The sequence below is a fragment of the Parerythrobacter lutipelagi genome, from assembly GCF_005434975.1.
In the GTDB taxonomy this organism is placed as follows: domain Bacteria; phylum Pseudomonadota; class Alphaproteobacteria; order Sphingomonadales; family Sphingomonadaceae; genus Parerythrobacter_A; species Parerythrobacter_A lutipelagi.
In genome coordinates this window covers 792,960-850,630 of sequence record NZ_SKCJ01000002.1, presented here as the reverse complement: position 1 = coordinate 850,630, position 57,671 = coordinate 792,960, and the positions used below count along the sequence as shown (strand labels likewise).

Annotated in this window: 53 protein-coding genes (2 of these 53 cut by a window edge); 15 read left to right on the top strand and 38 right to left on the bottom strand. The window is 59.8% G+C overall.

All coding sequences use genetic code 11. The features are described 5' to 3' along the window. The 6 genes from E0502_RS12435 to E0502_RS12410 all read right to left on the bottom strand — a co-directional run. Positions 1-782, bottom strand: the 5' portion of a protein-coding gene (locus E0502_RS12435; protein WP_137678310.1) for an NADH-quinone oxidoreductase subunit D. Its footprint begins 430 nt before the window's first position; 782 of the gene's 1,212 nt are visible here — the first part of the coding sequence; its start codon is at positions 780-782; the stop codon falls past the left edge of the window. After that, positions 779-1,630: an NADH-quinone oxidoreductase subunit C gene (locus E0502_RS12430; RefSeq protein WP_137678309.1), complete on the bottom strand. Its 852-nt coding sequence runs from the start codon at positions 1,628-1,630 to the stop codon at positions 779-781. Before E0502_RS12430 ends, E0502_RS12435 begins: the two co-directional genes overlap by 4 nt. Further along, entirely contained in the window at positions 1,627-2,187 is a 561-nt protein-coding gene (locus tag E0502_RS12425) for a NuoB/complex I 20 kDa subunit family protein (protein WP_137678308.1), read from the bottom strand. Before E0502_RS12425 ends, E0502_RS12430 begins: the two co-directional genes overlap by 4 nt. Next, positions 2,184-2,558, bottom strand: a complete 375-nt coding sequence (gene ndhC, locus E0502_RS12420) for an NADH-quinone oxidoreductase subunit A (RefSeq protein ID WP_137678307.1) — start codon at positions 2,556-2,558, stop codon at positions 2,184-2,186. Before ndhC ends, E0502_RS12425 begins: the two co-directional genes overlap by 4 nt. 117 nt (positions 2,559-2,675) lie before the next feature. Next, complete coding sequence (locus tag E0502_RS12415; protein ID WP_240049064.1) at positions 2,676-3,800, bottom strand: NHL repeat-containing protein; 1,125 nt, start codon at positions 3,798-3,800, stop codon at positions 2,676-2,678. A gap of 128 nt (positions 3,801-3,928) precedes the next feature. Beyond that, positions 3,929-5,350 carry a coniferyl aldehyde dehydrogenase gene (locus E0502_RS12410; protein WP_192895974.1) on the bottom strand — a complete coding sequence of 474 codons (1,422 nt, stop codon included), beginning with the start codon at positions 5,348-5,350 and terminating at the stop codon, positions 3,929-3,931. Between E0502_RS12410 and E0502_RS15245 the strand changes: the two genes are divergently transcribed. The 3 genes from E0502_RS15245 (at position 5,349) to E0502_RS12400 (ending at position 7,187) form a co-directional block, all read left to right on the top strand. After that, positions 5,349-5,507, top strand: coding sequence for a hypothetical protein (locus E0502_RS15245; protein ID WP_204517960.1), 159 nt, complete (start codon positions 5,349-5,351; stop codon positions 5,505-5,507). The genes E0502_RS12410 and E0502_RS15245 overlap by 2 nt on opposite strands. A gap of 10 nt (positions 5,508-5,517) precedes the next feature. After that, the gene (locus tag E0502_RS12405) at positions 5,518-6,714 is read left to right on the top strand and encodes a thiolase family protein (protein WP_137678304.1); all 1,197 of its coding nucleotides are present in this window, start codon (positions 5,518-5,520) and stop codon (positions 6,712-6,714) included. An 80-nt stretch (positions 6,715-6,794) separates the two neighbouring features. Further along, a complete protein-coding gene (locus E0502_RS12400) occupies positions 6,795-7,187 on the top strand; it encodes a hypothetical protein (RefSeq protein ID WP_137678303.1) in 393 nt (130 codons plus the stop codon). Positions 7,188-7,249: 62 nt separating this feature from the next. On the opposite strand, the gene E0502_RS12395 is transcribed toward E0502_RS12400, so the two are convergent. Then, a complete protein-coding gene (locus E0502_RS12395; protein ID WP_137678302.1) occupies positions 7,250-7,729 on the bottom strand; it encodes an SH3 domain-containing protein in 480 nt (159 codons plus the stop codon). An 87-nt stretch (positions 7,730-7,816) separates the two neighbouring features. On the opposite strand from E0502_RS12395, the gene E0502_RS12390 reads away from it, so the two are divergent. Next, the gene (locus E0502_RS12390; protein ID WP_137678301.1) at positions 7,817-8,833 is read left to right on the top strand and encodes a 2-hydroxyacid dehydrogenase; all 1,017 of its coding nucleotides are present in this window, start codon (positions 7,817-7,819) and stop codon (positions 8,831-8,833) included. A 7-nt stretch (positions 8,834-8,840) separates the two neighbouring features. Here the strand turns inward: E0502_RS12390 and E0502_RS12385 are convergent, their stop codons facing one another. The 7 genes from E0502_RS12385 to E0502_RS12355 form a co-directional block, all read right to left on the bottom strand. Then, positions 8,841-9,539 (bottom strand): lipase family alpha/beta hydrolase, encoded by a 699-nt coding sequence (locus E0502_RS12385; RefSeq protein ID WP_137678300.1) that lies wholly within the window; start codon positions 9,537-9,539, stop codon positions 8,841-8,843. A 13-nt stretch (positions 9,540-9,552) separates the two neighbouring features. After that, positions 9,553-10,959 carry an NAD(P)H-dependent flavin oxidoreductase gene (locus tag E0502_RS12380; RefSeq protein WP_137678299.1) on the bottom strand — a complete coding sequence of 469 codons (1,407 nt, stop codon included), beginning with the start codon at positions 10,957-10,959 and terminating at the stop codon, positions 9,553-9,555. 26 nt (positions 10,960-10,985) lie between these two features. Further along, entirely contained in the window at positions 10,986-11,720 is a 735-nt protein-coding gene (locus tag E0502_RS12375; protein WP_137678298.1) for a class I SAM-dependent methyltransferase, read from the bottom strand. Positions 11,721-11,803: 83 nt separating this feature from the next. Beyond that, a complete protein-coding gene (locus tag E0502_RS12370; RefSeq protein ID WP_137678297.1) occupies positions 11,804-13,897 on the bottom strand; it encodes a beta-propeller domain-containing protein in 2,094 nt (697 codons plus the stop codon). A gap of 65 nt (positions 13,898-13,962) precedes the next feature. Beyond that, the gene (gene prfB, locus E0502_RS12365; protein WP_137678296.1) at positions 13,963-15,090 is read right to left on the bottom strand and encodes a peptide chain release factor 2; all 1,128 of its coding nucleotides are present in this window, start codon (positions 15,088-15,090) and stop codon (positions 13,963-13,965) included. Between the two features lie 88 nt (positions 15,091-15,178). Continuing rightward, entirely contained in the window at positions 15,179-17,719 is a 2,541-nt protein-coding gene (locus tag E0502_RS12360; RefSeq protein ID WP_137678295.1) for a penicillin-binding protein 1A, read from the bottom strand. A gap of 60 nt (positions 17,720-17,779) precedes the next feature. Then, complete coding sequence (locus E0502_RS12355; RefSeq protein WP_137678294.1) at positions 17,780-18,652, bottom strand: N-acetylmuramoyl-L-alanine amidase family protein; 873 nt, start codon at positions 18,650-18,652, stop codon at positions 17,780-17,782. A 435-nt stretch (positions 18,653-19,087) separates the two neighbouring features. On the opposite strand from E0502_RS12355, the gene E0502_RS12350 reads away from it, so the two are divergent. Next, the gene (locus E0502_RS12350; RefSeq protein WP_137678293.1) at positions 19,088-21,781 is read left to right on the top strand and encodes an Rne/Rng family ribonuclease; all 2,694 of its coding nucleotides are present in this window, start codon (positions 19,088-19,090) and stop codon (positions 21,779-21,781) included. Positions 21,782-21,846: 65 nt separating this feature from the next. Here E0502_RS12350 and E0502_RS12345 read toward each other — a convergent pair whose 3' ends face one another. Further along, positions 21,847-22,482: a class I SAM-dependent methyltransferase gene (locus E0502_RS12345; RefSeq protein WP_137678292.1), complete on the bottom strand. Its 636-nt coding sequence runs from the start codon at positions 22,480-22,482 to the stop codon at positions 21,847-21,849. A 63-nt stretch (positions 22,483-22,545) separates the two neighbouring features. Between E0502_RS12345 and E0502_RS12340 the strand changes: the two genes are divergently transcribed. The 3 genes from E0502_RS12340 to E0502_RS12330 all read left to right on the top strand — a co-directional run bounded on the left by E0502_RS12340 (position 22,546) and on the right by E0502_RS12330 (position 25,422). Further along, on the top strand, positions 22,546-23,442 hold the full coding sequence (locus E0502_RS12340) for a haloalkane dehalogenase (RefSeq protein ID WP_137678291.1): 897 nt from the start codon (positions 22,546-22,548) through the stop codon (positions 23,440-23,442). 74 nt (positions 23,443-23,516) lie between these two features. After that, a complete protein-coding gene (locus E0502_RS12335) occupies positions 23,517-24,530 on the top strand; it encodes a D-alanine--D-alanine ligase family protein (RefSeq protein WP_137678290.1) in 1,014 nt (337 codons plus the stop codon). A gap of 85 nt (positions 24,531-24,615) precedes the next feature. Beyond that, positions 24,616-25,422: an NTP transferase domain-containing protein gene (locus E0502_RS12330; protein WP_161593776.1), complete on the top strand. Its 807-nt coding sequence runs from the start codon at positions 24,616-24,618 to the stop codon at positions 25,420-25,422. Here E0502_RS12330 and E0502_RS12325 read toward each other — a convergent pair. After that, positions 25,419-26,165, bottom strand: a complete 747-nt coding sequence (locus E0502_RS12325; RefSeq protein ID WP_137678288.1) for an SDR family NAD(P)-dependent oxidoreductase — start codon at positions 26,163-26,165, stop codon at positions 25,419-25,421. The genes E0502_RS12330 and E0502_RS12325 overlap by 4 nt on opposite strands. Positions 26,166-26,399: 234 nt before the next feature. On the opposite strand from E0502_RS12325, the gene E0502_RS12320 reads away from it, so the two are divergent. Genes E0502_RS12320 through zapE form a run of 3 tightly spaced genes read left to right on the top strand, consistent with a single transcriptional unit; the run spans position 26,400 to position 28,754 of the window. Next, positions 26,400-27,182 (top strand): succinate dehydrogenase iron-sulfur subunit, encoded by a 783-nt coding sequence (locus E0502_RS12320; RefSeq protein ID WP_137678287.1) that lies wholly within the window; start codon positions 26,400-26,402, stop codon positions 27,180-27,182. A gap of 1 nt (position 27,183) precedes the next feature. Next, positions 27,184-27,639: a PaaI family thioesterase gene (locus E0502_RS12315; RefSeq protein ID WP_137678286.1), complete on the top strand. Its 456-nt coding sequence runs from the start codon at positions 27,184-27,186 to the stop codon at positions 27,637-27,639. After that, a complete protein-coding gene (zapE, locus tag E0502_RS12310; protein WP_137678285.1) occupies positions 27,636-28,754 on the top strand; it encodes a cell division protein ZapE in 1,119 nt (372 codons plus the stop codon). The genes E0502_RS12315 and zapE overlap by 4 nt, the downstream gene beginning before the upstream one ends. On the opposite strand, the gene E0502_RS12305 is transcribed toward zapE, so the two are convergent. The 13 genes from E0502_RS12305 to E0502_RS12245 form a co-directional block, all read right to left on the bottom strand. Further along, on the bottom strand, positions 28,751-29,710 hold the full coding sequence (locus tag E0502_RS12305; protein ID WP_240049061.1) for a crotonase/enoyl-CoA hydratase family protein: 960 nt from the start codon (positions 29,708-29,710) through the stop codon (positions 28,751-28,753). The two genes, zapE and E0502_RS12305, sit on opposite strands and share 4 nt — an antisense overlap. 148 nt (positions 29,711-29,858) lie before the next feature. After that, a complete protein-coding gene (locus tag E0502_RS12300; protein WP_137678284.1) occupies positions 29,859-31,757 on the bottom strand; it encodes an XrtA/PEP-CTERM system amidotransferase in 1,899 nt (632 codons plus the stop codon). Between the two features lie 10 nt (positions 31,758-31,767). Continuing rightward, positions 31,768-33,330, bottom strand: coding sequence for an exosortase A (gene xrtA, locus E0502_RS12295; RefSeq protein WP_137678283.1), 1,563 nt, complete (start codon positions 33,328-33,330; stop codon positions 31,768-31,770). After that, entirely contained in the window at positions 33,320-34,540 is a 1,221-nt protein-coding gene (locus E0502_RS12290) for a TIGR03087 family PEP-CTERM/XrtA system glycosyltransferase (RefSeq protein WP_137678282.1), read from the bottom strand. Before E0502_RS12290 ends, xrtA begins: the two co-directional genes overlap by 11 nt. After that, positions 34,540-35,607 carry a FemAB family XrtA/PEP-CTERM system-associated protein gene (locus E0502_RS12285; protein ID WP_137678281.1) on the bottom strand — a complete coding sequence of 356 codons (1,068 nt, stop codon included), beginning with the start codon at positions 35,605-35,607 and terminating at the stop codon, positions 34,540-34,542. Before E0502_RS12285 ends, E0502_RS12290 begins: the two co-directional genes overlap by 1 nt. Continuing rightward, on the bottom strand, positions 35,604-36,491 hold the full coding sequence (locus E0502_RS12280; protein WP_192895957.1) for an XrtA system polysaccharide deacetylase: 888 nt from the start codon (positions 36,489-36,491) through the stop codon (positions 35,604-35,606). Before E0502_RS12280 ends, E0502_RS12285 begins: the two co-directional genes overlap by 4 nt. A 13-nt stretch (positions 36,492-36,504) precedes the next feature. Continuing rightward, positions 36,505-37,653 carry an XrtA/PEP-CTERM system-associated ATPase gene (locus E0502_RS12275; protein ID WP_137678280.1) on the bottom strand — a complete coding sequence of 383 codons (1,149 nt, stop codon included), beginning with the start codon at positions 37,651-37,653 and terminating at the stop codon, positions 36,505-36,507. Between the two features lie 17 nt (positions 37,654-37,670). Further along, entirely contained in the window at positions 37,671-39,299 is a 1,629-nt protein-coding gene (locus E0502_RS12270; RefSeq protein ID WP_137678279.1) for a preprotein translocase subunit YajC, read from the bottom strand. A 6-nt stretch (positions 39,300-39,305) separates the two neighbouring features. Then, entirely contained in the window at positions 39,306-40,349 is a 1,044-nt protein-coding gene (locus tag E0502_RS12265; RefSeq protein WP_137678278.1) for a P-loop NTPase family protein, read from the bottom strand. 11 nt (positions 40,350-40,360) lie between these two features. Next, positions 40,361-41,884, bottom strand: a complete 1,524-nt coding sequence (locus E0502_RS12260; protein ID WP_137678277.1) for an XrtA system polysaccharide chain length determinant — start codon at positions 41,882-41,884, stop codon at positions 40,361-40,363. A gap of 16 nt (positions 41,885-41,900) precedes the next feature. Continuing rightward, on the bottom strand, positions 41,901-42,545 hold the full coding sequence (locus tag E0502_RS12255; RefSeq protein WP_240049059.1) for an XrtA/PEP-CTERM system exopolysaccharide export protein: 645 nt from the start codon (positions 42,543-42,545) through the stop codon (positions 41,901-41,903). A gap of 180 nt (positions 42,546-42,725) precedes the next feature. Next, positions 42,726-43,952 (bottom strand): pyridoxal-dependent decarboxylase, exosortase A system-associated, encoded by a 1,227-nt coding sequence (locus E0502_RS12250; protein WP_137678276.1) that lies wholly within the window; start codon positions 43,950-43,952, stop codon positions 42,726-42,728. Further along, positions 43,949-45,475, bottom strand: a complete 1,527-nt coding sequence (locus E0502_RS12245; RefSeq protein WP_137678275.1) for an acyl-CoA ligase (AMP-forming), exosortase A system-associated — start codon at positions 45,473-45,475, stop codon at positions 43,949-43,951. The genes E0502_RS12250 and E0502_RS12245 overlap by 4 nt, the downstream gene beginning before the upstream one ends. A 27-nt stretch (positions 45,476-45,502) precedes the next feature. Between E0502_RS12245 and E0502_RS12240 the strand changes: the two genes are divergently transcribed. The 4 genes from E0502_RS12240 to E0502_RS12225 are packed head-to-tail and all read left to right on the top strand — an operon-like array spanning position 45,503 to position 48,284. Further along, positions 45,503-46,477, top strand: coding sequence for a GNAT family N-acetyltransferase (locus E0502_RS12240; RefSeq protein ID WP_240049057.1), 975 nt, complete (start codon positions 45,503-45,505; stop codon positions 46,475-46,477). 36 nt (positions 46,478-46,513) lie between these two features. Then, the gene (locus E0502_RS12235) at positions 46,514-46,825 is read left to right on the top strand and encodes an acyl carrier protein (RefSeq protein ID WP_137678274.1); all 312 of its coding nucleotides are present in this window, start codon (positions 46,514-46,516) and stop codon (positions 46,823-46,825) included. A gap of 2 nt (positions 46,826-46,827) precedes the next feature. After that, positions 46,828-47,514 carry a hypothetical protein gene (locus tag E0502_RS12230; protein WP_137678273.1) on the top strand — a complete coding sequence of 229 codons (687 nt, stop codon included), beginning with the start codon at positions 46,828-46,830 and terminating at the stop codon, positions 47,512-47,514. Next, positions 47,511-48,284, top strand: a complete 774-nt coding sequence (locus E0502_RS12225) for a hydrolase 1, exosortase A system-associated (protein WP_137678272.1) — start codon at positions 47,511-47,513, stop codon at positions 48,282-48,284. The genes E0502_RS12230 and E0502_RS12225 overlap by 4 nt, the downstream gene beginning before the upstream one ends. Here the strand turns inward: E0502_RS12225 and E0502_RS12220 are convergent. From E0502_RS12220 to E0502_RS12180, 9 genes are all read right to left on the bottom strand, one after another. Next, positions 48,281-49,474, bottom strand: coding sequence for a class I SAM-dependent RNA methyltransferase (locus tag E0502_RS12220; protein WP_137678271.1), 1,194 nt, complete (start codon positions 49,472-49,474; stop codon positions 48,281-48,283). The genes E0502_RS12225 and E0502_RS12220 overlap by 4 nt on opposite strands. Beyond that, a complete protein-coding gene (locus E0502_RS12215; RefSeq protein ID WP_137678270.1) occupies positions 49,471-50,898 on the bottom strand; it encodes an NAD(P)H-hydrate dehydratase in 1,428 nt (475 codons plus the stop codon). Before E0502_RS12215 ends, E0502_RS12220 begins: the two co-directional genes overlap by 4 nt. Then, the gene (locus tag E0502_RS12210) at positions 50,873-51,247 is read right to left on the bottom strand and encodes a hypothetical protein (RefSeq protein ID WP_137678269.1); all 375 of its coding nucleotides are present in this window, start codon (positions 51,245-51,247) and stop codon (positions 50,873-50,875) included. The genes E0502_RS12215 and E0502_RS12210 overlap by 26 nt, the downstream gene beginning before the upstream one ends. Continuing rightward, positions 51,244-53,100, bottom strand: coding sequence for a dihydroxy-acid dehydratase (gene ilvD / locus E0502_RS12205; protein WP_137678268.1), 1,857 nt, complete (start codon positions 53,098-53,100; stop codon positions 51,244-51,246). The genes E0502_RS12210 and ilvD overlap by 4 nt, the downstream gene beginning before the upstream one ends. 105 nt (positions 53,101-53,205) lie before the next feature. Further along, positions 53,206-53,937, bottom strand: coding sequence for an N-formylglutamate amidohydrolase (locus E0502_RS12200; RefSeq protein ID WP_137678267.1), 732 nt, complete (start codon positions 53,935-53,937; stop codon positions 53,206-53,208). Further along, positions 53,934-54,746, bottom strand: coding sequence for a 4-(cytidine 5'-diphospho)-2-C-methyl-D-erythritol kinase (locus E0502_RS12195; RefSeq protein WP_137678266.1), 813 nt, complete (start codon positions 54,744-54,746; stop codon positions 53,934-53,936). The genes E0502_RS12200 and E0502_RS12195 overlap by 4 nt, the downstream gene beginning before the upstream one ends. A 33-nt stretch (positions 54,747-54,779) precedes the next feature. Next, a complete protein-coding gene (locus tag E0502_RS12190; protein ID WP_137678265.1) occupies positions 54,780-55,511 on the bottom strand; it encodes a hypothetical protein in 732 nt (243 codons plus the stop codon). 15 nt (positions 55,512-55,526) lie between these two features. Further along, positions 55,527-56,003, bottom strand: coding sequence for a hypothetical protein (locus tag E0502_RS12185; protein ID WP_137678264.1), 477 nt, complete (start codon positions 56,001-56,003; stop codon positions 55,527-55,529). 81 nt (positions 56,004-56,084) lie between these two features. Then, on the bottom strand, positions 56,085-57,671 hold the 3' portion of the coding sequence (locus E0502_RS12180) for an electron transfer flavoprotein-ubiquinone oxidoreductase (protein WP_240049056.1). It continues 75 nt past the right edge of the window; the window shows 1,587 of its 1,662 coding nt (coding positions 76-1,662); its start codon lies off the right edge, out of view; the stop codon is at positions 56,085-56,087.

The following is a 57,671-nucleotide window of genomic DNA, read 5'->3' as shown; positions in this document are numbered from 1 at the left end:
CCGACCGGAATTTCGAAATCCATCCGGTCGTAGACGTCATAGGGCTGTGACTTGCGCAAATCCCACGGGATACCGGCGGCCCGGATCATGGGGCCGGAGAAGCCCCATGCCACTGCATCGTCACGGCTGACGACCGCAATGTCTACATTGCGCTGTTTGAATATCCGGTTGTCGAGTACGAGGCTCATCGCGTCGCCGAACAGTTCCGGCAACCGGTTATCGACCCACTCGCCGATATCGACCAACAATTTCTCAGGCACGTCCTGATGCACGCCGCCCGGGCGGAACCATGCTGCGTGCATGCGAGCGCCCGATGCGCGCTCAAAGAAGTTCATGCAGTCTTCGCGCAGCTCGAACACCCACAGGTTCGGGGTCATCGCGCCGACATCCATCACATGCGCGCCGATGTTGAGCATGTGGTTGCAGATACGGGTCAGCTCGGCGAACAGCACCCGCAGGTACTGTGCCCGCTCCGGCACCTCGACATTGAGCATCTTCTCGATCGCAAGGACGTAACTGTATTCCTGCGCCAGCGGACTGCAATAATCGAGCCGGTCGAAATAGGGCAGCGCCTGAAGGTAGGTCTTGTTCTCGATCAGCTTTTCAGTGCCGCGATGGAGCAGTCCGACGTGCGGATCAATCCGCTCGATGATCTCGCCGTCGAGCTCCATCACCATGCGCAGCACGCCATGCGCCGCCGGGTGCTGGGGCCCGAAGTTGATCGTGTAATTTGTGATGACCTCGTCACCGGTGGTGGGCGACTCTTCGAGCTGCATGCTCATTTGCCGTCTCCCTCGTCAACCTCGGTTGCGCCCTTGGTGTCCTGCGCCTTGCCCTTGCGGGCCTTGCGATCAGGCTGGTCTTCGGTTGGCTCAGGCGCGCCTTCTTCCACTCCGGAGTTTACTTCTGCCGGGGCACCCTCGCTGACCTTTTCAGCCGCGTGATCATCGGTTTTCTTGCCGGCACCGGTGTCGGACGGCTTGTCCGTCACCTTTGGCTTGTCGACCGGCGGCGTGTCCGCTTTCTCGTCTCCGGGCAGCACGTAATCCGCGCCTTCCCATGGGCTCATGAAGTCGAACTGCCGCAAATCCTGCGCGAGCTGCACCGGCTCATAGACCACCCGCTTCTCTTCTTCCGAATAGCGCAGCTCGGTGTAGCCGGTCAGAGGGAAATCCTTGCGGAAGGGATGCCCTTCGAAACCGTAATCGGTCAGAATTCGGCGCAAGTCGGTATTGCCATCGAACAGCACGCCATACATGTCGAACACCTCGCGCTCGAGCCAGCCAGCTACCGGCCACAGCGTTGTGACGGTCGGCACCGGCGTGTTCTCATCGGTCGAGCATTTGACCATGATGCGGTGGTTCTTCGTCAGGCTGAGCAGCATGTAGACGATTTCGAACCGCTCAGGCCGCGACGGGTAGTCCGCGCCGGCGATCTCCACCAGCTGCTGATAGGCATGATCGTCGCGCAGAATGCGCAGTACATCCTCGATCGCTTCACGTTTTACTCGGAAGAGGAGTTCACCATGCTCTTCATGCGCATCGATCAGCTGATCGCCAAGAGCCTTCGAAAGCGTATCAAGGACGCCTTCGTTCGCGCTGTATTTCGGAGCCGAATGCAACGCTGTCATCGTGCGATCGTCCCGCTGCGGCGGATTTTCCGCTGCAACTGCATCACACCATAGAGCAAGGCCTCTGCGGTCGGCGGGCAGCCGGGAATATAGATATCGACTGGCACGATCCGGTCGCAGCCGCGCACAACGCTGTAGCTGTAGTGATAATAGCCGCCGCCATTGGCGCAGCTGCCCATCGAAATGACGTATTTCGGATTGGACATCTGGTCATAGACCTTGCGCAATGCAGGGGCCATTTTGTTGCACAGCGTACCGGCAACAATCATTACGTCAGACTGACGCGGGGAAGCGCGCGGGGCAACTCCGAACCGCTCCATATCATAGCGCGGCATGTTCACATGGATCATCTCGACCGCGCAGCAGGCGAGGCCGAAAGTCATCCACCAGAGCGAACCGGTCCGGGCCCATTCGAACAGATCTTCAGTGCTGGTGACAAGAAAGCCCTTGTCATTCACCTCGGTCTGCATCGCGCGGAAATAATCCTCGTCCGGCTGGCGCACATCGCCGCCCTGAGCAGCAGGGACGCTTCCGGGAATGATTACGGAGTTGCTCATTGCCAGTCCAGCGCCCCCATTTTCCATTCGTAGGCCAGGCCGATCGCGAGGATGCCGAGGAAAATCATCATTCCGATCCAGCCCGCCCATCCGGTTATATCCAGGCTGACAGCCCACGGAAACAGGAATGCGGCCTCAAGATCGAACAGCAGGAAACTGATCGCGACCAGATAGAACTTCACGTCGAACTGGCTGCGCGGCTCTTCGAACGCAGGGAAGCCGCACTCATACTCGCTGAGCTTTTCAGCATCCGGACTGTGCGTGCCGGTGAGACGCGATACGCCCATGGGCAGGAACACGAATGCTGCAGACAGAACAACAGCGATGCCCAGAAAAAGAAGGATTGGAAGGTATTGGCTTAGATCGACCACGCGGGAATCCCACAGCTTGAATTCGTGCCCGCCTCTAGGCCGCTCGGCTGGCCGGTGCAAGGGCGCGAATCGTGTAATCCCTGCGCCTGTTGTTGCATCAGGCGGAATTGCCAGCGCTCAGTCGAGCGGCAGCCTGCGTATCTGCGCAGAGACAGGTTCAGCGCCTGCAATCAATGCGCCATCCTTGTAGTTGCCCCATTGGCCATTGCCGACATAGTACAACGCATCACTGGCGAGAAAGCCGGATAGCGGCTCGGTCCATTCGGAATGGGCCTGTTCGAGTAATCTTTTCCCAATTATCGATTGGCCATCGCTGCTAAGCTTGAATGCTGAGATGCGCATTGGACTGGTGCCATTCTGGACGGCGATGAGTTCATTGCCCCTGCGCCAAAGGGCATCGATCCCGTCCAGCAACATCGGCCGGTCAGTGCCAACGCGGCTAACGCGCCCGCTTCGCGTATCGATCAGAGCCAGCCCATAGCGATAGTCGCTGACATAGAGTGACAGGCCATCAGCGCTCGTAGCGAGGCCTTGAGGTGAGCGGAAAATCCCCGGAGGCACCAAAGTGGACAGGTTTTGATCTTCGGGCCGCGCAAAATAAATGCCGCCGCCAATCGGGTCACTGGCGTAGACCGTTCCGTCATTGGCCACATGCAAATCGGAGACCGCAACGCCTTCCGGAGCCTCAACATACACCAGGTCGGGAACGTCAAGCTTCAGACCGAGCAATCCCTGAAAATACTCGCTGTCATCGTCCGAACCGTCAATATTGGACGAGGCAGCCCAGACCATTTTCCTGACTGGATCAACCGCAATTCCGGAAAGGTCATCAACGCCCGGCGGCACGATGGATCGCCAACTCCCCTCTTCGGACAAAAACCAGATCTGATTAAGCGTAACCGATGTCACTATAAGGGCTTCATCGGCACCTGCCAGCACTGCGCTCTCAATCAGACCCGCCTCTTTTGGAACAATGGCGTAGATTGCGCTGCGCTCCACGACTTCGGGGCGGGCACGCAAGCGTTCCGCGATGCGACCGGCTTCGACGCCCCTGAACATCTGTGGGATGCGCGCCTGCGATTCTTCGTTGAAGACATAGCCACGGTCGTAGAGCCATTCGAGCGAAGCCATCGCCCCTTCGATATCCGCAACAGCCAACTGTGCCGTCAACAGCCTCAACCTGACCGAACCACTGTCCGGAAAATCCGCCCCCAGTCTCGCCAATGCCTCGACATCCGCCATTTGTCCGGTCGACTCATCCAGGGATCGCCATGGCTCGGCCTCGGCAAGGACAGGCGCTGTTGAAGTCGGCTGCATAGGCATGCTGCACCCTGCCAGCAGGCAGGCCGCCGCCCAAACAGCCGAAGGCTTCATTTCTTCAGCTGGCCTGAAATCGCCTTCTCGGTCGCCTTGCCATAGGGCGGCTTGAACCCTGCAAGACCTGCAATGTCGCGCTTGGACTGAGTGTAGACCGAGCGTGCATGGCTGAATTCGCGGAAGCCTTCCGGCCCGTGATAGGAACCGATGCCCGATGGACCAACTCCGCCAAACGGCAGATCGTCCATCGACACATGGAACAACACGTCGTTGACCGTCACGCCGCCGGAAATGGTCCGCTGAAGCACTTCCTCCCGCTCCCCCGCGTCGTCGCCGAAGTAATACAGGCCCAGCGGGCGGTCCCGCTGATTGATGTAGTCGATGGCTTCACCGACATTCTTGTATGTCTTCACCGGCAGGACAGGCCCGAAGATTTCTTCCTGCATCGCCTGCATGTCATCGGACACGTTGCGCAGGATGGTCAGCGGCATTTTGCGCGAATTGGTGCTTGAAAAGTCCTCCTCGGCAGGATTGATCTCGATAACTTCGGCGCCTTTGTCGCGCGCATCGGCGACCAGGCCTTGCAAGCGGTCATAGTGACGGTCTGTCACTACGGAGGCGTAATCGTCGTTGTCGAGCAATGTGGGATACATGTTGCGCACGCCCAATTCGACTGCGGCAATCGCGCCTTCTTCGCGCTCTTCGGGCACATACATGTAATCGGGTGCCAGACATATCTGGCCCGCGTTCATCATCTTGCCCATCGCGATGCGTTCACCCGCCTGTTCGAAATTCGCGCTCTTGCCTAGGACTACCGGCGACTTCCCGCCCAGTTCAAGTGTTACCGGTACGAGGTTCTTTGCAGCGGATTCCATTACCTTCCGGCCTGTCGCAGTCGATCCGGTGAAAACAAGGTGGTCAAACGCCAGCGAAGAGAATTCGTGCGCAACTTCCGGTCCGCCGGTGATCACCGCCACTTCGTCTTCGGAGAAATACTTTTCGACCAGTTCCTTCGTCAGTTCGGAGGTCTTCTCCGTGAACTCGCTCGGCTTGATCATGGAACGGTTTCCCGCGGCCAGAACCTGCATCAAGGGGCCGAAGCTGAGGTTGACCGGGAAATTCCACGGGCTCAGGATGCCGACAACGCCCTTGGGCTCAAACCGCAGTTGCGCCTTTGCACCGAGCAAGCCGAGCGGGAACTGCAATTTGCGCTTTTCCGGCTTGGCCCAACCGTCCAGATGCTTGAGGCAATATTTGCCGAAATTCACTGTGCCGACGATGTCGGTCATCATGCTTTGCGCATGGCTTCGGCTGCCGAAATCCTCGCTCATCGCTTCGCACAGCGGGTCAGCGTGATCGACCAGCAGTGCAATGGCACGCTTGACGCGGTCGCGCCGGACATCGAGCCCTTCCGGCCTTGCTGCAGTGAAAGCTTTGCGCTGTGTGTCGAGAATTGTGTTCAGATCGGTCGCCATGGTGATCTCCCAAAGGTTTTTCTTTGCCACCATTGTTGATGATACACGCAGCAAACACAAGCGAAACAGCGCGGCTGAACCCCTGCGGATAGCTATCCCGTTTGCCATTGCCGCAGTGCAGCACTACATCGCTCAGAGCCAGATATATGCAGAATAAGGACACTCCAATGCCGCAGTTTTCCGAAGCCGATCCCATCGTCATCCTGTCCTACGCAAGAACCCCGATGGGCGGGATGCAAGGCGCGCTGGCGGGCATTTCGGCGACCGATCTCGGCGCAACCGCAGTGAAAGCTGCCGTCGAACGTTCCGGTGTGCCAGCGGACAAGTTCGACCGCACTTACATGGGCTGCGTGCTTCCCGCCGGCCTCGGCCAGGCCCCTGCCCGTCAGGCATCGATCAAGGCCGGCCTGCCCAAATCGGTCCAGGCGACCACGGTGAACAAGGTTTGCGGCAGCGGCATGCAGACCGTCATCATGGGCGCAGAAGCACTGGCCAGCGGTACGGTGGATTATGTCGTGTCCGGCGGCATGGAGAGCATGACGAATGCGCCTTACCTGTTGAAGAAGCACCGCTCAGGCGCACGCATCGGACATGACACGGCGTACGATCACATGTTCCTCGACGGGCTCGAAGATGCCTATGAGGAAGGCCGCGCGATGGGCACATTCGCGCAGGACACCGCGAACGAGTATCAGCTCACGCGCGAGGACATGGACGATTATTCCATCGAGTCCCTGCGCCGGGCAAATGCCGCCATCGACAGCGGGGCTTTTGCCGATGAAGTGGTCCCCGTGACCTTTACGACCCGTGCGGGCGAAGTGACCGTCGAGCAGGACGAGCAGCCCGGCAAAGGCCGTCCGGAGAAAATTCCCCAGCTGCGCCCGGCATTCGCCAAGGATGGCACCATTACCGCTGCTACATCGTCGTCGATTTCAGATGGTGCGGCCGCTGTCGTGCTCAGCCGTGCAAGCATCGCCAGCGCCAACGGCCAGCAACCGGTCGCTCAAATCGTGGCAATGGCTGCGCACGCGCAGGAGCCTTCCGAATTTACTGTCGCACCAGTCGGCGCCATCCAGAAGCTGTTGGACAAAGCCGGCTGGTCGGTTGACGATGTCGATCTGTGGGAAGTCAATGAAGCGTTCGCTTGCGTCGCGATGTTCGCGATGCGCGACATCGGGATTTCGCATGACAAGATCAATATCAATGGCGGCGGGACCGCGCTTGGTCATCCGATCGGCGCGAGTGGCACCCGAATTATTGTCACATTGCTCAATGCGCTTAAGCAGCAAGGCAAGAAGCGTGGTGTCGCCAGCCTTTGCATCGGTGGCGGTGAAGCGACAGCCATCGCGGTCGAGCTGGTCTGATTGTGAACGCAGATAGAGGCGTGACTCGGCAAACCACCGGATCGGTGTTACTGCCCGCGCTTCTTTCAGGGAGACAAACAATGAAGAAGTTGATTGCACTGGCCAGCTGCGTTGCACTGGCCGCCTGCGCGCAGGGCGAAGACGATGCAGCTGTGGAAGCTGACGCGGCGACGACTGCAGAAGCGCCAGCCGAAGAGTCCATGGCCGGCACATATGAAGCGACTATGGCGGACGGCACCGTCGTGACGACCATCGTCGATGAAGACGGCAATTACGTCGATCGCGTCGACGGCGCACGAGTTGAGATGGGCACCGTGGCCATGGTCAACGGGCAGACTTGCTTCAACTCTTCCGAAGAAGGATCAGCCCCGGAATGCTGGACCGACGGCGAGAAGGCCGAGGACGGTAGCTGGACTGCAACCAATGACGATGGCGAAAGCGTAACCGTCCGGAAGGTCGAAACAGCCTCGTAAGAACCGGCGCTATTGAATGCACACGAAGGGCGGCATGTATTGCCGCCCTTTTTCCATCCGGCTCAGGGCTTTCCGGCACCCCACAGGCGGTCGGTCTTTACCCAGCCAGAGCGGCCGTTGACATCGAACAGGCACCAGCCTGCATCGCAGTCGCCAAGCTTGCCGCTTACACCCGGTTCGGCATTCCATTTGAGCTTGCCATTGTCGGCGGGCGCAGCGCGCATGGCTGCAAGCCCTTCCCCCACTACAATCGCGCCGCGTTCTGCAGACAGGAGATTCGAAGTGACCCAGCCTTCGGTCCCGTCATGGTCGCGCACCAGGCGCCACCCTTCGACCACCCGAACGACTTTCAACGGCAAACCTTCGCGCCGGTAGACCCAGGCGATCTTGAATTCGAGGCTGGGGCCAACGCGCATATTCAGCTCATCGGTGTTGATCGTCGCCCAGTAGGGGACCTCGCGTTGCTGCGCGGACAATGGCGATGTGAGCCCGAAGGCAAATGCTACCCCGAGGGCAAGCACTGGAAGGAATCGTTTGAACATGCCGGCTGAATAGAACGATGCCCCACCGGGCGACAAGCGCAATGCGAATGCTTGACCGACAGGCCATGCTCGGCTTAGCCGAACGCTATGGCTGAACAGAGCGAAGCAGGAAACCGCCGGTTCGAGGGAACACCGCGAGTTATCGTGACCCGGCACCTCATGCCGTCGGTCGAGATGCGTATGGCCGAGCTCTATGACGCTGTGCTCAACACCCAGGACACCCCATTTTCGCGCGATCAGCTGGTCGACGCCATGGCCAGTTGCGACGTTCTGGTGCCGACTGTCACCGACCGGATCGATCGGCAGATGATCGAGCAAGCCGGTGACAGGCTCGGATTGATTGCCAGTTTCGGTGCGGGCACAGACCATATCGACCTCAAGGCTGCGCGCGATAACGGCATCATGGTCACCAACACGCCGGGTGTTTTTACCGATGACACTGCCGATCTTGCGATGTCCGGAATCATCGGTGTGCCGCGCCGCATCCGGGAGGGCGTAGAGCTGGTCCGCAGCGGTCAGTGGTCCGGCTGGGCACCGTCGAGCCTGCTGGGCCGCAAGATCGGCGGAAAAACCCTTGGCATCGTCGGTATGGGCCGGATCGGACAAGCGGTGGCTCACCGGGCGAAAGCTTTCGGGCTCGAAATCGCCTATCACAATCGCAAGCGCCTGCCCGAAGCAATCGAGCGCATGCTGGGTGCCAGCTATATCGAGGAACTCGACGAGCTGATCGGCATGGCGGATATTCTCACGCTGCATTGCCCGGCAACCGATCAAACCATCGGCATGCTTGACGAACGGCGGATTGGCCTGATGAAATCCGGCGCTTCATTGATCAACACGGCACGCGGCGACCTGGTCGATCAGGAGGCGTTGATCGCTGCGCTGGAGGCGGGGCATCTCGGAGGCGCCGGCCTCGATGTCTATCCAGACGAGCCAAACGTTGATCCGCGGCTGATCCGGCACCCCAATGTCATGACCCTGCCCCATATCGGCAGTGCAACGGTCGAAGGGCGCGAGGCATCCGGCGAGAAAGTGATCGCCAATATCCGGTTCTGGGCCGACGGCCACAGACCGCCTGACCAGGTATTGGATGCCCTTATCTAGCGACTGGTCACATCAGGTGTGTCCGCGCGCCTAGAATATCGATCACTTGCCGCACGCATTTTGCTGAAGTGCCCAGATCGAGATGCGATCCGGTCATCTCCACCTCTTCGTCGCACTCGCCCGATTTCCCCCGCGCGCTTTCAACCGAGATCACGCCGTCGCGCCTGGACCACGCCGCCACGGTATGCACCGGCGGCTTCACGGCGACATCGTCTCGCAACGGGGGGTCATCGACCGTGTGACCGTTTACGAGGTTGTAGATCGGCCATGCCCGATTGGCGCGCGGTCCGACGGAGAATGGCGAGCCGAGACTGACAACCATCGCAACCGAGTCAGGCCGGTGCTGCGCCAGGACACGCGCGTACAGGCCGCCAAGGCTCCAGCCGACGATTGTCACCTTGCGTCCGGAACCGCGTGCAATGGCATCGATTCGCGCCTCAAGAGCAGCAAATGTCGCAAGGTCGGCCCCGGTGTGAAAGCGAATGCCCGACGCATGCGCGTCAAACCCTGCAGCGGCGACCGATCGGCGGAGCAATGACACTGTCGAATCTCCCGACAGCATGCCCGGGATGACCATCACCGGCTGTCCGCTTCCGACCACTGGGGACGCAACTGCAGAGCGAACCGGGCTGACGATCACCTTCGGGAAGGCGCGCAATTCGCCAAGCATATAGCGTTTCAGCGGCTTCGGTTCAGTCTTTGCCATCAGCGGGTCAGGTTCAATCCCCTGTCAGAATGCGATCGACCAGCTCCTTCACGGTTGGCGTGAAATTGTTGGAATAGAACGGGTCCTGCTTGAAACGGTAAGCCGCGTGCCCGGCAAAGGCGAGGTTCTCGTCCGGGTCGCCGCCGTGGGCGATATCCTGCAGGGTTTTCTGGATACAGAAGCTGCGCGGATCAGCCAGACGGCCGGTGGTGTAATTGTCGTGATCCTTCCAGCTGGAAAAAGCACAATGTGACAGACAGCCCATGCAGTCCTGCTGGTCCTTGCGGATCACCTCCGCGCTCTCCGGAGTTACAAAGACGACGGAGTCATCAGGCGTCTTCAGCGCTTCGGTGAAGCCTTCGGCCATCCACGATTGCGCCTTGCGCTGGTCGCCGGGATGAACCCAGAAATACTTGGCCTTGCCATGGTCAGACAGCGGAATCGTGCCCTCTTCCTCATCCCGTTTGAAAATCGGAATTTGCCGCTCGCTGCGATGCATCAAGTCATACAGGAACGGGGTTTTCACCGCGCTCGAATAGAAACCGGTCGGGCTGAATTTGTGCAGCAAAACGTCGCCCGGCTCGACCGTGCGGAGCATGTCCTTCCAGACTTGCGGAATGGGGCTTTCCTCCGTCAGCAATGGACGGGTGCCGAACTGGAAAGCGATCTTCCCAAGTTCCGGATTGTCGATCCAGTTTTCCCATTCGCGCAGGAACCACACGCCGCCGGCCATGACGATTGCGGTATCCTCCGACACGCCCTCGGCACGCATGGTGTCGCGCAGTGCCTTCACCCGGGGAAAGGGATCTTCAGGCTTGGTCGGATCTTCGGCGTTGGACAGGCCGTTATGCCCGCCCGCCAGCCAGGGATCTTCATAGACCACCGCAGCCATCAGATCAGGAACCTTGGAATAGCTGCGCTTCCACAGGGCGCGGAATGCGCGGGCGGAGGAGATGATCGGCAAATAGCACACATTATGGCGCTGAGCGATTTCAGCCAGCTTGTACGGCATCCCGGCACCGCACGTTACGCCGGTGATCAGGCCCGGGCAGTTCTCCAGAACGCCCTCGAGCACTTGCTGCGCGCCGCCCATTTCCCACAGGACATTGATGTTGATCGCGCCCTTGCCGCCGGACATGTCGTGCGCCCGCTTCACCTGCTCGGTCGCCCCGTCGATCGCGTAGCGGATCAGCTGTTCATGGCGTTCCTTGCGGGTGGCCTGCGGATACAGCTGAGGAACAGGGTTGCCGTCTTCGTCATAACTGTCCGCGTTTACCGCGCTGACAGTCCCGATTCCCCCCGCCGCGGCCCAGGCGCCAGAGCTGCTGTGATTGGTAGCCGAAACGCCTTTGCCGCCCTCGATCAGCGGCCACACTTCGCGGCCCCCGTAAACCATCGGGCTCAGTCCCTTGAAACTCATTGCAATTCCATTCTCTCGCGGCAGCTCTATGGGGCTGCGTTGCCTGCGCCGCCGGGCGACCCCTGGCATGGCTTTATTTCTTGTGGTGCGGGCCTGTTAGCGGCTCGCTTGAACTGTGCATAGTACCCGGCAAGCTCCGGCGCATCTTTGAAAGCCACCAGCTCGAAGCCGACCCGCTCGAATTCGCAGGACAGCAGCAGCGGATCGATCCCGTGCTGGTCGGTCGGTCGGTCGACATCGACGACGATCACTTGACCGTCTGGCCGGAGCGACGGCCAAAGCCGCCAAAGGAACGCATATGGCTCCTGCACTTCGTGGTACATATGCACCAGGAACACGCGATCGAAACTGCTTTCAGGCAAGCGCGGGTCATCCGGTGCGCCAAGCTTGATCGAAACGTTTTCGAACCGCTCACGCTCCACCCGTGTGCCGAGACGGGCAATGGCATCGCCGTCAATATCCTGCGCCAGAACACGGCCATCAACGCCGACCCGCTCTGCCAGGCGCACGGTGTAATACCCTTCACCCGCACCGATATCGGCAACCGTCATGCCCGGCTCGATCCCGGCGAGATCCATCACGGTTTCCGCTTCACCACGGTTATCACGCGCGGTTTCTGTCGAGAATTCATTGGCGCCGAGCGAGGATACTGGCCTGTCCGGTAGCGGGAATTCGAGCGCGCTGTCGGGCCGATCGCTTTCGGCCGGCGTGCATCCCGACAATGCGCCGGAAAACAGGATCAAGGGCAGGACAAGCCTCATGCACGCCCCATAGTCCGCGCAATGCAGCGGCGCAAACCTTCCGAGCGCTTGTTGTTTCAGCAGATGAAGCTGCCAGCAATGGATCAACGGGGGGACGCTGTGAGATCGACCCGGGTTTTCTCGACAATCGCACCTTCTTGCAGCTGCGCTTCCACCAAATCCGTGCCCATGAGGCCAAAGATGCGGCCTTCCACGAAAAACGGTCGTGCGTTGCCATACCAGTCGATGCACGAAACTTCGCATGCATAGTCGTCGGCAGTCTCGATATTGTCAGCGGGCTCCCCCCCCAATGCACCAAGGCTGCCCAGTGCGCCATCCGGTGCGACGGACATAAAGCTGATGTCCGACTGATCCGAATACCACGGAAAGCGGTTGGCCCGATCACGCCTGAGCACTGTCGGCAGGCCTAGCATACCCGATCCATCCGTCGATAATGTTGCGTTGAACGCATGGCTGCGGCTCTCGCTTTCGAACCGGTCGGGCAATGCAAGGTGGTCGCTGAACTGCGGCACACCGGAAAGATCAAGGTGTGACACGATCAGTCCTGAATTGTCGCGATATCCTGTGGCAATCGCGTTCAAGCCAAGCGCTTCGAGTCGGGTGAGTTGATGGCCCATGTCCAAGCTGAAATTCTTGGATGGCTCTGACACATTTACGACAATCAGATCACTTTTGAGGAGCACTGCTTCGGTCTCGTCCTCACCACGCCGATAATATGGAGGTCTGCCGCCCCAATTGGCACGCCCACCATAAACCAGCCACGGACCTACGAACCGGTTCTGGATTGAATGGCCTTCTGCCGTGGGGATTGGCTCGAACCGGGAGTCTTGCGGCGCAAACCACTTCGCTCCGAAAGCGCGGGTTCCTTCTTCCAGCAACGCAAGTTCGGTTGGAATTTCATCATCGTCGCAATCAGTTCGCGCCCAAGCAAGCAGCATCCGGAAGCGCCCGTCGGTTTCATCCATGGAGAACTGATCGTGCGGCACGCCGCGGACTGACAGAACCTCCGGGTCCTGGCTGCGGTGTGCAAGGCGATAAACAGCGCCGGGCGGGACGAGTTTGGATTCTGCCCTCGCCACCCCTGTCTTGCAATAGTCGTTGGAATAGAAATCCTCGTACTCGGCAGCAGATGTCCAGAGATACACGGCATTCGTCGACACGAACATCTCAGCCAATTCCGATCCGACAAATGCCGTCGAATCGCAGTCGAGCTTGCCAGCACCCACATCACCCAACGGGCAGACCGATATTGTGTGTACGTAAGGGGCTGCCACCCCGAAGACCGGTTTTACGATGTCTTCTGCATCAAGCACGCGCTTGCCCCGGCTCACCGCTTCGTCGAAGTCCTCACCGGGAATCCAGCGCCGAATGTGCGGGCGATTTTCGCGGCTCGCGAGATCAGTCGCCTGATAGGGTGTGTGGATGATCAGATTGTCGCCCGCGATACGTGTCGCGTAATTGTCGATGTCGTAATAATCGTCCGAACTGATCAGGAATACACCGCGTGGCTCCATCTGCCCCGACGCCTGATCGAGACGAAAAACCGATAGCTCGCTGGCGTCGTCCTCGTAGCTGTAGGCAGTGACAATGATCTGGTCATTGTGGACCAGCATTTCGTCATACCAATCGGCTCCTATTGGATCACCGTCTTCGTCCTTGCGGTATACATCGATCCGGTCGGTCAGCGTCATTGTCCGAAAATTCACTGCGAACAATCTGCCATCCTGCAGGACAAGAAAATAGTCGCCGATGCGTTTGACGATATCGCCTTCATCGACTCCGACCTTTTGGGTGTTGGTAATGCTCTCCGCCGAGACTGCTGTGGTCGCCGGCTGCGATTGCATCCGAGATCCGGTCACAACAACGGATCCTGCCTCCTCCTCGGGACACAAATCGGGGTCGATACACTCCTCAGGCGGTACATCCTGAGTCATCGCTACCACGATCTCGCTATTCACCAGCGTCGGAGGCGGTGAAATTTCAGCACGCCGCTTGCGGTTCTGGATAGAACGGACGTCGCGCAAGTAGCGCCGGAATTCGCGGTCGTTCTCGAAGCGCTGGAGTTCAGGCCATGAAAGCCTGCGGACCTCTCTGTCTTCATAACCCGGCTCGGCATGCGCCGATGGGGCCATGAACAATGCGAGCGCGATGCCTGCAAGCTTCGAAAAAGTCGCCATATTCCGCCTCCTGAACGGAAGCTATGGCATTGATCTGATTTGGACAAGCATCGAGCTGCGACAGCTTATTCCACATCCTCCACTTCGACCGTTTCGCCGGTCACCCGCTGCGCCAGCGATGCCGCGATAAAATTGTCGAGCCCGCCGTCGAGTACATCGTCCGGTGAAGACGATGTGTGCCCGGTGCGCAGGTCTTTCACCATCTGATAGGGCTGCAAGACATAGCTACGGATCTGGTGGCCCCAGCCGATCTCGCTCTTTTCCTGATACTCGCCCGAAGCAACCGCCTCACGTTCCGCCATCTCGCGTTCGAACAGCCGCGCCTTGAGCATCCCCATCGCTGTTGCGCGGTTCTTGTGCTGGCTTCGGTCGTTCTGGCTCGCCACCACAATGCCGGTTGGCTGGTGCGTAATCCGGACCGCAGAGTCGGTGGTGTTTACGTGCTGTCCGCCTGCTCCCGAAGCGCGGTATGTGTCGATCTTGAGATCGGACGGATTGATTTCGATTTCAATGTCATCGTCGATGACGGGATAGACCCATACCGAACTGAACGAGGTATGGCGCCGAGCGCTGCTATCGTAGGGGCTGATCCGGACCAAGCGATGCACGCCGCTCTCGGTCTTGGCATAGCCATAGGCGTTTTCGCCCTTGATCAGCAGCGTGGCCGACTTGATCCCCGCCTGATCGCCCGCCTGATATTCGACGGTCTCGACCTTGAAGCCACGCCGTTCGGCCCAGCGGGCATACATGCGGAACAGCATTTCTGCCCAGTCCTGGCTCTCGGTTCCGCCGGCTCCGGCATGGATTTCAAGATAGGTGTCGTTGCCGTCGGCCTCACCTGAAAGCAGCGCCTGAACCTTGTCCGCGTCTGCTCTGTCAGCCAGCTTTGCAAGGCTGGCGAGGCCATCATTGACGATATCGTCGTCGCCTTCGGCTTCGCCCATTTCGATGAATTCGATAGCGTCGGACATCTCGCCCGAGATTTCATTGACCGTGTTGACCGATGTCTCGAGCTGCTTCTGCTCGCGACCGATCGCCTGCGCCTCTGCAGGGTCGTCCCAAAGGGTCGGATCCTGCACTTTCGCGTTCAGCTCATCGAGGCGGCGCAGTGCGCGGTCCCAGTCGAGCGACTGGCGCACAAGCTGCAACGCGGCTTCGATACGATCAATATGGGCCTGCCCTTCGGCACGCATGGCATTCTCTCCGAATGATTGGCGGTCCGATTAGCGGACGACGGGGGTTTGTAAAGGGAACCGGGCAGCGTAATTCGGGCAATCGTCCCTAGTAGATGCCGCCCTGGTCCTCGACGAAATCTTCCTTGGTGGTTTCAACCACGTTCTGGTTTTCCCTCGCGGCACCCTGCTGTCCGCGCCGGATGATCGCGAGGATTTCCTGACGCTTGGCTTCGATTTCGTCTCGCCGGGTCGAGCGTGGCGGCTCGGTATCAGGCTTGAACGCTTCCCAAATGACAGACGCTTTCGGATCGTCGGTCGGCCATGCATCGAACACGCGCTTGCCAGACAGGCGATCAACCCGGACCATCCGCACCCCTGGAGGGGCAACAAAAGGTTCGGGCCGGAGCTTCGGCTTCGCTTTCTCGAAAAACGCCTTGATAATCGGTGCTGCGACAGTGCCGCCCTGAGCATAGCCGCCCAGGTTGCGAGGCGTGTCGTAACCGACATAGGCGCCGGCAATCAGATCGGAAGTTCCGCCGATGAACCAGACGTCGGTGGGGCCGGTCGTCGTCCCGGTCTTTCCGAACATCGGCATGTCCAGACTGCGCAGCACTGTTCCCGTGCCGCGCTGGACGACCCCTTCCAGCATATGGACAGTCTGATACGCGGTGCGGGCATCCATCGCCTGAACCCCGGTCAGCCCGAAGCGCGGCATGGCCGTGCCATCCCACTCTGCCATGTTGCAGCCGGTGCAATCCCGATTGTCGGCCCGCCAGATAACCTTGCCCCGCCGATCCTGCACATAGTCAACCAGCGTCGGCTTGTTCATCCGCCCATGATTGGCCAGCGCCGAATAGGCATTGACCATCTTCATCACAGTTGTCTCGCCAGCACCAAGCGCGAACGCAGGATAGGGCTCGTAACTGCCGATATCCAAATTCTTGAATGTCTCGATGACCTTGGGCATGCCCGATTCCATCGCGATATGAATGGTCATCAAATTGCGCGACTGTTCAAGTCCCCAGCGCATCGTGTGGATACCGCCACCGCCGCCGCCGGAATTGCGGAAACACTTCTCGCCCAATCGCGACCCCTGATAATAGCAATAGGTTTGATCAGGCACTTCCGTCGCAGGCGTGAATCCATTTTCCAGACCGGTCGCATAGACGAATGGCTTGATTGTCGAGCCAGGCTGACGCTCTGCTTGCGTGGCCCGGTTGAAATCGGACAAGCGGTCGTCAAAACCGCCCTGCATGGCCAGAACACGCCCCGTGGTCGGCATTTGCGCCACAAAGCCCCCGGATACTGCGGGAACGGTGCCGACGCTGTAGCCGTTGCCTGCTTTCTTTGCTGCAATGACATCGCCCGCCTTCAGTGCACTGGGCAAACCGCTGAGCGGGAAAGTCTCGCCATCCGAAAAGCCAATGGTCGCGCTCGAACCGCTGCGTTCGGTAACCACCCCGACACGCCAATCCTGGTAATTTATCCCGAGCGGAGAGCTGGCAAGCTGCTGCTGCCACGGACCGTCGTCAAAATTGATGGTGGCAATTGAACCGCTCCAGCCGCGGCCGGCATGATACCGAATCAGGCCTTGGCGCAGTGCATCGCGCGCGGCTGCTTGCAAGTCCGGGTCGAGCGAAGTCCGCACCCAAAGCCCGCCGGCATAAATGCTGTTCGGACCATCCTCAGCGCTTTCGCCAAACTGATCGAGCAATTGGCGCCGGACTTCTTCGAGGAAGTAACCCGCATCGGCTGAACGCAATGTGCGAGAATTGACGATACCCAGAGGCCGGCTTTTGGCTGTGCTGGCTTCCGCTGCAGTTATGAAGTCGTTCGCAGCCATTTGGTCGAGCACGAAATTGCGCCGCTCCATCGCCTGGTCGAAATTGCGTTCGCGGCTGTAAGTCTCCGGCGCTTTCGGCAGAATCGCCAGATAGGCCGCCTCGTGAAGCTCGAGATCGCCGACATCCTTGTCGAAATATGTTCTCGCGGCGGCCTGCACACCGAAGCTGCGGCGGCCAAGCGGAATCTCGTTGAGGTAGAGTTCGAGAATTTCCTGCTTATCGAGCACACCTTCAATGCGGCGAGCCAGAATCATCTCGCGCAGTTTGCGGGTGATGGAGTACTCTTTCGAAAGAAAGATATTCTTGGCGACCTGCTGGGTAATGGTCGAGCCGCCGACGGCACGCTCTCCGCTGCCCATCTTGCTGACATAGTCGATCACCGCCCCGGCAAGGCCGCCCGCGTCGATTCCGCCATGGCTGAAGAAAGTCTTGTCCTCTGCGGCGAGAAACGCTTCGATCAGCGGCTCGGGAAAGTCTGCATACTGGAGCTGTACTCGCCGGTCGCGCGCGTAGCTATGGACGATCTCACCGTCGTATCCCCGAACGACGGTCGGCAGAGGAGGCTCGTAATCGCGGAGCGTTTCCACGTCGGGAAGATCGCGGGTCAGTACTATATAACCAGCAAGAAATATCAGCAGGAACGCACCCAGTGCTGAACTCGCCCAACGAAACCAGCGCTTTTCACGCCAATTGCTGCGGAACCATTCGGTTGCCACTTCGGCCTTTGGCTTGAGCCAGGCCATAAAGCCGCTGGCCTCGCGCCGAATGCGATAGCTGATCGATTGAAGCGTAGTGTCTGCCATGGTTCTGCGCGGCCTTTAGCATGCAGATTCTGAATAGCGCCAGCAGCTTTACAGGGTAATCTACGATGAGCTGGACTGGCGGGCGAAGAATATGCGCACCGCACGGGCCATCGCTTCCGCGAAATCCCGTTTTCCTTCAGCGGATGTCAGTCGCTCTGCATCTGCCGGATTTGTCACGAAGCCGGATTCGTATAGCACAGCCGGGACGTCAGGCGCGCGCAAGACAGCCAGGGCCGCCGAACGGCGCGATTGCGGATGAAACCGAAGCGTCCCCTGGCCTTCCCGGGTGATCAGGCGAGCGAATTCGGCGCTGGTTTCCTGTACGCGCCGCTGGGATAGCTCGACCAGAATGGTGCTTATCTCGTCACTTTTGCCGGCGAGTTGCACACCATTTACCGCGTCTGCATTGTTCTCCCGCTCGGCAAAACGCGCGGCCGCTTCGCTCGACGCTTCGCTCGAAAGCGTATAGATGCTCGCGCCGTTCACTGCACTTATTTCGCCGGCAGAATCGGCATGGATCGAAATGAAAAGGTCTGCGCTCATCCGTCGCGCGATTTCCGGGCGCTCTTCAAGCACGAGAAACGTGTCGTCATCACGCGTCAAAGCAACCCGCACACCGCCCTGCCTGAGCAGCTCGTCACGCAACGCTTTCGCCAGGCCTAGAACGACATCCTTTTCGCGGTAGCCGGCTCCGCTGGCGCCGGGATCTTTTCCCCCATGCCCCGCATCGATGACCACGAGCGGTCGTGAGCGATCTTCCGGGCCAAGGATTTCAGGGAGGTCGACCGGCGAACCTGCCTCGGGCAAAGCGACCCGAACGACATATTCGCGCCCGAGATGCGGGATCGGGATGGTCAAACCGAACGCGACGAGCCCGGCAACCAGCAGCACCGGAGCAAGGAAAATCAGCCAGAGTTGTATGCGCAATGACATTACGCGACACTGTTAGGGTGTTGCGGTGGGATTGCGCAATATGGTTGCGGGGTGAAACCCACGGTGCTAGCTAACTTCCATCAAATCGGGGCGACCTGCAGCCAAGGCAACACTTTTGTTTGCACTATGGCTGCTTAACCCGGGTTTGGCTCCGGCATCCTGCGCGGAGCATTCAACAGGTTGATGCAGACATGAGAAGCCTCTCCCCGATCCAGTCGCCGCAGTTTTCGAGCTGCGCCGCTGCATCGACGGGTCCGGCAGCGCACCCAATGCGCTCTCTCTATTCGGCAGACACATCACTCCGGCACAGCGCTCAAATGCGCCCGGTCCGGTCCGATATCGCCAGCGCGCCAACGGTGGCCGCTGGCTCCCACACATATGAACGCCCTCCTATCGCGGGGTCTGCCCCGCCCGGAGGCGTTTGGAGAATAATAAATGGCAACCCGCATGCTTATCGATGCGCGCCACACCGAAGAAACTCGGGTGGCAGTGCTCAAGGGAAACCGCATTGAAGAATTCGATTTCGAATCTGCTGAACACAAGCAGATCAAAGGCAATATCTACCTCGCAAAAGTAACCCGGGTCGAACCGTCGCTACAAGCGGCTTTCGTCGATTTCGGCGGAAACCGCCACGGGTTTCTGGCCTTCAGTGAAATCCATCCCGACTACTACCAGATTCCGAAAGAAGACCGCGATGCGCTGCTCGCCGAAGAGGCTGAAGCCGCCGAGGAAGAAGCGCGTCTGAGATCGGAAGACGAAGATGCAGGCAATCTGCCTGGCGATGAATACGACGCCGAAGACGAAGAATCTGCCGAAGCGCTCGCTGAGGATCTGGCCGAAGACGGCGTCGAGGAAATCGACACGTCCGAGAAAGGCACTGTCTCGACAATCGAGGAAGGCCAGCTTGAAAACGGCGACGATGACGATGACGATGACGACGATGATGATTCGTCCGCTGACGGCAATTCCGACGATGAAGACAATGGCCAGAAGGGCCGTGGTCGCGGTCGCCGCCGTCAGGGCAAAGGCAACGGTAAAGGCAAACCGAGAAGCCGTGCGAAGGAAGTCGATGAAGTCCGCGCACGTCGCCAGGCGCTGCGTCGCCGTTACAAGATCCAGGACGTCATACAGCGGCGGCAGGTCCTGCTGGTACAGGTCGTAAAGGAAGAGCGCGGCAACAAGGGCGCAGCCCTTACCACCTATCTCAGCCTCGCCGGTCGCTACACCGTGCTCATGCCCAACAGCAGCCACGGCGGCGGCATCTCGCGCAAGATTTCGAGCGTTCAGGATCGCAAACGGTTGAAACAGGTTGTTGGTGCGCTGAGCCTGCCCAAGTCCATGGGCCTGATTGTTCGCACTGCCGGTCTCAGCCGGACCAAGACCGAGATCAAGCGCGACTTCGACTATCTGGCGCGGTTGTGGGACGAAATCCGGCAAAAGACGCTGGCCTCCGCCGCGCCTGCGCTGATCCATTCGGACAGCGACCTGATCAAGCGCGCAATTCGCGACATCTACAATCGCGAGATCGAAGAGGTCGTGGTCGAAGGAGAGGAAGGCTACAAACTCGCCAAGAGCTTCATGAAGCTCCTGATGCCGAGCCATGCTCGCCGGGTTAAAGCCTATTCGGACCCGGTTCCGCTGTTTCAGCGATATGGCGCGGAAGACCAGCTGCGCGCGATGTACGATCCGGTGGTACAGCTGAAATCGGGTGGCTATCTGGTCATCAATCCGACCGAAGCTCTCGTATCGATCGACATCAACTCCGGTCGTTCGACCAAGGAACACGGGATCGAGGCGACCGCCACCGCGACCAACCTCGAAGCCGCCAAGGAAATTGCCCGCCAGCTACGCCTGCGCGATATGGCGGGCCTCGTGGTGATCGACTTCATCGACATGGAGTACAATTCCAACGTCCGCAAAGTCGAACGCGCGATGAAGGATGCCCTGAAGAACGATCGCGCACGCATTCAGGTTGGCCGAATTTCCGGCTTCGGTTTGATGGAAATGAGCCGCCAGCGCCTGCGCACCGGTGTTCTCGAAGCGACCACGCGTGATTGTCCGCATTGCGACGGCACCGGACTTGTCCGTACGGCATCAAGTGCCGGCCTCTCCGCCTTGCGGCTGATCGAAGACGAAGCAGCGAAGGGCAAGGGGACGATCATCACACTGGCCGCCAGCACCGAAGCTGCGGTTTACATGCTCAACTCGAAACGCGCCGACCTGGTCGAAATCGAAAACCGTTACGGAGTGAACGTCGAAGTCGTGCCGGAAGGCGAGGACGAAGGCGCGAAAATGACCGTTTCGAGTTCCGGCCCTCGACCGGCTGAAGCGCCCAAGTTCGAACCGATCGTCGAAGACGACGATGATGACGACGACGAAGAGATCGAAGAAGAAATCGATCGCGAGGATGACGACGAAAAGCCGCAGAAGAAGCGCCGTCGGCGTGGCGGCCGCGGGCGCAAGAAGCGGGGCGATCGTGACGACCATGGCGCCCCCAATGACAGCGGCGATGATGCTGGCGATGAAACGGGCGATGATGACTCCGATGATGGAGACAGCGGCTCCGGCGATGCCGAAAACAACAGTGACGATGACGACGGCAAGCCCAAGAAACGCCGTCGCCGCGGCGGACGCGGTCGGCGTGGTGGTCGCAACCGTGACAAGGACGGCAACGAGCAAGCCGATGGCGAAGCGCTTGGAGAAATCTCGGAGCAGGTGAAGGAAGACATGGCGGTCGTCGCCGGACCAAACGGCTCACCGGAAACCGCAGAAGCTGCAGCCGAGGAAGAAGCGCCCAAACCAAAGAAGCGCGCGCCGCGGCGGAAGAAAGCCGACGAGACCAAATCCGAAGCCGCGGTTGCGTCAGAGGAAGCGGCCCAGGCCAAGCCCAAGCGCACGCGCAAAAAGAAAGTCGAACCTGAAGCGGAAGCGGAAGCTGCGCCTCAGGCAGAACCGGCTGCGGAAGAACCAGCACCGGCTAAGCCGAAGCGGACACGCAAGAAGAAAGCGGAACCTGCTGCCGCTGAGCAACCGGCGGAACCTGCACCAGCGGCGTCGGACGATAAACCGGCCAACGATGCAGGTGGCAAGCCGCGCCGCGGTTGGTGGCAGCGCACTTTCGGCGAATGATGTGAAGTATCAGGCGGGGGCCATCAGGCTCCCGCCTTTACTCCCCCGCATTTGCTCCGCGGTCTTTATTCCCCAGCTTTTACTCCGACGCCCCACTCGTTCCAGCCGATCGATTTCGGGGTTTTCGGCAAATAGCGCGCGCCGAGGGCATCCACCTCGAAACCGCCGTCTGTTACCGCCTGAGTTATCGGCCGGGTTAAGTGGCACCCGCCGGCAAACGGCTTCCACCATGGTTCGATTCTATCCTGCCAGCGTGCGACCTGTGCATCGGGCGCCCGTCCATGCTCCAGAAACAAGAGTTTGCCGCCGGGCTTCAGGATCCGCCGCATCTCTCGTACCACTTGTGCCTGATCCTGGACCGAGCACATCGTGTAGGTGCACACCACAGTATCGAAGCTCTCGTCGTCGAATGGAATATCTTCGCCGATCCCGTCGCGGATATCCGCCTTCCACCCTTTCTTTTCTGCCTCGGCCCGCGCGTATTCAAGCAGCTTCCCGCCCGGGTCGATCCCGGCATAGCGTGTAATTGCGCCCGCACGATAAAATTGCTGGTTGATGCCCCCGCCGCAGCCGAGCTCGAACACGTCGCCTGCTGCCATGGGAACGACTTGCGATCGCAACTTCATGATTGCCGGCATGCCGCAAGCGAACTTGATCACTCTCGGTACTCCGTGCGCATCCCACCAACTTGCCACGCCCATCGCTTTTTCCTCTTCCCTTTCGCGCTCTTCGCGGCATGATAGGTTGCATCGGGGAGACTGACCATGGGCAAGGTTCATCGAACACCGGACGACCGGTTCGCCAAAATTGCGGATTATCCGTATGACCCGCGCTATCACGTGCTCGGCGACGGCCTGAGGCTGCATTATGTCGACGAGGGGCCGCGCGATGCTCCGCCTGTGCTGATGATGCATGGCGAGCCGAGCTGGAGTTACCTTTATCGCAAGATGATCGGTCCGGTGATCGAAGGCGGGTATCGTGTGCTTGCGCCGGACCTCATCGGCTTCGGCAAGTCTGACAAACCGACGGACAAGGACGCCTACACCTATGCCGGCCATGTTGCGTGGATGCGCGAATGGTTCGAGGCTCTGGGGCTCAACAACGTGATCCTCGCCTGCCAGGATTGGGGCTCGCTGGTCGGGCTGAGGCTGGTTGCCGCCATGCCGGAAAAGTTCGCCGGTGTCGTGTTGTCCAATGGCGGCCTTCCCTCCGGACAGGAAGCGCCGCCCGCCTTTGCCAAATGGCGCGCCTTTTCGAAATATAGTCCGGTGTTTCCCATCGGCGGCATTATCCAGAAAGCGACCACGACAGATCTGCCCAAGAGTGTGGTCGCTGCCTATGATGCACCATTCGATACGCGTGGCAGCAAGGCCGGTGCCCGGATTTTCCCGTCGCTGGTCCCGCTGGGTAAAAACGAAGCTGTGCCTGACCAGCTGGAAGCGTGGAAAGCTCTCGAAACCTTCGACAAGCCGTTTACCTGCTGCTTCTCTGATCGCGATCCGATTACTCGCGGCGGCGACGCGCAATTCAAGGAGCGAGTCCCGGGGGCGCGCGACAACGACCTGCACAGAACGCTGAAGGGCGGCCACTTCATTCAGGAAGACGACCCGCTCGGTTTTGTCGGTGCGATCCTCGACACAGCAAAGAAAGCGGGCATCTAAGCGTCAGCTTTTCGCTTTTCGCAGCGCAGCATTGTCTTTAGAAGCGGATTTCGATCCAACAATCGAGGCCCTCTATGACCACTGCCATCGAACCATTGCGCATTCCAGACGAAGCCAAGGAGCGGGTTCGCCTGCTGTTCATGGCGAAGCATGTGCTGTGGGGCGGCGGGATGCACCCGGAAGATGGCAATCATGCAATATACCACCACGAAGTGCGCACCACGCTGGAAGATCTCGGTTTGAATCTCGAGCTCGCCAACACTTACAAGGTGTTGTTCGAACGGCCCGATGTCGATTACGTTTTCCCGCTGCTCAATCGCGGGGGGTTCGTTAACAGCGAGATGCTGATCCCGATCCTGTGCAACATGCACCGCATTCCTTACCTCGGAGCGATGCCCTTCCTGCGCGGATTGGGGGATGACAAGTCGGTATCCAAACTGACCTGCACCCACGCGGGTGTCCCGACCGCCCCATGGTTCTGCTATCGCAAGGGCGCGCCGGTGCTTGAAAAGGATCTGCCCCCCTCTCCAGATGGGCGCTGGGTCATCAAGCCGAATGCCTCGTCGGCCAGCTGGGGTATTTCCGACGCCTTCGACTGGAACGGTGTGACCAATGCCATCGCCAACATTCACGGCCAGGGCCACGATGCCATCGTCGAGCCCTATCTTGACGGCTACGATGTCCAGTGCGCTTTCATCACGCTGAATGACGAACCCACCCCCCTGCCGATGCTATGGTACGAACGCGAGGACACGCAGAAGCTGTGGACTTATTACGAGAAGCGCGACCTCGTCCAGAACACCGAGAAGGCGGCACTGAAAACGTTCGAACATCCAGAATTTGCGCCGAAAATTACTGAGATGGCAAAGAAGGTCGCACGCGAGTTTTTGCCTTTCGACTACGGCCGGATCGAGTTTCGCGTCGATTTGAAGACCGGCGACATCAATTTCATTGAAATCAATCTCAACTGCAATCTGTGGTCCGAAAAGGTCATGGCCAAGGCAGCGAGCTACGCCGGTTTCAGCCATGCCGATCTGCTCGAAACACTGCTGGCTGAAAGCTGGCGGCGCAATGCGCTCATCAGCTGAGCGCTTCCCGCGTAGCGGTTGCAGCCGTTGTGCAGAAGCCTAATACGGCGCGCAGCCGCCCTACCGCTGCGTGAAGGAGAACAACGTGAGCATTCGCCCGACAACCGTTATCCTTCTCGCCGCGCAGCGCGCCGGGGTCGTCAACCCGCTTGCCGAACGCGCGGGCGTTTCGCACAAGTGCATTGCGCCGATTTGCGGCAAACCGCTGATCGAGTGGGTGCTTGATGTCCTGACCGCGCAGCCCGATGTTTCGGAAATCCGCATTTCGATCGAGCCGGAAGCGCAAGCGGAAGTCGGGGCTTTGCTCGAGCAATATGCAGATTGCGGCACTCCGATCCGGTTCGTCAATTCGCATAGCGGCATCGTCGACAGCGTGACCGCCGCTGCCGCGGACGATGAAGGCCCCTTCGTTATCACGACGGCAGACAACGTCTTGCTCACAGCCGATGGTTTTTCCCAAATCCGCGCTACGCTCGCGGCCGGAGCAGACGCGACGCTGGCGCTCGCGCGCGACAAGGATGTGCTGGCCGCCCACCCGGACGGGCAACGCAATTTCTACAAGTTCCGCGACGGCGGCTATGCCAATTGCAATATCTACGGCCTTGCCAACCGGAAGGCCTTCGGCGCGATGGAAGCCTTCCGCGAGGGCGGCCAGTTCCAGGCCAACCGTGACCGTATGATCCGTGCTTTTGGATTGTTCAATATCGTGCTGATGGGCTTGAGACTGGTCGATGCGCCGGGCGCGATGAAGCGCATCAGCAAACGCTTCGGTCTGGAAATCAAGGCGACGCCTTTCGCTGACGGCGCGCTGGCGATCGATGTCGACAACGAGCGGACATACAGCGTGTGTGAAGAGCTGCTGCCCCAGCGCAAGCCCGTGCCCGCCGCCTAGTCCGGCACCCGCTTGCCTTGCCAGTCAAACACGCCGCCACTGTCGTCAGGCGTGAGGTCGTCAATCACGGCGAGCAGGTTTTTCGCTGCATCGGCAGCGTTAGTCAGTTGACCTTGTGGCAAATTGGACTGGAACGGTTCACTCAATGCCGTGTCGACTGTTCCCGGATGCAGGCCTGCGACAATCGTCTGCCTGTGCGTACGCCCCAATTCGATGGCGAAATTTTTCAGCAGCATGTTGAGCGCGGCCTTGCTCGCGCGGTACGAATGCCAGCCACCGATGCGGTTGTCGCCGATTGAACCGACCCGCGCAGACAAAGCACCAAACAGGCAGCGACGATCGCGCGCGAACAGGGGCAGCATGTGCTTGGCCACCAGTGCCGGGCCCAAGGTATTGGCTGCGAATATCTGCGCCATTGCGCCCGGATCGAGCGATTTGTAGCTGCGCTCGGGACCTGTTCCGTCGGCGAGCGTCAGAACCCCGCTTGCGACGATCACCAGATCGGGCGGGGTCGCCTTCATCATGGCAGCGGCTTCAACTATCGTGGTCTCGTCGGCAAGATCAAACCGGAACGGTCTGACAGACGAGTCTTCGGGCCCGTTCCCGGCTCGTGAACCGGCGAAGACGGTCGCGGTCCCGCGAGCAATCAGTTCGCGGCACAGCGCAGATCCGATCCCTCCTGTCGCACCGAAGATTGCCGCGCATTGCGGCCACGCACCCGATTGCTGTCCTACATCGTCCATGGATGGTAGACGCACGGCATGCCTTCACCGTTCCCTCCCCCGCCTGCGAACTCGCGCCATTTTCGGGCGGTAAGAAGATCAGCATCAGGACTGTGTTCCATATGTTCCACTTGGACAGCGCGGGAAACGTTGCTTCGGCTTCATCAGGGTACGCAAAGCTTGCAACAGCCGCGCCTTGCTCTCATGGCGTGAAGCGCTAGATAGGTTTTGCGTAGCAACAGGATTCCCCCGATCATGGCGACTTTCACCCTTCCAAAGAACTCGAAGATCACCGGCAATGGGCGCACCCACAGAGCCGAGGGTGCTGGCAAGACGCGCAACTTCAAGATCTATCGCTATGACCCGGATAGCGGGGAAAATCCGCGGTATGACACGTTTGAAATCGATCTCGACGCGTGCGGTCCGATGGTTCTCGACGCGCTGATCAAGATCAAGAGCGAGATTGACCCGACACTGACCTTCCGCCGTTCGTGCCGTGAGGGCATCTGCGGGTCCTGCTCGATGAACCTCAACGGCAAAAACGGGCTCGCCTGCACGACAGCGATCGAAGACCTGAAGGGTGAAGTGCGCATCACCCCCCTGCCCCATATGGATGTGATCAAGGACCTCGTGCCCGACTTCACCCATTTCTACGCACAGTACGCTTCGATCCGCCCTTGGCTTCAGGCTGTCACGCCGACACCGAGCGGCAAGGAACGCCTCCAGTCGCCGGAGCAACGGGAACAGCTCGATGGCCTGTACGAATGCATCCTGTGCGCCTGCTGTTCGACCTCATGCCCCAGCTATTGGTGGAATTCGGACAAGTTCCTCGGTCCGGCGATCCTGCTGCAGGCATACCGTTGGCTGGCCGATAGCCGCGATGAGATGACCGGCGAACGGCTCGACCAGCTGGAGGATCCGTTCCGCCTATATCGCTGCCACACCATCATGAATTGTGCGAATGTTTGCCCCAAGGGTCTCTCGCCCGCCAAGGCGATTGCGGAAACCAAGAAGATGATGGCTGAACGCGCGATCTGACGTGGCCCTATCGGACGAGGTCTTCGATCACAGGCCGGATCCCGAAAACCCGGGCTGGCGTCACTGGAACCTGAAAGACCCGACGCTGTTCAACAGCGCAGTGATGGGAAAGCTCATTACCCGGGTTGAAGGCGACAAGAGCCGTCTGCGCATGTTTCCGGAGCGCAAGCACGAGAACCTGCAAGGCATCATCCACGGTGCGGTGACGCTGGCACTGATCGACATCTCGATGTTCACCACCATGCACACGCTTGGCAGCGGCAACGCAGGCCCATCAGTGACGCTGGAGCTGTCAACGCAGTTCACTGGCGGCGGCGATCCAAGCCGCCCGCTCGACGCGGTTACGGAAATCATGCGCGAAACAGGCAAGCTGGTGTTCGTTCGCGGCACAGTTGAGCAAGAAGAACAGATCGTCGCGTCGTTCTCCGGCATAGTGCGCAAGTTCCCGCCGCGATGACCCGTGTCTTGGAACGATACGATGCGCTTGTGAAAACCGGCGAGTTGCGGCCCGACACCGAGCAGGCGGCAGCGGCGGCGAGGCTCGATATATTGCAACAGGCACTCGAAGCTGTTCCGAAACGCGGCAGCCTGCTGTGGCGCGCCTTGAAGGGCCCGCCCGAACCGGCTCGCGGCATCTACATGTGGGGCGGCGTCGGGCGCGGCAAGTCGATGTTGATGGACCTGTTTCACGAATGCCTGTCAATCGGGCGCAAACGCCGGGTGCATTTCCACGCTTTCATGCAGGAGGTTCACGCACTGCTGCGCGAAGAGCGCAAGAAAGAGAGCGGCGATCCGATACCGCCCGTCGCGGCGCAAATTGCGGAGGACGTGCGCTGCCTCGCCTTTGACGAGATGGTAGTGAACAACAGCGCCGACGCGATGATCATGAGCCGGCTGTTTACGGCCCTCATCGTCGATCATGGCGTGACCGTAGTGACCACATCGAACCGCCCGCCGAGCGATCTCTATAAAGACGGGCTCAATCGCGAACACTTTCTGCCGTTCATCGAGCTGGTTCAAGAGCGTCTGGACGTTCTCCCTCTCAATGGCCCGACTGACTACCGCCTGGAGCGGATCGGCGGGATTGAGACCTGGCACACACCCCTTGGTGATCAGGCCACGGCAAAAGTGCGCGAGGCCTTCTTCCGCCTGACGGATTTCGCACCGGAGGACGCCGCGCACGTCCCAAGCGCAGAACTGGATGTCGGCGGCGGCCGTATGCTGCATGTCCCCAAGTCGCTCAAGGGGGTCGCGGTCTTCAGCTTCTCACGGCTCTGCAAGGATGCGCGCGGCGCGAGCGATTATCTCGCGATTGCAAGGCATTATCACTCTGTGATCGCAGTAGGCATTCCGGAAATGGGGCCGGAGAACCGCAACGAGGCCGCACGCTTCGTGACACTCATCGATGCCTTATACGAACACCGGGTCAAGCTGTTCGCAACCGCAGCAGCAGAACCTGAGAAGCTTTACCAGTCAGGCGACGGAAGCTTCGAATTCGAACGGACGGTGAGCCGCCTCATGGAAATGCAGAGCGACGAGTATATGGCGCTTGGTCACGGTGTCATGGATTAGGCAGCATCAGCCAGCCTTTGTTGCGCACTCGTCAACCGGTTCATCACCCGCAGGTCCTGCTCGCGCAATTGCAAAGCGGTATCGGCCCACAGTTCCGTGATCCGGGTCAGTTCTTCAAGCTCGAGCGCCCAGGATATCTTGGTCGCCCGCCGCGCCCCGACCAAACCGGCGTGGCGGCGTTCCGACTTGCGGATAAATTCCTTGCACGAGCTTAGCGCTTCCCCTTTTTCGGCCAGCTGATGCACGATTCCCATGTCGTACATTTGCTCGGCCGAGAAAGTTTCATTCGAAATTATCAACCGATCCGCCATGGCGCTGCCCAGCTTTCGGCTCAGAAATGCGTGCGCGCCCATACCTGGAAACAGTCCGAACATGACTTCGGGAAGACCAAACGTGGCATCGCGCTCAGCGATAATATGGTCGAACGACAGCAAGGCCTCGAACCCGCCGCCAAGAGCTGCGCCTTCAACCAGGCCAATCGTCAGCATCGGAATATCGAGCGTGTTCATGTTCCGGTGGAGGATCTTGCAGCAACGGTGCCCGTATCGGACCAACCCATCCCTATCGCGGTCCCGGATCAGGCGCTGGAACAGGTCCAGATCGCCGCCGAAACAGAACACTCCGGGCGCACGGCTCCCGAGGATCAGATAACGAAGGGGGGTCTTGCCGGAGCCGAACCCGGAGGCGATCAAATCCTGCCAGCGCTCAAAATCGCTCAGCATGTGCGGTGTGAAACTGGGCCTCCCCGCGGGCCTCATGTAAGTCCAGAGGGCTTGCTCTTCTTCCTGATAGAACGATTCCAGCTCAGTCAGTTCAAACAGTTCATGCGGCACGCCGCGAGGCATCGCTGCGTCGGTTACAAGGGCTTCGTCCTGCCGCGACAAAGTCACGAACGTGTCGAGACCGCCGGAATCTTCCGAGCCTTCGTTGCTAATCCCTGATCCTGCACGATCCATCGACGACCCCTCATCATGAATTCGTTATAATAGAAATGTAAACTAGAGCATTGAAGAGTCGATTGGCAAATAATTCTTTTCGACCGGTTTTTCGAAACCGTCTCCAAACAGGGCGGTGGAGAAATATTGTGACTCAACTTGTCACCGCTCAAGCGGAAATATTGAGTCTTTCGAGCGCTTTGTCGAGCATGACAAGTTGCCACAACAGCCGCCCATGGTCCGAACGGCGGGAGATGTGATCTTCCGCAACTTTCGCAATCTGACTACGATCGAACCAGCCCACGCGGATCGCAGCGGACGAAGTCTGCAGCGCACGCGCCTCGTTGGCCAGTGGTCCCCTGAACCATTCGCTGATGGGCGTGACAAACCCCTGCTTGGACCGATAGAGAATCTCGTCGGGCAGATATCGCTCCATCGTATGCTTCAGGATCCACTTGCCCTGGCGGCCCCGGACCCTTTGGCGCTGAGGCATACTGGCTGCAAATTCGATCAGCCGATGATCGAGCAAGGGTTCTCTCGCTTCGAGGCTAGTGGCCATACTGGTGCGATCAACCTTGGTCAGAATATCGCCTGGGAGCCAGAATTTCAGGTCGGCATACTGAGCGCGATCAAGGCCAGACTTCGCCGGGGCGGATCGCATGAGATCGATCATCGGTTGTTCACCGCGATAACCGCCCAGCGTGTTCGCGAACGCATCGGTATAGAGCCCGGCGCGCTGCATCGGCGTCGTTACAGCCAGCGCTGAGGCGTATCCTTCGTCGCCATCAGCTGCGAGTGACAGGAACGTCGCCTTTGCCCTTAGCGGACGCGGTGCCCAATCCGCTTTGGGCCAAACGGCCCCTAGCGCGCCGAACAGGGGTTTGCGCAGAAACGCGGGCAGCACCACCCGCGCCTGTTCTTCCCGCGCATGGAATACGTGTCTGCGATAACCCGCGAAGGCTTCATCGGCGCCGTCACCGGACAGCGCAACGGTAACATTCTCGCGCGCCAGTTGGCATACTCGCCATGTCGGCAAGGCCGAGGCGTCAGCGAAAGGTTCGTCGAACATGCCGGCCAAGGTATCAATCGCGCCAAAATCATCCGGGTTGACCTGGCGCGCGCGATGGTCGGTTTGAAACAGCTGCGCGACTTGTTCCGCATAGCCGGTTTCATCAAGATGCTGCTGATCAAAGCCGATTGAGCAAGTTTGAACAGGGCTATTGCTCGCTTCTGCCATCAACGCGACGACCGAAGATGAATCGACGCCGCCAGAAAGGAACGCCCCGAGCGGCACGTCAGACACCATGCGAGAGGTGACGGCTTCACGCATATGATGCAGCAACTCGGCTGACAGATCTGCCGTCTTGCCTTTGCGGCGCTGACGAAAGTCGATGTCCCACCACTGGCGCGGCTGAGGCATACCACGACCCTGTTCGGCAATGAGCAAATGCCCAGCCGGCAGCTTGCTCACACCTTTAAGGAAACTCCTGTGGTCAGGCACATAGCCCCAGGTCATGTAGTCCTCGACCGCGAGCGGGTCGGCCTCGCGGCGCAGGAGCGGATGCGCGAGCAAGCCTTTCAGTTCGGACGCAAAGGCCAGGCTTCCGTCGCATAGATGCGCCATGAAAAGCGGCTTAACGCCGAGCCTGTCTCGCGCCAGAAACAACTGTCGCTTGTCGAGATCATAAAGCGCGAAAGCGAACATCCCGTGCAAGTGTTCGAGGCAGTCCGGCCCCCACCGCTGCCATGCAGCCAGAATGACCTCTGTATCGCCTTCGGTGCGGAACTTTGCGCCGTCCGCAACCAATTCACGGCGCAGTTCCCGATAGTTGTAGATCTCGCCATTGAAGACGATCACCGCGCGACCATCGGTCGAATGCATCGGCTGGGGCGAGCCCTCAAGATCAATAATCGACAGGCGTCGATGACCGAGGCCGACCCCATGATCGGTCCACACACCGTAACCGTCAGGCCCGCGGTGGATCATCGCGTCACACATCCGCTCAATCCGTCGAGGATCGACCGGTTTGGGCGTACCCAAGTGAAAAATTCCGGCGATCCCGCACATGGCCTGCGCCCTATCGCACCCTGGCTATGCGGTCCATCCATTCCCCGCGGTCGCCGGTTGCAGCACCAAAATCGGCAAGGGTCTGTTTGGCTGCTTCGCGATCAGCGCCCTCGACCGAGAGAATTAGGGTCATGGTTGGCTTACCCGCCATGAGCAGACGGTCACGCATGCTTTGCAGCTTGAGGCTGCTGGTTTTTCCGGTCAGCACTGAACCGGTCCGGTAGCTTGTTGCAGCAAACCGCCTGACTTGCCCGAAAGCGAGCAATTCCTCACCACTGGACTCGGTATTTGCCTCCCACGGGCCGACCCAGCGCCACGCGGTGTCGGGGATTAATGCACCCTCCCCTGTCGCGCCCGCTTCCCGGCCTTCGGACTGCGCCGCGTACAGCGCGAAGCTGACGTCGATTTCCCGCCCTTTCGCGTCACGATACCTGCCCAACAGCTTGTGATCAGCGCCGTTCATGCGCGGGCTCCAAGCCACATCCGGCTTGTAGTCCACCCTCTCCCACCCCGGCACGTCCGGCAAAGCGATCTGTTCCGGAATGTCCGCAGCAATGGTCGAAGCTGCAAACTGCCAACCGAACATGCCAGCGATAAAGAGCAGCGCAGCCGCAAGATGGAGCCCAGTCGCGCGGGCCGGGATGGCCAGTCGGTTCATCCAACTGGAGTTCATGAACTGAGGAAAGTCTATCCCGAGCTCGTCCGGATCCCTGTCGAATGATCGCCAGAATGCTGCAAGCAACAGAAATACGATCACTGCGAAAAAGACCCAACCATAGAAAATATGATCGAACCCCTCGGCGAATGCGATGCCCTGCGACTGCGCAATATATATCGTGCCCCAAGCTCTGATGCCGTTGGCGAGAACGGGCAAAATTATGGCCGCGGCCATAAAAAGGAAGCGCATTTTCCAACGCTTGAAACACGCATAACAAACGAGGACCCCGAGCGCGATCATGGCGACAAGAAACTTCACCCCCGAGCATGCTTCCGCCACTTCAAACAGGCCGACTGGCGTGTCGATGAAAACGCCGTCTATTACCGCCGGAATGCCGCTGGCTTCAGTCAGCCAGATCACAATCGCCGCGGTGACCATCTGCAGGGTCGGGACAAGTTCGTCACCGAACGGAACCAGAAAAAGCATGTAGGCCAGCGGGAACGCGCAGGCGAGAGCGACACGCGGCCCGAGTGTAGCGGGTACGGCAAGCATGAGCGTAGCAACCGCGCCGAGCTGGCTGGCGCTGTTGACACCTGCGACAGAACCCAGCAGCCAGAGAAACATCGCTCCGGCAAGAGGAAGCAAACCAGGCCACCACGGCGCAGGATCGATCTCCAGCAGCGCATCGCGGCGAATGTAGATCAGCCATCCAATGATCGGCGGGACGAGCAAGATGTGGTTGTAGGTTGAGATATTCCACCACTGGTCAGACATCGCCCACCAGTCACGCCACGTTACCGCCAGCACCGCTGCGCAAACCATGGCAAACCGTGTCAGGGCCGACCGCCATTGCAGTGGCAGCGATGTCGCGCCGGCTGCGGACGCGCCCGGTGATGCAGTGGCTTCAAGCGACATGACGAGGTTCTCTGCCCAGTAGTGCAGGCAACGGGGCCAGCATCGCTTCCCAGCTCTGATTCTGTAGGACGTAGCGTCGGGCGGCTACACCCATTGCTTTAGCTGCTTCGCCATCGGACAGCGTCGCAATCGTCAGCTTGACCAGCGCGTCATCGCTATCGCCAACGGCGAAGTGAATTCCATCGGTGGCGTCAATCCCCGTCGCTGCTTCGGGAGAGACTATGACCGGGCGAGCCATTGCCATGGCTTCCAGCACCTTGTTCTGAATCCCGCGCGCGATGGTCAATGGCGCCAGAATAGCATCCGCAGCACGGATGAAAGGGCGCACATCAGGCACTTCCCCCCATACCTTGACTCCCGCAACCGCATTCAATCGCATCACCTTGTCGATTGGCGCGCGTCCCACGATATGAAACTGAGCATCGGGAAATTCCTGCCGGATCGACGGAAGCAAGCTTGCCGCAACGCGCTGGACCGCAGAAACGTTTGGCGGGTAGTCCATCTGGCCGGTAAATACGAGATGCGGCCCTGCTCCGCCGGCAAAGGGAGACGGGCTTGTTGCCCCTTCCGGATCGAAGAAGTGCGCATCGATACCGTTGCGCAGAGCTGACACCTTGCGTGCCGATCCGTCCGGCAAGCGTGATCGAAAAAGCTCGGCTTCAGCCTCACTCACAAGAAGCACTTCATTTGACCGGTCAGCCAGCCGGGCTTCCTCTGCTGCAAGGATGCGCCCTTCGCGGCGGTCTATCAGAGAGCGTGGAAGGCGGCCCTCTTCAGCATAAGCATCGAACTTCGCGGAATCGACATCACACAGATCGATCACAACGCGGCCATCGAAATCGTCAGGCACATATTGACCCATCTGGCCGGAGAAGACGACAATGGTCCTGATCGGTTGCTCGGCCAGTGTGCGCCCGACCCATTCGCGGAGCCGGACATCGTCAAACGCGGTCAGGCTTACTGGCTTGCCGGTCAGCAAAGCCTCGATCCCAGCGATTGGCAGAGCCTTGTCCCGCTGAATGAGCAGATGGCTTTTGGCTACACCCTCAAGCGCGCTTTCTTCGGCCATGTCGGCAGCAGTCTCGCCAAACGTCGCGGCATGAACCGGAGCGATGTGAGCCAACGCCTTAAGCAGGTGGTGGGACCGGATCTTGTCACCACGGTCGGGCGGGAATGGTATCCTATGGGACAGGAAGAGAATATCACTCATTACGCCAATCCCTTGGCGATGAATGGCCCCACCCTGTTCGCCATGGATAGCGGCAGACGCTTCCACAGATCGATTTTTCGCAAATAGGCTTCGCTTGTCGGATCGATATCGCGCGCAGTTTCGCCCGGCACTGTCCAACCGGCATAGATCAGGGGATGCGGCTCGAACCCCCAGTTTTTCTTGTAGCTATAGGGCCCGCTGTTGGTTTTCGACCGTCCGAAATCAAACCGTCCGCATCCCTTGCGGCGGCGAGCGTGCAGCATCAGTTCGTAATACATCCGCTCGTTTGCTCTGAGGTGCCGGGCGGCGTAGGTTCCGCCTCCCCAGAAGGGCAATACGGTGCCCTGGTGGTAGAAGGACAAAACACTCGCGACAGGCTCGCCTGCATGGCGGATAGTCAGAATGTCCGCATCCGCACCAAATCGGTCGAGCATCGCGCCGAACAGGCTGCGCGGAAAGACTGGCGTGCCCAGATTCCGCACGCTGGCGCTATAAACCGCATAGTGTGCATCTCTATCGCGTTTGCTCGAGCCCGCTTCGACGACAAAATCGAGCTTCAGGCTCTTGCGAATTTCCGCTCTCTGCTTGCGAGGAACCAAGAGCAGTTCCGCTTCGTCGTTGTCCGCAAGCTCGCGTTCGAAACCGCAATGGGTGTCGTTCCATGTACGCCAGGTTTCCGGAGCTCCGCCACTGCGTATTTCGATCGATGCGCACGATCGGCGCGACGCCACTTCCTGAGCGGCGTGGCACAAGGCCACCGAGGTGGCGTGCTTTTCTGACAGTGGCCCTCCTCCAACGGCGAACCCGCTTGAAACGAGCGCACGGCCGAAAATCGGCGAATGCACTTCAGTCAGCGGCATCCACCCGTGGAGCGAACCACACTTTTCGGCCACGAGACCTAAAGCTCTTTGCCCTGTGCCCTGTTCAACCGCCAGCGACCATGCAGGACGGTGAAAGACGCTGCCGCGCAAATCCGCTACAAATCCTTCGATCCGGGCGATTTCACCCGGATCCCTCAGATCAACCAGGCTGATCACCTCACTGCCAAGAGCAAACGGAGCATTCACGTCACCAGCTCTTGCGCGCCAGCCGCTTCGCGATGTGCGAGCACATCCATCCGGCCCCAGGCAAACTCGTGAACCAGCCCGCGCAATTTGGGGGCCATTTTTTCGAGGTTTGTATAGTGGCGAATGCGAGATTTTATCGGTGCACCGGCCACACGCGGCTGGTCGGGATCGATTTCCCAAGGATGGAAATAAAAGATCGCCGGCTTGCCTTCACTTCGGTTGACCTGACGGATCGCCCAGCGCGAAAATGCATAGGGCAGGACACGAAAAAATCCTCCGCCACCCGCAGCCACGCGTCTTCCGCCGAGGATCGCGGTGGTAACCGGAATTTCGACCAGGTCTGACCACGGCAACGGCTTGAAGGCGAAGCGCGGCGCCTCTTTCCAGCCGTAGTGATCATGCGCAACAGGTGCGACACTGGAGGAATAAATATAGCCTTGGTCTGCGAGTTCCATATAGGCCCACGGTGTGCGCTGATCGAACGAGAAGCTCGGCGCGCGATAACCAGTGATCTTCGCACCAGAGGCATCCTCAAGAATTTCACGTGCCTTGCGGATATCCTCGCCGAATTCCTTACGTGAGAATGTGAACACACGTGCGTGGTCATAGCCATGGCTCGCCAGTTCATGCCCCGCTTCCACGATCCGCCGCATGAGCGGTCCGTGCCGTTTGGCGACCCAGCCAAGCGTGAAGAATGTCGCCTTTACCTCGGCTTCGTCGAACAGGTCGAGAATGCGCAGGACATTGTCCTCGACGCGCAGGCTCAACCCGTCCCAGTCGTCACGTCCGATTACGTTTTCGAACGCTCCGACCTGGAACCAGTCCTCGACATCAACAGACAGGCCATTGACGACGGGTGCAGCCGAAATCGGCTCATGCTTCATCGAAACCGCCTCCTCAGGCTGCAGCGCGTGACTGGCCGCTTTCCATCCATTCGATCATCATGGTCAGTACGTGACGGACCATGCGCTCCTGTTCTTCAAGCCGATCTTCGAGCGAGGCGAGCCGCTCCGCGAGATTGTCAGGAACCGATCCACCCTCTGCCTTCTCAACCGTGTCCGACAGTTCCACGATGGCCTGTTGCAGTTCGGCAATCTGAACATCTCGCTCAGCGAGAAGGTCTTCGACACGAGCGCGCGGCGACGGTTGCGGGTATGTCGCATGCTTGACCGGCCCGATTGACGGTGCCGGGCCGAGCTTTTCCAACGGCTTGGGAGCAGCCTCGGGAAAGGCGTTGTCATGCTGCATTTCAGCAAGCACGGAAGTCAGCATCGCGTTGTCGATGCGCGAACGTTGCTCGACCGCTCCCAGCAGCAAAAGGCGCGTTGCAACCTGGTTGACTTTGCGCGGGATACCACCTGTTGCTGCGTAAAGCTCTGCGAAAACACGCTGGTCGAATGACGGATTCCCATCCCAGCCCACGCATTCGAGGCGGTGTTTGATATAGGGTTCGAGTTCGCCAGGCTCCATCGCTTCGAGGTGGTGCGCAGCGATGACGCGTTGGCGCAGTTGTTCGAGTTCTTCATGCTGAGCCAGGACCTGCTTGAATTCAGGCTGGCCGAGCAGCAGAAGCTGCAGGAGCGGATGGGAGCCGAGCTGGAAGTTCGACAGCATCCGAAGCTCTTCAAGCGCTTCCACAGAAAGATTTTGCGATTCGTCGACCACCAACAGGCAACGGCGCCCCTCGCGCGCTTCCTCGTGCAGAAAATTCTCGATTGCGCCAAGAGCGCTGGCTTTGTCGTGCCCTTCGACATCCAGCCCGAAACTTTGGGCCGCCACATGCACCAGTTCCTCACCGTCGAGGTTGCTGGTGACGACTTGGCCGACAGTCATCTGCTCCTTGTCGATCTTCTGCATCAGGTGCGCGACAAGCGTCGACTTACCCGAGCCGATCTCGCCAGTGATGACGATGAAGCCTTCAGACTGTGCAAGGCCATAGCCGAGATAAGACAGCGCCTTGCGGTGAGTCGTACTCTCGAAGTAGAAATTCGGGTCCGGGGTTAGCTGGAACGGTCGCCCAGTAAGCCCATAAAAATCATCAAACATTTTAACGTCCCCCAGCGTCAGAATCCGTACCGCAGGCCAAGCAGGCCGGATGCGGTCGTGAAGTCCTCGAGTTCGAGGTCACTATCGATATGGTCGAGTGCGACGGCAGCACGAACAGAAAGGCTGTCCGTCAACGAGCGGCTGTAAGAAGCCGACGCCCCCAGAGCCAGCACATCGCCCTGCAAGTCGAATCCGCTTTGCAGCAGCGTCGCGTAAGCATTGGTGTTGAAGCTTGCACGCTGTCCAATGTCACCCGACAGGAACAACGAGGCGTAATAGGCTTCGTCCGTCACGCCATTTGCCGCGGCGAGAACGGTGCCTTCTGCGGCAAGGAATTTGCGGCGGTCGTACCCTGCCCCGACACCGGCAGTCATGCGGCCGATCGAGGTGGTGTAGCTGCCGGATACGCCGCGCGAACGGAACACGGACGAACGGACAGAACCGAGCGCGCCCGTCAGGCACTGGCTGCCTTCGACGCTGGCGACACAGCCGCCGACATCGCCTGTCAGAGCATTACGGCTAACGTTGAATTCCGTCGGCAGATTGGCCAGCGCGGTGTTCAGCTGACCACCGAACCCGGCAATCGCATCATACACAGAGACATTGACAGAGCTGCGGCTGTTCGGTGCCCATGCGAAGCTGCCGTAGTACGTATCGGAATCGTAGCGGCGGCCATAGTGGCCTTCAAATGCGGTACGCGAACTCGGTTTCCAAACCACGCCGACATCCCAGATAAGGCCATCGGCCTCGAATGCGATGCGTCGGGGCTGGCTCTTGTCGGTCACGAAGCGGCCATCGTCGCCGATCACCGGCTGACCACCGGCATCAAGGAGCACATCACGGCTCGAAACTTCGACATCCTCGTAACCGACACCGCCAACAAGCGCGACGGTGTCCGACACCGGAACCGTCACGTCACCGCGGATGTGCGCATCTCGCACGCGCTGGTCGAGGTTTGAAATATCTTCCTGCTGCCAGCCTGCCCCAACGCCGAGGCCAATCGGCAGAGGTTCCCCCGGGCTGGTCCCGACATGCACGGAAGCGCGCTGGCTGAGGCTGTCATCGAACACATCGACGGGCTCAGCACCGGGCGCGGTGATCAGCGCATCGGGCGATTCCACGCGCGTATATCCTACCTGATACTGGGCAGCGATGGCGACATCGCCAGCGCGAGTGTTGAGGGTCGGCCCTGCGTAAGCGGAATAGATGCGGCTTTCGCTGTCTTCTCCATTGAGCGCGTTCAGCGTCGCGCCGCCATTGCCGTCAACTCGGGTACGCGCAGCAAGCGCGCCCGCTTCGACGGTCAGCGCCTGCGGAATTATCGAGGCGTAGCCGCGGGCAACCCCGCTGACTGTGTCGCTATCTGCAACATCACCGTCCCAGGCCTTGTTGTATTCATAGCGGATCGACACGGAACCGCCGGTGTTACGGCCTGTTACCGTCGCATCCACGCCTGCCGCAGCCTGTGTGTAGGTGACCCCGTCCTCATCGGGTGAAAGGGTCACGACGCCAATCTGGTTCAGTTCGATATACGGCTGGACTGTAGTCCGCTGTGCGCGCTCCTCCTCGGCTTCCTGCGCCACTGCAGGCGCGGAAGTTGCGAGAGCGATCAGCGCTCCGCCGGTGACAAGGGTTAGACGTTTCATTGCGGGTTACTCCTCGTAACCGTAGTAAGACCCGAAATTCCGCCCACTGGGGCTGAACTGGGTCGCGTTAAGCAACAGCTTTACATCGCTGCAGCCGGACAGAAGTCGGTAAGCATCTTCGAGCGCGCTCTGGCCGGTCTGGTCAGCGCGAGCCACAAGCACAGTCTGGCCAACATGCTTGGCCAGCTCGGCTGCCGGCGATGCTGCCAGCGCTGGTGGTGAATCGAAGATCAGGACACGGTGAGGTGCACCGACCGTCAGCCGTTCCAGCACTTCATCGGTTCGCGCACTGGTCAGGTATTCGCTGTCGGCATTGGTCTGATTGCCAGCCGGCAAAACCCACAGACCCGGAATGTCGGTTCCGATAACCAGGTCTTCCGGATTGACCGAAGGATCGGCGAGGCAATCCATGAAGCCTGCGCCTTTCGGCAGACCGAACGTCGAAAGGATCGATGGCTTGGCGAAATCGGCGTCGATCAGCAACACTTCGCTGTCACGCTCGCAAGCCATCGAGATGGCGAGATTTGTTGCGCAGAACGTTTTGCCTTCGCCCGGATGCGGCGACGTGATGAGAATGCGGCGCGAAACCGCCGTTCCGCGCTGTTTCGCGGTCTCGATCAATTGGCGCTTCACAATCCTGAACTCTTCGCGCAGCGCACTGGCAGCGTTCTCCGGTACGATTATCCCCTGATCGCGCAGATACTCGCGGTCGATTTCGAACATCGGACCGTCGAGCTGAACACCGCCGACATCCTGGCGAACGACAATCTCAGACGGCGGTACAGGCGCCGGAAGGTTGGCATCGGACACTATTTCTTGCGGCAGTTCGCGTGCAGCTTCGGGTGAAGCCGGCGCAGCCACTGGCGCTTCTGCCGTGTCTCCGTCATGCTTGAGAACCTTTGCCCGCTTCATCTCGCGCTCGGGCAATTTGCCCTTGAACGGCGCTGCTTTGAACGGGTCGAAGCCGAAGGCACCACTGGCCCTTTCGAGCAGCGAGCTTTCCTTCGGCACTTCGCCTTCAGGCAGCGGAATTTTCTTGTGTTCGGTCATCTGTCCGCTCCTCAGGCCAACATGCCGCGTTGGACGAATTCGATCGCGAGCAGAGTGAAACAAAGCCCACCTAGTGCCGCTGACGCGCCGTAGAACTGCTTTAACCGCTTGCGCTGCAGTTCGCGCGCGGCGTCGGTAAGCGTCTGCGAGATCGAACCGAGTACCGGCAGATCGAGCGAGCGCTCGAGCCCGCTGGTCGTCGAGTAGGTCGACTTGAGTTGACCGATCGCGAAAGCTGCACCGATACCCGCCGCGAGGCCTGCAAACAGGACGCCCAGCAGCAGGATCGGTCTCTTCGGCGCAGAAGGCGCGCGCGGCGTCGTTGGCGGGTCGATCACTTCGAATTTGAACGAACTGCGGTTGGTTTCCACCTGGCCACGAAGGCGCATTTCCTCGCGATTGTTGAGCAGTTCGTCATACTTGTCTTTGAGCACCTGATAGTCACGGCTGATCCGGTTGGCTTCAGCGGCAACCGTCGGTTCACTCGCCTGGCTTGCCATCAGCGACGAGAGTTCGGCGTTGAGCGCAGCCTTGCGCGCAGTCAGTGCCTGGACATTGGCCTGCCGCTCCGATTTGACGGACATCAAGCCGGTGTAGGCCGGATTTGGCGAGCCGCCGGTGTTGGGATTTTCGTTGGCAGCCTGACGGCGCAACAGATCGACCTGTTTCTTCGTCGAGACAACGTCCGGGTGGCTATCGGTCAGACCGCGCGACTGAAGCTGGGCAAGCTGAGCTTGCGCCTGAGCGAGCGCAGCACGCGCGCTGCCCGTTTCGTTCGCACCGCCAGCAATCATGCGCGGCGTTCCGGCAATCTGGCCATCGATCGAGGCAAGCGCGCTGGAAGCGGCCGCTAAGTCGGCATCGACATCGCGCAGTTCAGAGCGCAGCGTCTGAAGGCGCAAGGAAACACCGTCCGCACCGCCGATCAGATCCGGGTTTTCCGCTTCGAACACCAAGCGGCGCTGTTCCGCCGCTTCGAGTTCTTTCTTCCGCTCTTCAAGCTGCTGATCGAGAAACACGATGGTCTCTGCGACTTCGCCGCGATTTCCGGCAATGTTTTCCTCGCGGAAAATGTCGATCAGTTTCTGGACGACATCCTGCGCCAGTTTGGCGTTTTCATTATCCGAAAGATCACCGCGGCCGATCTCGGCGCTCAGCTCGAACAGATTGTCTTCTTCGCTTTTGACTTCGACCGCTTCGGTCAGGTCCTGAATGGCTTTTTCCATCTTGCGCTGGTCATCGATCCCTTCACCCAGACGGGTGGAGCGGATTACTTTTTCCAGATTGACCGAGCTGGTCAGCGTCTGGCGCACGCGCGTGATATCGCGCTCTGCGCCGCCGGCGATCTCGAGCTGTTCAGCCAGGACATCCTCAAGCTGGACATAGATGCGCGCATTCGATTCATAGGAATTGGGTATGAGTGCGATGGCCAACCAGCCAACGACACAGACCGCCCATGCAACGCACAGCGCAAGCCAGCGTCGCCGCCAGACTGAGTATACCGCTGTGCGCAGATCTTCGAAGACTTCATTCATGTTATCGGTCGCCCTCTCAGAACATGCTTTCCGGGATGATGATCACATCACCGGGCTTGAGCAGGACATTGGCGCGGCTATCGCCCTTTTTGAGCAAGTCACCGAGCCGCAGGGCGTATTCGACCTGGCGGCCCTTCTGCTTGTCGAAGCGGATCAGCTTGGCGCGATTGCCCGCGGCGAATTCGCTGAGACCGCCGACAGCGATCATCGCGTCGAGCACCGTCATATTTGCACGATAAGGCATCGAGGCCGGTTTCTCGGTCGCGCCGATGATGCGAATTTGCTGGCCAAAGGTGCTGTTCGCCTGATTGACGATCACCGAGACCAGCGGTTCTTCGATATATTGCGAAAGTTGCAGGCGGATATCTTGCGCCAGCATCGTCGGTGTCTTGCCGCTGGCCGGAAGGTCCGTGACCAATGGCGTGGTGATCCGGCCGTCAGGGCGGACCTGGATTTTCTCTGCACCCAGTTCCGGGTTGCGCCAGACATGGATGGTCAGCTCGTCGAGCGGGCCGATTATATACTCTTCACCCGGGCCTTCCTGCAGGGCAGTGAACGTCGCCGGGGGCAATTGCGGACCGCTGGAGGTCGCGCAGCCGGTCAGTGCGAGCGCAGAGAGCGCGGAACCCGCCATAATAAAGGTGAAACGTGTATTCGGCATCGATGCGCATCCTTGCCTTGTTGGGCGGACTGTTTGCGCAAGGCAGGAGCGACCTGACCTTCCACATCCGCGGATAGGCGGTCTTCCTCACAAAAAAGGGTGAACATCCGGTTAGCCTTTTTGCGTTTCCCGATGTTTAGTACGCCATAGTCCCAATTCGGGACGGATCGGATGCAAAGATTAAACCAGCATTTCAGCGGCAGGCCCCTGCCCGAGAAACGCGCTGGGAGAGGCGTTAGCACCATAGGCTCCGGCACAGAACACCGCGACCAGATCGCCTACTTCGGCACGTGGGAGCATCGCTCCGTCGGCCAAACGGTCGAGCGGTGTGCACAGGCAGCCAACGACGTAGACTTCTTCTGCAGGCTCGGCATCGAAATGGCTGGCAATTGCCACCGGATAATTGCGCCTCACCACCGTACCGAAGTTGCCCGATGCGGCGAGCTGGTGATGCAGGCCACCATCAGTCACAAGGTAGGTCGTGCCATGGCTCACTTTGCGGTCGACGATCCGGGTCAGGTAGACACCGGCTTCGCCGACAAGATAGCGACCAAGTTCGACGCAAAGTTCTGTTTGCCGGAGGTTTTCGGGCAGGTCCCTTAGCCTCTGACCAAGCGCCGATCCGATCGCTGCGACATCGAGTGGTTCATCGCCGTGGAAATAGGGGATACCGAAGCCGCCGCCCATATTCAGCTTGGGCAAGGAAGCCCCGATCTCCGCCGCGAGACGGCTCGCGAGGTCGAGCACATTGCCCTGGGTTTCGATGATAGCGTCAGCGGACAAAGCCTGACTGCCGGTAAAGATGTGCAGGCCGCGCCAGTCGGCTGCGGCTTCAAGAATTTTGCGGGCGATCCCCGGCACCTGTGCTTCATCGATACCGAACGGCTTCGCTCCGCCGCCCATTTTCATGCCAGATCCGCGCAGCTCGAAGCTCGGATTGACTCTGAGTGCCATGCGCGGGGTCAAGCCAAGCCTCTCAGCTATAGCCAGCGCGCGATCGACTTCGCCGCCGGATTCGCAATTAAGCGTCACTCCCGCCGATATTGCCGCCTCAAGCTCTTCATCGCGCTTGCCCGGCCCGGCAAAGCTGATCCGTGCAGGGTCGAGCCCCGCAGCCTGAGCCATCGCCAGCTCGCCTCCGGAAGCGATATCGAACCCATCGACAAGCCCGGCCATGTGATGGAGCACCGGCGCGAATGAATTGGCCTTGATGGCGTAATTGATACCAACACGGTTCGGCAGAGCGGCACGCAACTGCGCTATGCGCTCATCGAGATGCTGGCGCGAATAAACGAACACCGGCGTGCGCCCGCTCTCCGCGACGAGTTCGCTTGCTGGCCTGCCGCCGATGGCCAATTCGCCACCAACAGCGCCATACCCGGCAGGTATCGGACCAAGAGGCTTCATGCCGCAATCTCCTGCTGAAGCGCGGTCCGGTCAATCTTTCCATTTGGATTGAGCGGCATCTTGTCGCGCCAATGTATCACCTGCGGCTGCATGAAATTCGGCAATTCACGGCTCAGGAATTTGACCAGAGCACCTTCCGCATCATGTGCTTCTTGCTCGCGGCGTACGACGAGGTGCACTGCTTGTCCCAACCTGTCGTCTGCAATGCCCAGGGCCACAGCCTCTGCAACCAGGCCGCTTGCCAAAGCAGCCTCCTCCACCTCTTGCGGACTGATCCGGTTGCCCGCACTCTTGATCATCGCATCGCGCCGTCCGACGAAGTAAAGCAAACCGGACTCGTCGCGCTTGACCCTATCGCCCGACCAGACTGCCAGACCGCCGAACTCAGAATGGGACGGCGCGGGTTTGAAGCGCTGGGCCGTGCGTTCGGGATCCTGCCAATAGCCTTGCGCGACCAAGGGGCCGCAATGGACCAATTCGCCTTCCTCGCCCGGATCAGCGGAATTGCCATCGTCGCCGATGACAAGAATCTCTGCAAACGGAATGGCTTTCCCCATCGAGGTCGGGTGGCTGTCAACCAGCGAAGGATCGAGATAGGTCGAGCGAAAGGCTTCGGTCAGCCCGTACATCGGGAACAGCCGCGCCACAGGGAAAATCGTCCGCAATTGGTGAACCAGATCAGCGGTCAATGCACCGCCACTGTTGGTCATCCGGCGCATCGGGGTCACGGCTTCCAATGGCCAATCGATCTCTGTCAGCTGAACCCACAGCGGCGGTACCGCTGCCAGCGTGGTAACCTGGTGCTTGGCGCAAGCCTTCACCACATCGCGCGGGAACAAATAGTCGAGCGGGACGGCAGAGCCACCTGCGTACCATGCGCTGAGCAACTGGTTCTGCCCGTAGTCGAACGAAAGCGGCAGCACTGCGAGCGTCACATCGTCGCTTTTCATCCCGAGATAGTCCGCCACACTGACCGCGCCCAGCCACAGGTTGGCGTGGCTCAGCATCACGCCCTTGGGTCGTCCGGTCGAACCACTGGTGTAGAGAATTGCGCACAGTTCCGACGGGTCGGCTGTGCTAGCCGGCATGCCGTCTTTGCGCGCAAATGCCGCCGCGAGCGCATCGCTCTCTTCAAGCAATTCGCACCCGGAAGGCAGATCACCTTGTGCCAGCGTCGCCAGTCGGGATTTGGTCCCGATCAACATCCTTGCGCCGCTGTCGCTGAGGATATGCGCGACCTGAGCGTGTTTGAGCAGCGGGTTGATGGGTACATGCACCAGCCCCGCTCTCGCCGCTGCCAACGGCATGAGGCAGGTCAACTCCCCCTTTGCCGCCCATGTTGCAATGCGAGCGCCCTTATCCGGAATTCTGTCACTCAACCATTGCGCCAGACGCGCAATACGGCTTCTTAAGTCCTTAAAGCTAAGCGTTTCACTACGCAGCACCAGTGCGGGATCGCTATCGGCCCCGCGCTCCGCCAGATGGTCGAGCGGTTTGGCTTGAGGTACTGACGCTAGGGACATGAGGCTCCGGCAGGACAAAATTCGAACGTGACGACGCTCAGCTATCACCACACGGTTAACGTCTTGCAAGCGATGAATCTCGCCGCTGACGGACCCTTCCTGCGCTCCGAATGGCTTCGTCTGCTGGAAGACCGAGCTGAGAAAGTGCTCGTCGCCGTGGCGGAAAAAGATGATCGCAGCGTAGCGCTTGTGTTTGCCGATCACGGTCGCCGCCTGGATTCGCTGACCAATTGGTACAGCTTCACATGGGCGCCGATCGGGACCGATCAGGAGCTTGTCGAAGAACTGGCACGGAAACTCAGACGCGGCAGGTCACGAATTGTCATGTCGCCTGTGCCAGGTGAAGCCGGTGAAGCGGAGAATCTGGCCCAAGCCTTCCGCGCTGCTGGCTGGCAGGTTCAACTCGACCGTTGCGACCACAACCACGTCCTCGCAGTGAGAGGCCGATCCTTCGCCGAGTATTGGGAGACTCGCCCCGGGCCCGTGCGGACGACACTCAAACGCAAAGCGAAGAAAGTCGACGTTGCAATCCACACCGATTTCAATCCAACCGATTGGGCGGACTACGAATCGATCTATGCGGAAAGCTGGAAACCCGAAGAAGGCGATCCACGTCTGCTGCGCCAGTTTGCCGAGGACGAGGCTGCTGCAGGTCGTATGCGTTTCGCCGTTGCCAAACATATGGGTGAGCCGGTTGCCGCCCAATTCTGGACAGTCGAAAACGGCACCGCCTTTATCCATAAACTCGCGCATCTTGAATCGATGAAAGCGCTCTCGGCAGGCACTACGCTGAGCGCGGCCTTGTTCGAGCATGTGATCGACATCGATTCAGTCGATTTGGTCGATTTCGGGACTGGCAATGATCCCTACAAGCGGGATTGGATGGAGGAAGACCGGCCACGGTACCGGATAGACTGCCTCAACCCGACCAGCCTGCGCGCCTGGCCAGCACTCGCCAAGCGAATGCTTACCCGGCTTGCGCCCGGCAACGCCCAAAGCTAAGGGCAGCGCCGCACATTCAGGGGAATTTCGGCCTACATGACCGGTGAGACTGAAACACCAAAAGCTGGCCGCGGCCTGCCGCCGAGCCGGCAGGCTATCGACGACAAGCTTCGCGCAATCATTGCCGATGTACTCGGGCTGGATTGCGATCGGGTTGAGGAATTCGATGGCGAGACCGGCCTATTCGGCCATTTGCCGGAGCTCGATTCCATGGCCGTGGCAGGCTTGCTGACGGAAATGGAAGACCGGCTCGATATCATTATCGAAGACGATGACGTCGATGGCGAAATGCTGGAAACGTATGGCGCGTTGCTCGCCTTTGCCGAGATGAAAGCCGTCGAAGGCTGATCATGCGCGCGGTCACCGCTTGGCTCGCACCTGATCATGGTGGCAAATCCCGAGAGGAAGCCGCGCTGGTTTTCGACCGGGGGCGAGACTACCGCCTCTTGCTGATCCCGCCACTATTCGATGAAGCGAACAAGTTCCGCCGACAACTCGCTGAGATCATGTACCGGCTCGATCTCTCCGGGATCGACTGCATCCTGCCCGATCTTCCGGGAACCAACGAAAGCCTGTTCAAGCAGGATGATTTGACGCTCCCGATGCTTCGAGCTGCAGTCGAAAGCGCCTGTGAGCATTTTCGCGTAACACATTGGTTTTCCGTGCGAAACGGAGCGCTCTTCGCACCCGGTCATCTCCCCGGCTGGCGCTATGCCCCGATTGCGGGAAAGAATTCGGTCCGGTCCCTCCTCAGAGCCAGATCACTGGCATCGCAGGAGAGCGGCACATTCGAAACGATGACCGAACTGCAGGACATCGCAGCCAATCAAGGCATTACAGCAGCCGGGTGGTCACTCGGGAGCGAGATGTACACTTCGCTTTCCTCAAAACCCCTTCCGGGTCACGATTTTGCGATCGACATCGATCACGAAACAGTTGGCGGCACGCCTTTGTGGCTCCGGGCCGAACCGGATGAAGATCCGGAGCAGGCTGACGCGCTTGCAGCGGTGCTGGCCATCGGGATACTCGGCCAGTGAGCCGGATGCATCTTACCTTCGAATGCCAGGGCAGGACGTGCATCGGGACACTGGATTCCGCTCCGGGCACCACGGGACTCATGTTAGTCAGCGGCGGCAACGAGATACGCTCGGGCGCCTTTCAGGGCCAGTCGAGACTGGCGGCGGACATCGCGAAGGCAGGTTTCCCCGTTTTCCGTTTCGACCGCAGGGGCGTTGGCGACAGCGACGGCGAGAATCGCGGCTTTCGCAAGAGCGAGAAAGATATTGCCGCTGCGCTGGATGCTTTCCGGGCCATAGCGCCCGGTATCCGGCGGGTTGTCGGTTTTGGCAATTGTGATGCCGCGAGCGCTCTGATGCTGGCATCGGGTGCGGGCTGCGATGCGCTAATCCTCAGCAATCCATGGACCATCGAGGATGACGATGGGACACCACCGCCCGAGGCAATCCGTTCACGCTATATTGGCAAGCTCGCCAATCCGCGCGAATGGATACGCTTGCTCAAGGGCGAGATAGACCTCGGAAAACTGGGGCGCGGACTGGCGCAAGCCGCCAAACCCAAAGCAGCGCCTTCCTCGCTTGCTCGCGAGATGCAGGCCGGGCTCGCCGAATTTGCCGGACCGGTAATGATACTTCTCGCGGAATCGGACCGGACAGCTCAGGTTTTCGCCTCGATCTGGCCATCTGATGACGAGCGAATCGCGCGCTGTCCCGGCGCCTCGCACGCTTATGTCGAACCTGATGCGAAGACGTGGCTTGAGCAGGAAATCCTCGGCGCGCTGCGAGCTTAGCGAACAAACAGACTCGTCAATTCGACATGGGTCGACCAACGAAATTGCCCGACCGGGCGTAATTTCGCCAGCCTGTACCCTCCATCGACAAGCCGTCTCGCGTCGCGTGCCCAGCTCGATGGATTGCAACTGACATATACCACACGCTCGACGCCGCTTGCCGCGATCTGCTCGCATTGTTCGCGCGCTCCTGCCCGGGGCGGGTCGACTATCACGGCATCAAATTTGTCGAGCTCGGCAGTAGTCAACGGATTGCGGAAAAGGTCGCGATGGAGCGCGTGCACCGGGAGCCCGCGAGAATTCGCTGCCGCCTTGCAAGCAAGGTGCGCGTCGCGCGCTGCCTCGACTGCCAGGATCTTGCAATCTCCGGATACGCCAAAGGCAAACGTCCCGAGTCCGGCAAACAGATCGGCAACCAGGTGCGCCCCCTGCAGCCAGGCTTGCGCGTCCGCTAGCAGCGCCGCCTCACCATCTGCGGTCGGCTGCAAGAAGGAATCATGCGGAAGGCCAACCGACACCCCTCCAAGTGACACAGTCACAGGCTCTGGTTCCCACTGGGTTTCAGCACCATAGCCCTGGTCGACGGTGAGACGGGCCAAGCGATTGATTTGCGCAAAGTTCGTGACACGCTCTATCGCTTGCAGACCCTCGAGCTCCAACTTGCGCAATTCGCACACAACGCCCTGCTCGGCGATGGAAAGATGGATGTCGACTGCGGACCGCACTGGCAATGATGCCAACAGCGCACGCAGAGGCGCGATCAGCCGGGCAAGTTCCGGTCGCATCACCGGGCATTCCCTCAGGTCGACGACGCGATGAGAGCCCTGCTCCCGAAAACCGAGCACGCCACCTTTGCCCGTCGTCCCATGCAATGTGACCCGTCTCCGCGAGGCAGGAGGCGAGCAATAGGCCGGCAGGGTTTCCTCAGGCTCAAGATCATGCCCGGCCGCGGCATTGACCACTCGGGATCGCACGAATTCACTCCAGCATTCTTCATCAGCATGCTGCAACTGGCACCCACCGCATTTGCGGAAATGACGGCACGGAGGGTCATTGTGATGTGGCCCGGCGATCACCTGACCATCCGCGCCAACCGTGTCGCCGGGCACCGCGAAGGCGACATGACGGCCGCTGGTCGTCACCCCGTCTCCTTTGGCAGCGATACGAATGATCTCTTCGCGGTCGCTCATCGAAGCGCGGCCATTGCTTGTGAAACGTGTTCAGCCAGATCATCTGCGGTGAACGCGGCGCCTGCGAGATGTGCTGCCTCGCCGTGCAGCCAAACGGACTGCACGGCAGCATCGAACGGATCTTCGCCCGCCGCGAGACGGCTGGCGGCGATGCCAGCCAGAACATCTCCGCTTCCCGCCACCGAGAGCCAGCTTGAAGCCGGGCGGAACAGGCCGGTCAGGATTGTCTCGCCATCGCGTTCACCCTCGCCGTGGACGGTGGTATCCGGGCCCTTGGCGATGATCGTCATGCCGGTGGCCGCTTGCAGTCCTGCCGCGCGCGTACGCTTGCAATCGGCTGCAACCCCGAAGGTTTCACACAACTTGCGCAATTCACCGTCATGCGGCGTGACGACGATAGTTTCAGGCTCGGCATCCTGCAGCATCGCATAGTCGAGCAAGCGCAGCGCATCGGCATCAAGCACCGTGGGCAACTGCAGGTCGAGTGTCAGCCGCAACCGTTCACGCGCATTGTCTCCCAGACCAAGGCCTGGTCCAACCAACAGGGCATCAATTCGGGGGTCTTCGAGCGAAACGTCCAGTGCCTGCGTGTCTGCCACAAGGCTTGCTGGAACGGAATGCGGAACTTCAGGCGTGAACAGTTTTACATAGCCTGCCCCTGCCCGCATCGCTGCTTTTGCTGCGAGCACAGGCGCGCCCGGCATTTGCCCACCGATCACAGCAAGCAGGCCGCGCGTATATTTATGCGCAGCGGGCCAAGGAAGGGAGACTCGCGCATGCGGCATGAGATATGCGCCGCTGCCGATCTTTCCGACGCCGATATCGACGAGGTGCAAGCGGCCCATCTGCGTAGAGGCAGGACCGCTAAAGTGAGCGAATTTCCATGCGCCCAGCGCAATAGTGCATCGATATTCGCCGAGACGATCGAAACATTGACCGGTGTCGGATTCGACTCCGCTTGGCAAATCGACCGCGATCGACATCTCGTGCGAGAGGATCAGTCCATCGACGAGGCCTGCCAAATCGTTCGACAGCTCCCGTGTCAGCCCGCTGCCGAACAGACAATCCACGAACACGGCACCGGACAACCCATGCGCGTTCGCGGCTATTTTCCCCTTGTAGAGCGACCTGGCTTTCTTTGCGGCGTCAGTTTTCGGTTCAAGCGGGGCAACTATCGTTACCGGCACATCGCGCTCATGCAGCAGCTGTGCGATCACATAGCCGTCACCGCCATTGTTGCCGGGCCCGCATAGCACCGACACTTTGTGTCCTGCAGCCATCCGCCAAACGATTTCACCGGCGCCGCGCCCGGCACGTTGCATCAGTTCGTCTACGCTGATGCCCGAATCGAACAACGCCTGCTCCGCCGCCTGCATCTGGGCGACGGTCAGCACCTGATCAGTCTTGAGGAGCGGCTGCGACATATTCCCGGACCGGTAGTCGATAGCGGTCCATACCGACAACCACTTCGAGGCGCGCGCCGTCTTCTATCAACGTGTTTTGCGCCGTGTCCGCCCCGTCGGCTGCGCGCAATCCGCTGCCGTCTTCCTGCACAACGAAGCGGCGGAAACCGCCGTCCGGATGACGGATAGTCACGATGCTCTTGCCTTCGATAGTGTCCGACTCGAGCAGACAAAACACACCGAAATCGCTGCCTTCACCCAGCGCGCAGTCGACGGGGCTAGCACCCTCCTCGGCCTGCTGCGGCAGAGCTTTGTCCGATGAACAGGCCGCAAGTATAACGGCGCATATTGTGACAGCGAGGTTCCTCATTTGCGGCGCAGCTGCGTGATATCGCGCACCGCTCCGCGCGCCGCGCTGGTGGTCATTGCAGCATAGGCTTGCAGCGCGACAGAAACCTTGCGCTTGCGCTTCTCGAGCGGTTGCCACGCGGCATCCCCCTTGGCCTCCATTGCGGAGCGTCTGGCTGCCAGCTCCGCCTCCGCCACGGCGAGCGTTATCGTCCGCTCGGGGATATCGATCTCGATCAAGTCCCCGCTTTGAACCAGGCCAATGGTCCCGCCTTCGGCCGCTTCGGGTGAGGCATGACCGATGGAAAGCCCTGACGTCCCGCCTGAGAACCGGCCGTCTGTCACCAATGCGCAGGCCTTTCCGAGACCTTTCGATTTGAGGTAACTCGTGGGGTAGAGCATTTCCTGCATCCCCGGTCCCCCGCGCGGCCCCTCGTAACGGATGACGACCACATCGCCTTCCTCAACCTGATCGGTCAAAATGGCGGTTACCGCTGCATCCTGGCTTTCATAAACCTTGGCCGGGCCGGAAAATTTGAGGATGCTCTCATCCACTCCGGCGGTCTTCACGATGCAGCCATCCTCCGCGAGATTTCCGTACAGCACCGCCAACCCGCCATCCTGGCTGAAGGCGTGTTCCGCACTCCGGATAACGCCGCCTTGCCGGTCGAGGTCGAGCTCGCTCCAGCGCCGGTCCTGGCTGAATGCGGTCTGCGTCGGCACGCCGCCTGGTGCAGCCTTGAAGAATTGCTGCACAGATGGGCTGCTGGTGCGCGAAATATCCCATTCATCGAGCGCATCGGCCATCGTAGCACTGTGCACGGTCGGTAAAGCTGTATGGAGTAGCCCCGCACGGTCCAGCTGGCCCAGAATCGACATGATGCCGCCCGCGCGGTGGACATCTTCCATGTGGACATCCGACTTGGCAGGAGCAACTTTGGACAGACAGGGCACTTTGCGGCTTAAACGGTCGATATCTTCCATCGTAAAGTCGACCCCTGCTTCCTGCGCAGCGGCCAGCAGGTGGAGCACGGTGTTGGTCGACCCGCCCATGGCGATATCGAGGCTCATCGCATTCTCGAAAGCCTCGAAGCTGGCGATAGAGCGCGGCAGGACATTATCGTTGCTGTCCTCGTAATACCGGCGGCACAGTTCGACCACCAGCCGCCCTGCACGCAGAAACAGCTGTTTGCGGTCGGCGTGGGTCGCCAGTGTCGAGCCGTTGCCCGGGAGCGAAAGCCCGAGAGCCTCAGTCAGGCAATTCATCGAATTGGCGGTAAACATCCCGCTGCATGATCCGCATGTGGGACAGGCGGATCGTTCGATCTCGGCCACTTCCTCGTCAGTGTAGCTTTCGTCGGCGGCAGCCACCATTGCATCGACCAGATCTAGGGCGACTTCCTTGCCCTTCAGCACCACTTTGCCCGCTTCCATCGGGCCGCCGCTGACGAATACGACCGGAATGTTTATCCGCATCGCTGCCATCAGCATGCCGGGGGTAATCTTGTCACAATTGGAAATGCACACCATCGCATCGGCGCAGTGGGCGTTGACCATGTATTCAACGCTGTCAGCGATCAGGTCGCGGCTGGGGAGCGAATAGAGCATCCCGTCATGCCCCATCGCAATCCCGTCATCGACCGCTATCGTGTTGAATTCCTTGGCTACGCCGCCCGCTGCCTCGATCTCGCGCGCAACCATCTGGCCCAGGTCTTTCAGGTGGACATGTCCGGGGACAAATTGTGTAAAGCTGTTCACAACAGCGATGATCGGTTTGCCGAAATCATCGTCTTTCATACCGGTGGCACGCCACAGGCCGCGCGCGCCGGCCATGTTGCGGCCGTGGGTCGATGTGCGGGAGCGATAGTCGGGCATGATGTCCTTCCGGAAAGACAATTCGGTTGCGCTGGCGACCCTAGAGCAAGCGCCGTGTCAGTCGAAAGGGAAAATCTTTAGCCTGCCACAGGCTGGTACGCGCGCTCAGACGCCTTTCAGCGCCAGAGCCGTGCGATTGGCGACATCCGTGAGCAGCGCAGCCCACCTCGCCTGGTCGGCCTCTGTGGCGATCAGGTCCTGCCGGATTTCAACGGTCAGATAAGGCCGGTTGCGACCTTCTGCATGGCGATCCATCGTCGCGTTGAGCTGCTTGCCCGAATAGGGTTGGTTATCGCCGACTTCGAGACCTTCCTCGCGGAACAGCCGCATTGCATGCTGGGCGGCGCTGTCGTCCTGGTTGTAGAGCAGCGCGACTTCCCACGGACGATCTTCGAACGGCTTAGACTCGAGCTTGGGTGTAAAGCTATGCAGCGCGACGATGAGTTCCGGCTGAGCCGCATCAAGCCATTTCGCCAGAGCTTCGTGATAGACGCGGTGGTATTTCTCGATCCGGCCTTCAACATTCGCGCCGATATTGCCGGGGATCAGGTGCCCGTCGCTGGATGTAGGCACGACCGAAGCTTCGTCTTCCCTGCGATGGAAATCGCACACTAGGCGGCTGACACATGCGATATGCGCCGGGACGGCATGACGGCGCGACATGCGGTCGGCGATGCCTTCGGTCCCGATATCAAGCGCAATATGCGTTTCCAGCAATTCCGGCGGGACGCCAAGTTCGATTTCTTCCGGAACGTAATTGGATGCATGATCGGCCACGCACACGATCTTGCCGCGCGCGGGTTCCCCTACCTGACGATAGGGTAGACCATCAATCATCGAAGTCGTCCCGGCATTTGCCACCAGCTCGGATGGAGCCTTGCTACGCGGTCCATAGCGCCGCGGACGGCCTCTTGCGTATGAAAAATTGCGAAACATGTAGCTCCTGAACCCGACATACGCGCGAGCAGCGGATTTGTTCCGCCGAGCGTGGCGAGCAATTCGCCGATCTCGGGCACGAGCGCGATGGCAGGAGTTTCCAGATCGTTGCGTCCGGCTCGCGCGATGTCGCTCACCTTACCCTGCGGTAACGGCCCGCGATCCTTGCCGTTCCATGCCGCGAAAACCGGGCCAGTCGCCAGCGGTACACGCGGATTGACCAGCAGGACGGGCATCCCTTCCCAATCGTTGTTTGCGCGGCGCAGCTGTGTTCCGGTACCACGCCCCACCTGCGCAATGCTGGCGACGCAGGCCGGGACATCCGCGCCAAGTTTAGCAGCGCGCTCCATGATATCCTCCCGGGTGCCGTAGTGGTGCGCGACAAGCCGGAAGATCGCGCCAGCATCGGCCGAGCCGCCGCCGAGCCCGGCCGCGACCGGAAGGTTCTTCTCAAGCGTAACCGCAAGACCTTCCGAACGCGGCATCGCGCCGAGCGCGCGCATCACGAGGTTGTCGAACGGATCGTCCAGCGCCCTGGCAAATTCGCCGAGCACCTGCAGGCTGTCTTCCTTCGCCGGTCGCGCGGTTATACGGTCGCCGACATCGAGGAAGGCGAACAGCGTCTCGAGCTCATGGTAGCCATCGTCGCGCCGATGCCTGACATGCAGCGCGAGGTTGATCTTGGCGAAGGCGGTCTCTGTGAGGAGCATCGAAGCGTTACTAGTGGATGAACATCACGCGGTTCAACGCAATTCCTCATATTCCCTTTGTGCCTGTTTCAAGAGCGCATCGTTGGTCGATCCGCCTCCCCGCAGCTGACCGTAGCGATTCTGGACCCAGCTGCGCACCACTTCCTTCTCAAGTTCACCTTCCAAGCCGGCCAACGATCCATCGACGCTAAGTTCCGGCAACCCGCATTGCGACCGAAAAACAACGAGTTCCTTTTCGAGAAACATCCTTGCCTTTTGAACATCGGCGGCGACGTGATGCCTGCTTTCCCGGATATCGAGCACCTCGCGGCCGTCGGCGACGGCATCGAAGCTCTTGTCGGGACAGGCCGATGAAGCGAACCCGTAAAATATCTGCTGCCCGGTCCAGATCGCCAATTGTGTCTCTACCCCATTGGAACATTTCCATATCCCCCCATGATATCCGGCGCTCGGAAAGTTGTGGAAGGACCGGTACCCTGTGTCGCCGCCGGCACAGGCGCTCGAGAAGGGCTGTTCGCTTTGGGGAGCAACGTAGTCCTGCTCTGCAACGGGCGTGGCGACAGAGACAAGCTGATTATCGTTCACGCTGGAGGTGTCTCCCGTTTGCACTTCCTCCACGCATCCGGCCACCATCACTGAAACGATCATCGGAAAAAGCCACGGGCCAATCACCAATCGTCCTGCTTGTCTCGGCACAAGGCCTCCACCCCATCGGCGTCTTCCGGCCCCTCCCTTGATTGAATGAAAGATGTCGTCAGTTCGCATCGAAAGGTCATGTAATCAACGGCCTGCCACTGAAAAGGCCAAATCGGTTTCTTGTATCAGGAACAAATCACAACCGTATGACTGGACGAAATAGTCCCGCTTGACACGCGTGGAGATCGAAGTCCGGACATCCCAGCGAGAATTCTCGATAGTCGCCAGAAATATCCGGACATCCCGATCGGATTCCCGGCCTTGGTCGAGCACTGGTCTCCAGTTTGTCAGAACAGCCGATTGGGGCTGCGGGTTAGCCAAGTCAGCCCACTGGGCATAGGCTTGCTCGAAAGTGAGATAACCATGATCGAGCGAGACGAATCTTGGAGCCTTCAAACGATTCTCGCCATTTGCCTTTTCGAACTCGGCGAAATTCCTCGCGGATGCGGAGGATAGCAACGTCTCGAGTTTTCCTTTGATGCTCGATACCTCGTCCAGACAGACGCTCGGAGGGGCTTCGACTATCTCAAAGCCATGGGCCGCGACATTGGCGAACGACACGACAACGAAGAACGACGCGACTGTTGCTCCGATTGAAAGGGAGTTCGGGTATCGGGCTAATCCGGTCAATCGCAGTCCCTCTCACATATTCGGATAGTTCGGCCCGCCGCCGCCTTCGGGCGTGGTCCATTCGATGTTTTGGTTGGGGTCCTTGATGTCGCAGGTCTTGCAGTGGACGCAGTTCTGGCTGTTGATCTGGAACCGCATCTCGCCGCTGTCTTCGTCCTCGATCCATTCATAAACGCCCGCCGGGCAGTAGCGGGTCGAGGGGCCGGCGAAGACCTTTAGCTCACTGGTCTTTTGCAGCGCAGGGTCTTTCAGCTTCAAATGGTTCGGCTGGTCTTCAGCGTGATTGGTGAAGCTGAAAGCGACCGAAGTCAGGCGATCAAAACTGATTTTGCCGTCGGGCTTGGGATAGTCGATCGGTTGATGCAGATCGGCGCGCTGAAGCTCTTCGTAGTCGCGGTGGTGTTTCATCGCATACGGCAGACCGATTTTCAGTTGCCGCATCCACATGTCGATGCCTGCGAGCACTGTCCCGACATCGCCACCAAATTTCGCGACAATCGGTTGTGCGTTCTGCACCTGCTTCAATTCCTTGGCGATCCAGCTGTCGCGCACGGCCGCGTCGTAATCCATCAGCTCGGACTTTTCCGCGCCCGAAGCGATTGCTGCGGCAACGCTTTCCGCTGCCAGCATGCCGCTCTTCATCGCGGTGTGGCTGCCTTTGATACGCGGCACGTTGACGAAGCCCGCCGCGCAGCCGATCAGCGCACCGCCGGGGAAAGCCAGCTTGGGCACGGACTGCCAGCCGCCCTCGTTGATCGCACGCGCACCATAGGCGACACGGGTGCCGCCTTCGAGATATTCGCGGATCGCCGGGTGCTGTTTCCAGCGCTGGAATTCCTGGAACGGGGCGACATAGGGGTTCTTGTAATCAAGCGCGGTCACAAAGCCGATCGCGACCTGTCCGTTGGCCTGATGGTAGAGGAAGCCCCCGCCCCAGGTATCGCTTTCCGACAGCGGCCAGCCCTGCGTGTGAATGACCCGGCCCGGAACGTGCTTGTCAGGGTTGATATCCCACAATTCCTTGATGCCAAGGCCATAAACCTGCGGCTGGCAGTCCGCTTCGAGATCGAATGCTGCCTTCATCTGCTTCGTCAGATTGCCGCGTGCGCCCTCCGCGAACAGGGTGTATTTCGCGCGGATTTCCATGCCGGGTTGGAAATCGCCCTTGTGCGATCCATCAGCGGCTACGCCCATGTCCTGAGTGATCACGCCGCTGACCGCGCCCTGATCGTCGAGCATGACTTCTGCTGCGGGGAAACCCGGGAAGACCATCACGCCGAGCGCTTCGGCCTGTTCACCAAGCCAGCGGGTCAGATTGCCGAGCGAGCCGGTGTAACAACCGCTGTTCGACATGAAAGGCGGCATCGCGAGATGCGGCAATGGATAGCTTTTGCCTTTCGACAGGATCCAGTGCCAATTGTCCGTCACCGGCGTTTGCGCCATCGGGCAATCCATGTCGCGCCAATCGGGAAACAGCTCGTCCAGCGCCTTTGGATCGACCACAGCGCCGGACAGAATGTGCGCGCCGATTTCCGACCCTTTCTCAAGCACCACGACTTCAAGCTCATCATTGATCTGCTTGAGCCGGATTGCTGCCGA

Excerpts from the sequence above, each read along its gene's own strand:
- E0502_RS12230 (WP_137678273.1), top strand. The coding sequence starts at position 46,828 with ATGCGCGCGGTCACCGCTTGGCTCGCACCTGATCATGGTGGCAAATCC.
- E0502_RS12345 (WP_137678292.1), bottom strand. The coding sequence starts at position 22,482 with ATGGGCGTGGCAAGTTGGTGGGATGCGCACGGAGTACCGAGAGTGATC.
- E0502_RS12400 (WP_137678303.1), top strand. The coding sequence starts at position 6,795 with ATGAAGAAGTTGATTGCACTGGCCAGCTGCGTTGCACTGGCCGCCTGC.
- E0502_RS12190 (WP_137678265.1), bottom strand. The coding sequence starts at position 55,511 with ATGCGAACTGACGACATCTTTCATTCAATCAAGGGAGGGGCCGGAAGA.
- E0502_RS12410 (WP_192895974.1), bottom strand. The coding sequence starts at position 5,350 with ATGGCGACCGATCTGAACACAATTCTCGACACACAGCGCAAAGCTTTC.
- E0502_RS12210 (WP_137678269.1), bottom strand. The coding sequence starts at position 51,247 with ATGAGGAACCTCGCTGTCACAATATGCGCCGTTATACTTGCGGCCTGT.
- zapE (WP_137678285.1), top strand. The coding sequence starts at position 27,636 with ATGACCCGTGTCTTGGAACGATACGATGCGCTTGTGAAAACCGGCGAG.
- E0502_RS12265 (WP_137678278.1), bottom strand. The coding sequence starts at position 40,349 with ATGACCGAACACAAGAAAATTCCGCTGCCTGAAGGCGAAGTGCCGAAG.
- E0502_RS15245 (WP_204517960.1), top strand. The coding sequence starts at position 5,349 with ATGGTGATCTCCCAAAGGTTTTTCTTTGCCACCATTGTTGATGATACA.
- E0502_RS12385 (WP_137678300.1), bottom strand. The coding sequence starts at position 9,539 with ATGGCAAAGACTGAACCGAAGCCGCTGAAACGCTATATGCTTGGCGAA.
- E0502_RS12275 (WP_137678280.1), bottom strand. The coding sequence starts at position 37,653 with ATGTTTGATGATTTTTATGGGCTTACTGGGCGACCGTTCCAGCTAACC.
- E0502_RS12335 (WP_137678290.1), top strand. The coding sequence starts at position 23,517 with ATGACCACTGCCATCGAACCATTGCGCATTCCAGACGAAGCCAAGGAG.
- E0502_RS12340 (WP_137678291.1), top strand. The coding sequence starts at position 22,546 with ATGGGCAAGGTTCATCGAACACCGGACGACCGGTTCGCCAAAATTGCG.
- E0502_RS12390 (WP_137678301.1), top strand. The coding sequence starts at position 7,817 with ATGGCTGAACAGAGCGAAGCAGGAAACCGCCGGTTCGAGGGAACACCG.
- E0502_RS12235 (WP_137678274.1), top strand. The coding sequence starts at position 46,514 with ATGACCGGTGAGACTGAAACACCAAAAGCTGGCCGCGGCCTGCCGCCG.
- E0502_RS12250 (WP_137678276.1), bottom strand. The coding sequence starts at position 43,952 with ATGAAGCCTCTTGGTCCGATACCTGCCGGGTATGGCGCTGTTGGTGGC.
- E0502_RS12320 (WP_137678287.1), top strand. The coding sequence starts at position 26,400 with ATGGCGACTTTCACCCTTCCAAAGAACTCGAAGATCACCGGCAATGGG.
- E0502_RS12415 (WP_240049064.1), bottom strand. The coding sequence starts at position 3,800 with ATGGCGGATGTCGAGGCATTGGCGAGACTGGGGGCGGATTTTCCGGAC.
- E0502_RS12360 (WP_137678295.1), bottom strand. The coding sequence starts at position 17,719 with ATGGCAGACACTACGCTTCAATCGATCAGCTATCGCATTCGGCGCGAG.
- E0502_RS12270 (WP_137678279.1), bottom strand. The coding sequence starts at position 39,299 with ATGAAACGTCTAACCCTTGTCACCGGCGGAGCGCTGATCGCTCTCGCA.
- E0502_RS12395 (WP_137678302.1), bottom strand. The coding sequence starts at position 7,729 with ATGTTCAAACGATTCCTTCCAGTGCTTGCCCTCGGGGTAGCATTTGCC.
- E0502_RS12405 (WP_137678304.1), top strand. The coding sequence starts at position 5,518 with ATGCCGCAGTTTTCCGAAGCCGATCCCATCGTCATCCTGTCCTACGCA.
- E0502_RS12280 (WP_192895957.1), bottom strand. The coding sequence starts at position 36,491 with ATGAAGCATGAGCCGATTTCGGCTGCACCCGTCGTCAATGGCCTGTCT.
- E0502_RS12290 (WP_137678282.1), bottom strand. The coding sequence starts at position 34,540 with ATGAGTGATATTCTCTTCCTGTCCCATAGGATACCATTCCCGCCCGAC.
- E0502_RS12425 (WP_137678308.1), bottom strand. The coding sequence starts at position 2,187 with ATGAGCAACTCCGTAATCATTCCCGGAAGCGTCCCTGCTGCTCAGGGC.
- prfB (WP_137678296.1), bottom strand. The coding sequence starts at position 15,090 with ATGCGTGCCGAAGGGCAGGCCCATATTGATCGTATCGAAGCCGCGTTG.
- E0502_RS12220 (WP_137678271.1), bottom strand. The coding sequence starts at position 49,474 with ATGAGCGACCGCGAAGAGATCATTCGTATCGCTGCCAAAGGAGACGGG.
- ilvD (WP_137678268.1), bottom strand. The coding sequence starts at position 53,100 with ATGCCCGACTATCGCTCCCGCACATCGACCCACGGCCGCAACATGGCC.
- E0502_RS12355 (WP_137678294.1), bottom strand. The coding sequence starts at position 18,652 with ATGTCATTGCGCATACAACTCTGGCTGATTTTCCTTGCTCCGGTGCTG.
- E0502_RS12350 (WP_137678293.1), top strand. The coding sequence starts at position 19,088 with ATGGCAACCCGCATGCTTATCGATGCGCGCCACACCGAAGAAACTCGG.
- E0502_RS12260 (WP_137678277.1), bottom strand. The coding sequence starts at position 41,884 with ATGAATGAAGTCTTCGAAGATCTGCGCACAGCGGTATACTCAGTCTGG.
- E0502_RS12370 (WP_137678297.1), bottom strand. The coding sequence starts at position 13,897 with ATGGCGACTTTTTCGAAGCTTGCAGGCATCGCGCTCGCATTGTTCATG.
- E0502_RS12325 (WP_137678288.1), bottom strand. The coding sequence starts at position 26,165 with ATGGACGATGTAGGACAGCAATCGGGTGCGTGGCCGCAATGCGCGGCA.
- E0502_RS12430 (WP_137678309.1), bottom strand. The coding sequence starts at position 1,630 with ATGACAGCGTTGCATTCGGCTCCGAAATACAGCGCGAACGAAGGCGTC.
- E0502_RS12300 (WP_137678284.1), bottom strand. The coding sequence starts at position 31,757 with ATGTGCGGGATCGCCGGAATTTTTCACTTGGGTACGCCCAAACCGGTC.
- E0502_RS12375 (WP_137678298.1), bottom strand. The coding sequence starts at position 11,720 with ATGAGGCTTGTCCTGCCCTTGATCCTGTTTTCCGGCGCATTGTCGGGA.
- E0502_RS12380 (WP_137678299.1), bottom strand. The coding sequence starts at position 10,959 with ATGAGTTTCAAGGGACTGAGCCCGATGGTTTACGGGGGCCGCGAAGTG.
- E0502_RS12195 (WP_137678266.1), bottom strand. The coding sequence starts at position 54,746 with ATGCTCCTCACAGAGACCGCCTTCGCCAAGATCAACCTCGCGCTGCAT.
- E0502_RS12215 (WP_137678270.1), bottom strand. The coding sequence starts at position 50,898 with ATGTCGCAGCCGCTCCTCAAGACTGATCAGGTGCTGACCGTCGCCCAG.
- xrtA (WP_137678283.1), bottom strand. The coding sequence starts at position 33,330 with ATGTCGCTTGAAGCCACTGCATCACCGGGCGCGTCCGCAGCCGGCGCG.
- E0502_RS12245 (WP_137678275.1), bottom strand. The coding sequence starts at position 45,475 with ATGTCCCTAGCGTCAGTACCTCAAGCCAAACCGCTCGACCATCTGGCG.
- E0502_RS12305 (WP_240049061.1), bottom strand. The coding sequence starts at position 29,710 with ATGGATCGTGCAGGATCAGGGATTAGCAACGAAGGCTCGGAAGATTCC.
- E0502_RS12255 (WP_240049059.1), bottom strand. The coding sequence starts at position 42,545 with ATGCCGAATACACGTTTCACCTTTATTATGGCGGGTTCCGCGCTCTCT.
- E0502_RS12200 (WP_137678267.1), bottom strand. The coding sequence starts at position 53,937 with ATGATTGATGGTCTACCCTATCGTCAGGTAGGGGAACCCGCGCGCGGC.